The sequence below is a fragment of the Bradyrhizobium sp. Cp5.3 genome (genome assembly GCF_000426265.1).
In the GTDB taxonomy this organism is placed as follows: Bacteria; Pseudomonadota; Alphaproteobacteria; order Rhizobiales; family Xanthobacteraceae; genus Bradyrhizobium; species Bradyrhizobium neotropicale.
In genome coordinates, this window is sequence record NZ_AUFA01000011.1 from 112,798 (window position 1) to 168,290 (window position 55,493).

General features: G+C 64.1%; 57 protein-coding genes (1 of these 57 running past the window's edge). 38 read left to right on the plus strand and 19 right to left on the minus strand.

Features of this window, described 5'->3' with window-relative positions:
• Window positions 1-663 carry the 5' portion of a formate dehydrogenase accessory sulfurtransferase FdhD gene (fdhD, locus tag K289_RS0118025; protein WP_027552815.1) on the minus strand. It extends 228 nt beyond the left edge of the window, so the window shows 663 of its 891 coding nt (coding positions 1-663); the start codon lies at window positions 661-663; the stop codon falls past the left edge of the window.
• A gap of 203 nt (window positions 664-866) precedes the next feature.
• On the opposite strand from fdhD, the gene mobB reads away from it, so the two are divergent.
• The 15 genes from mobB (at window position 867) to K289_RS0118100 (ending at window position 18,421) form a co-directional block, all read left to right on the plus strand.
• Window positions 867-1,394, plus strand: coding sequence for a molybdopterin-guanine dinucleotide biosynthesis protein B (gene mobB, locus K289_RS0118030; RefSeq protein WP_027552816.1), 528 nt, complete (start codon window positions 867-869; stop codon window positions 1,392-1,394).
• A gap of 9 nt (window positions 1,395-1,403) precedes the next feature.
• Window positions 1,404-2,660, plus strand: coding sequence for a gephyrin-like molybdotransferase Glp (glp, locus tag K289_RS0118035; protein ID WP_027552817.1), 1,257 nt, complete (start codon window positions 1,404-1,406; stop codon window positions 2,658-2,660).
• A gap of 45 nt (window positions 2,661-2,705) precedes the next feature.
• Entirely contained in the window at window positions 2,706-2,969 is a 264-nt protein-coding gene (locus K289_RS0118040) for a sulfurtransferase TusA family protein (RefSeq protein ID WP_027552818.1), read from the plus strand.
• A gap of 320 nt (window positions 2,970-3,289) precedes the next feature.
• Window positions 3,290-4,945, plus strand: coding sequence for an OFA family MFS transporter (locus K289_RS0118045; protein WP_027552819.1), 1,656 nt, complete (start codon window positions 3,290-3,292; stop codon window positions 4,943-4,945).
• A 93-nt stretch (window positions 4,946-5,038) separates the two neighbouring features.
• Window positions 5,039-5,320 (plus strand): hypothetical protein, encoded by a 282-nt coding sequence (locus K289_RS0118050; RefSeq protein ID WP_027552820.1) that lies wholly within the window; start codon window positions 5,039-5,041, stop codon window positions 5,318-5,320.
• A gap of 247 nt (window positions 5,321-5,567) precedes the next feature.
• The gene (locus K289_RS0118055) at window positions 5,568-7,274 is read left to right on the plus strand and encodes an NADH-ubiquinone oxidoreductase-F iron-sulfur binding region domain-containing protein (protein ID WP_027552821.1); all 1,707 of its coding nucleotides are present in this window, start codon (window positions 5,568-5,570) and stop codon (window positions 7,272-7,274) included.
• Entirely contained in the window at window positions 7,271-10,039 is a 2,769-nt protein-coding gene (fdhF, locus tag K289_RS0118060; RefSeq protein ID WP_027552822.1) for a formate dehydrogenase subunit alpha, read from the plus strand. Before K289_RS0118055 ends, fdhF begins: the two co-directional genes overlap by 4 nt.
• Before the next feature lie 217 nt (window positions 10,040-10,256).
• A complete protein-coding gene (gene ybaK / locus K289_RS0118065) occupies window positions 10,257-10,730 on the plus strand; it encodes a Cys-tRNA(Pro) deacylase (protein WP_027552823.1) in 474 nt (157 codons plus the stop codon).
• Window positions 10,731-10,892: 162 nt separating this feature from the next.
• Complete coding sequence (locus tag K289_RS0118070) at window positions 10,893-11,780, plus strand: N-acyl homoserine lactonase family protein (RefSeq protein WP_063678836.1); 888 nt, start codon at window positions 10,893-10,895, stop codon at window positions 11,778-11,780.
• A gap of 109 nt (window positions 11,781-11,889) precedes the next feature.
• Window positions 11,890-12,837: an ABC transporter ATP-binding protein gene (locus tag K289_RS0118075; RefSeq protein WP_035685035.1), complete on the plus strand. Its 948-nt coding sequence runs from the start codon at window positions 11,890-11,892 to the stop codon at window positions 12,835-12,837.
• Window positions 12,834-13,535, plus strand: a complete 702-nt coding sequence (locus K289_RS0118080) for an ABC transporter permease (RefSeq protein ID WP_027552826.1) — start codon at window positions 12,834-12,836, stop codon at window positions 13,533-13,535. Before K289_RS0118075 ends, K289_RS0118080 begins: the two co-directional genes overlap by 4 nt.
• Window positions 13,536-13,548: 13 nt before the next feature.
• Window positions 13,549-15,150, plus strand: a complete 1,602-nt coding sequence (locus K289_RS0118085; protein ID WP_084788637.1) for a Gldg family protein — start codon at window positions 13,549-13,551, stop codon at window positions 15,148-15,150.
• Window positions 15,147-16,208 carry a DUF4340 domain-containing protein gene (locus tag K289_RS0118090; protein WP_156918035.1) on the plus strand — a complete coding sequence of 354 codons (1,062 nt, stop codon included), beginning with the start codon at window positions 15,147-15,149 and terminating at the stop codon, window positions 16,206-16,208. Before K289_RS0118085 ends, K289_RS0118090 begins: the two co-directional genes overlap by 4 nt.
• Window positions 16,205-17,290, plus strand: a complete 1,086-nt coding sequence (locus K289_RS44600) for a HupE/UreJ family protein (RefSeq protein WP_035685043.1) — start codon at window positions 16,205-16,207, stop codon at window positions 17,288-17,290. Before K289_RS0118090 ends, K289_RS44600 begins: the two co-directional genes overlap by 4 nt.
• Window positions 17,291-17,536: 246 nt before the next feature.
• Window positions 17,537-18,421 (plus strand): NAD(P)-dependent oxidoreductase, encoded by an 885-nt coding sequence (locus tag K289_RS0118100; RefSeq protein ID WP_027552829.1) that lies wholly within the window; start codon window positions 17,537-17,539, stop codon window positions 18,419-18,421.
• 81 nt (window positions 18,422-18,502) lie between these two features.
• Here K289_RS0118100 and K289_RS0118105 read toward each other — a convergent pair whose 3' ends face one another.
• On the minus strand, window positions 18,503-19,186 hold the full coding sequence (locus tag K289_RS0118105) for a GntR family transcriptional regulator (protein WP_027552830.1): 684 nt from the start codon (window positions 19,184-19,186) through the stop codon (window positions 18,503-18,505).
• Between the two features lie 159 nt (window positions 19,187-19,345).
• Here K289_RS0118105 and tcuA point away from each other — a divergent pair, with 159 nt between their 5' ends.
• The 4 genes from tcuA to K289_RS0118125 all read left to right on the plus strand — a co-directional run bounded on the left by tcuA (window position 19,346) and on the right by K289_RS0118125 (window position 22,705).
• Window positions 19,346-20,737 (plus strand): FAD-dependent tricarballylate dehydrogenase TcuA, encoded by a 1,392-nt coding sequence (gene tcuA / locus K289_RS0118110; protein WP_027552831.1) that lies wholly within the window; start codon window positions 19,346-19,348, stop codon window positions 20,735-20,737.
• Window positions 20,724-21,830, plus strand: coding sequence for a tricarballylate utilization 4Fe-4S protein TcuB (tcuB, locus tag K289_RS0118115; RefSeq protein WP_027552832.1), 1,107 nt, complete (start codon window positions 20,724-20,726; stop codon window positions 21,828-21,830). Before tcuA ends, tcuB begins: the two co-directional genes overlap by 14 nt.
• A 133-nt stretch (window positions 21,831-21,963) precedes the next feature.
• Window positions 21,964-22,122, plus strand: a complete 159-nt coding sequence (locus K289_RS51620) for a DUF5993 family protein (protein ID WP_027552833.1) — start codon at window positions 21,964-21,966, stop codon at window positions 22,120-22,122.
• Window positions 22,123-22,147: 25 nt separating this feature from the next.
• The gene (locus K289_RS0118125) at window positions 22,148-22,705 is read left to right on the plus strand and encodes a disulfide bond formation protein B (RefSeq protein ID WP_245283945.1); all 558 of its coding nucleotides are present in this window, start codon (window positions 22,148-22,150) and stop codon (window positions 22,703-22,705) included.
• Between the two features lie 118 nt (window positions 22,706-22,823).
• Here the strand turns inward: K289_RS0118125 and pncB are convergent, their stop codons facing one another.
• From pncB to K289_RS0118140, 4 genes are all read right to left on the minus strand, one after another.
• Window positions 22,824-24,128: a nicotinate phosphoribosyltransferase gene (gene pncB / locus K289_RS0118130; RefSeq protein WP_027552835.1), complete on the minus strand. Its 1,305-nt coding sequence runs from the start codon at window positions 24,126-24,128 to the stop codon at window positions 22,824-22,826.
• Window positions 24,129-24,256: 128 nt separating this feature from the next.
• A complete protein-coding gene (locus K289_RS52325; protein ID WP_051310633.1) occupies window positions 24,257-24,478 on the minus strand; it encodes a hypothetical protein in 222 nt (73 codons plus the stop codon).
• An 8-nt stretch (window positions 24,479-24,486) separates the two neighbouring features.
• Window positions 24,487-25,470 carry a hypothetical protein gene (locus K289_RS44605; protein WP_051310635.1) on the minus strand — a complete coding sequence of 328 codons (984 nt, stop codon included), beginning with the start codon at window positions 25,468-25,470 and terminating at the stop codon, window positions 24,487-24,489.
• A gap of 145 nt (window positions 25,471-25,615) precedes the next feature.
• The gene (locus tag K289_RS0118140) at window positions 25,616-26,536 is read right to left on the minus strand and encodes a LysR family transcriptional regulator (protein ID WP_035685046.1); all 921 of its coding nucleotides are present in this window, start codon (window positions 26,534-26,536) and stop codon (window positions 25,616-25,618) included.
• Window positions 26,537-26,638: 102 nt separating this feature from the next.
• Here K289_RS0118140 and pcaH point away from each other — a divergent pair, with 102 nt between their 5' ends.
• On the plus strand, window positions 26,639-27,433 hold the full coding sequence (gene pcaH / locus K289_RS0118145) for a protocatechuate 3,4-dioxygenase subunit beta (protein WP_027552837.1): 795 nt from the start codon (window positions 26,639-26,641) through the stop codon (window positions 27,431-27,433).
• A 5-nt stretch (window positions 27,434-27,438) separates the two neighbouring features.
• Window positions 27,439-28,065: a protocatechuate 3,4-dioxygenase subunit alpha gene (pcaG, locus tag K289_RS0118150; protein WP_027552838.1), complete on the plus strand. Its 627-nt coding sequence runs from the start codon at window positions 27,439-27,441 to the stop codon at window positions 28,063-28,065.
• A gap of 24 nt (window positions 28,066-28,089) precedes the next feature.
• Here the strand turns inward: pcaG and K289_RS0118155 are convergent, their stop codons facing one another.
• Window positions 28,090-28,701, minus strand: a complete 612-nt coding sequence (locus tag K289_RS0118155) for an NYN domain-containing protein (protein ID WP_027552839.1) — start codon at window positions 28,699-28,701, stop codon at window positions 28,090-28,092.
• Between the two features lie 411 nt (window positions 28,702-29,112).
• Here K289_RS0118155 and K289_RS0118160 point away from each other — a divergent pair, with 411 nt between their 5' ends.
• A complete protein-coding gene (locus K289_RS0118160) occupies window positions 29,113-29,496 on the plus strand; it encodes an SPW repeat protein (RefSeq protein ID WP_051310637.1) in 384 nt (127 codons plus the stop codon).
• A gap of 32 nt (window positions 29,497-29,528) precedes the next feature.
• On the opposite strand, the gene K289_RS0118165 is transcribed toward K289_RS0118160, so the two are convergent.
• Window positions 29,529-30,434, minus strand: coding sequence for a helix-turn-helix domain-containing protein (locus K289_RS0118165; RefSeq protein ID WP_027552841.1), 906 nt, complete (start codon window positions 30,432-30,434; stop codon window positions 29,529-29,531).
• A 51-nt stretch (window positions 30,435-30,485) separates the two neighbouring features.
• On the opposite strand from K289_RS0118165, the gene pobA reads away from it, so the two are divergent.
• Window positions 30,486-31,658: a 4-hydroxybenzoate 3-monooxygenase gene (pobA, locus tag K289_RS0118170; protein WP_027552842.1), complete on the plus strand. Its 1,173-nt coding sequence runs from the start codon at window positions 30,486-30,488 to the stop codon at window positions 31,656-31,658.
• 115 nt (window positions 31,659-31,773) lie between these two features.
• Here pobA and K289_RS0118175 read toward each other — a convergent pair whose 3' ends face one another.
• The 5 genes from K289_RS0118175 to K289_RS0118195 all read right to left on the minus strand — a co-directional run bounded on the left by K289_RS0118175 (window position 31,774) and on the right by K289_RS0118195 (window position 37,030).
• Complete coding sequence (locus tag K289_RS0118175; RefSeq protein ID WP_027552843.1) at window positions 31,774-32,130, minus strand: Mth938-like domain-containing protein; 357 nt, start codon at window positions 32,128-32,130, stop codon at window positions 31,774-31,776.
• A gap of 167 nt (window positions 32,131-32,297) precedes the next feature.
• Window positions 32,298-32,591 carry a GYD domain-containing protein gene (locus K289_RS0118180; RefSeq protein ID WP_027552844.1) on the minus strand — a complete coding sequence of 98 codons (294 nt, stop codon included), beginning with the start codon at window positions 32,589-32,591 and terminating at the stop codon, window positions 32,298-32,300.
• 283 nt (window positions 32,592-32,874) lie between these two features.
• A complete protein-coding gene (locus K289_RS0118185) occupies window positions 32,875-35,025 on the minus strand; it encodes a CHASE2 domain-containing protein (protein ID WP_027552845.1) in 2,151 nt (716 codons plus the stop codon).
• Between the two features lie 18 nt (window positions 35,026-35,043).
• Window positions 35,044-35,712, minus strand: coding sequence for a hypothetical protein (locus tag K289_RS0118190; protein WP_035685052.1), 669 nt, complete (start codon window positions 35,710-35,712; stop codon window positions 35,044-35,046).
• Between the two features lie 181 nt (window positions 35,713-35,893).
• Entirely contained in the window at window positions 35,894-37,030 is a 1,137-nt protein-coding gene (locus K289_RS0118195) for an HD domain-containing phosphohydrolase (protein ID WP_027552847.1), read from the minus strand.
• 269 nt (window positions 37,031-37,299) lie between these two features.
• Between K289_RS0118195 and K289_RS0118200 the strand changes: the two genes are divergently transcribed.
• The 12 genes from K289_RS0118200 to K289_RS0118255 all read left to right on the plus strand — a co-directional run bounded on the left by K289_RS0118200 (window position 37,300) and on the right by K289_RS0118255 (window position 49,539).
• A complete protein-coding gene (locus K289_RS0118200) occupies window positions 37,300-37,623 on the plus strand; it encodes a lipid asymmetry maintenance protein MlaB (RefSeq protein ID WP_027552848.1) in 324 nt (107 codons plus the stop codon).
• Window positions 37,623-37,988 (plus strand): response regulator, encoded by a 366-nt coding sequence (locus K289_RS0118205; protein WP_027552849.1) that lies wholly within the window; start codon window positions 37,623-37,625, stop codon window positions 37,986-37,988. The genes K289_RS0118200 and K289_RS0118205 overlap by 1 nt, the downstream gene beginning before the upstream one ends.
• A complete protein-coding gene (locus K289_RS0118210) occupies window positions 37,985-40,066 on the plus strand; it encodes a chemotaxis protein CheA (RefSeq protein ID WP_027552850.1) in 2,082 nt (693 codons plus the stop codon). The genes K289_RS0118205 and K289_RS0118210 overlap by 4 nt, the downstream gene beginning before the upstream one ends.
• Window positions 40,066-40,527: a chemotaxis protein CheW gene (locus K289_RS0118215; protein WP_027552851.1), complete on the plus strand. Its 462-nt coding sequence runs from the start codon at window positions 40,066-40,068 to the stop codon at window positions 40,525-40,527. Before K289_RS0118210 ends, K289_RS0118215 begins: the two co-directional genes overlap by 1 nt.
• A 44-nt stretch (window positions 40,528-40,571) precedes the next feature.
• Window positions 40,572-42,269, plus strand: a complete 1,698-nt coding sequence (locus K289_RS0118220; protein ID WP_027552852.1) for a methyl-accepting chemotaxis protein — start codon at window positions 40,572-40,574, stop codon at window positions 42,267-42,269.
• A 65-nt stretch (window positions 42,270-42,334) separates the two neighbouring features.
• Window positions 42,335-42,823: a chemotaxis protein CheW gene (locus tag K289_RS0118225; protein ID WP_027552853.1), complete on the plus strand. Its 489-nt coding sequence runs from the start codon at window positions 42,335-42,337 to the stop codon at window positions 42,821-42,823.
• 65 nt (window positions 42,824-42,888) lie between these two features.
• Window positions 42,889-44,697 carry a methyl-accepting chemotaxis protein gene (locus K289_RS0118230; RefSeq protein ID WP_027552854.1) on the plus strand — a complete coding sequence of 603 codons (1,809 nt, stop codon included), beginning with the start codon at window positions 42,889-42,891 and terminating at the stop codon, window positions 44,695-44,697.
• Between the two features lie 136 nt (window positions 44,698-44,833).
• The gene (locus K289_RS0118235) at window positions 44,834-45,691 is read left to right on the plus strand and encodes a protein-glutamate O-methyltransferase CheR (protein WP_027552855.1); all 858 of its coding nucleotides are present in this window, start codon (window positions 44,834-44,836) and stop codon (window positions 45,689-45,691) included.
• Window positions 45,692-45,708: 17 nt separating this feature from the next.
• A complete protein-coding gene (locus tag K289_RS0118240) occupies window positions 45,709-46,800 on the plus strand; it encodes a chemotaxis response regulator protein-glutamate methylesterase (protein ID WP_027552856.1) in 1,092 nt (363 codons plus the stop codon).
• A gap of 5 nt (window positions 46,801-46,805) precedes the next feature.
• Window positions 46,806-48,539 carry a hypothetical protein gene (locus tag K289_RS0118245; protein ID WP_027552857.1) on the plus strand — a complete coding sequence of 578 codons (1,734 nt, stop codon included), beginning with the start codon at window positions 46,806-46,808 and terminating at the stop codon, window positions 48,537-48,539.
• Between the two features lie 142 nt (window positions 48,540-48,681).
• The gene (locus K289_RS0118250; protein ID WP_027552858.1) at window positions 48,682-49,128 is read left to right on the plus strand and encodes a hypothetical protein; all 447 of its coding nucleotides are present in this window, start codon (window positions 48,682-48,684) and stop codon (window positions 49,126-49,128) included.
• Window positions 49,129-49,311: 183 nt separating this feature from the next.
• A complete protein-coding gene (locus K289_RS0118255) occupies window positions 49,312-49,539 on the plus strand; it encodes a hypothetical protein (RefSeq protein WP_245283946.1) in 228 nt (75 codons plus the stop codon).
• Between the two features lie 135 nt (window positions 49,540-49,674).
• On the opposite strand, the gene K289_RS0118260 is transcribed toward K289_RS0118255, so the two are convergent.
• The 3 genes from K289_RS0118260 to K289_RS50530 all read right to left on the minus strand — a co-directional run bounded on the left by K289_RS0118260 (window position 49,675) and on the right by K289_RS50530 (window position 51,129).
• Window positions 49,675-50,040 carry a VanZ family protein gene (locus K289_RS0118260; protein WP_027552860.1) on the minus strand — a complete coding sequence of 122 codons (366 nt, stop codon included), beginning with the start codon at window positions 50,038-50,040 and terminating at the stop codon, window positions 49,675-49,677.
• Between the two features lie 258 nt (window positions 50,041-50,298).
• Window positions 50,299-50,472, minus strand: coding sequence for a hypothetical protein (locus K289_RS51625; protein WP_198024728.1), 174 nt, complete (start codon window positions 50,470-50,472; stop codon window positions 50,299-50,301).
• 351 nt (window positions 50,473-50,823) lie between these two features.
• A complete protein-coding gene (locus K289_RS50530) occupies window positions 50,824-51,129 on the minus strand; it encodes a hypothetical protein (protein WP_156918038.1) in 306 nt (101 codons plus the stop codon).
• A gap of 327 nt (window positions 51,130-51,456) precedes the next feature.
• Between K289_RS50530 and K289_RS50535 the strand changes: the two genes are divergently transcribed.
• From K289_RS50535 to K289_RS0118285, 3 genes are read left to right on the plus strand one after another with little or no spacing between them, the layout of a single operon-like run.
• Complete coding sequence (locus K289_RS50535; RefSeq protein ID WP_156918039.1) at window positions 51,457-51,627, plus strand: hypothetical protein; 171 nt, start codon at window positions 51,457-51,459, stop codon at window positions 51,625-51,627.
• Between the two features lie 33 nt (window positions 51,628-51,660).
• Complete coding sequence (locus K289_RS0118280; protein ID WP_027552861.1) at window positions 51,661-51,945, plus strand: hypothetical protein; 285 nt, start codon at window positions 51,661-51,663, stop codon at window positions 51,943-51,945.
• 51 nt (window positions 51,946-51,996) lie between these two features.
• On the plus strand, window positions 51,997-52,419 hold the full coding sequence (locus K289_RS0118285) for a hypothetical protein (protein ID WP_027552862.1): 423 nt from the start codon (window positions 51,997-51,999) through the stop codon (window positions 52,417-52,419).
• Window positions 52,420-52,465: 46 nt separating this feature from the next.
• Here K289_RS0118285 and K289_RS0118290 read toward each other — a convergent pair whose 3' ends face one another.
• The 3 genes from K289_RS0118290 to K289_RS44610 form a co-directional block, all read right to left on the minus strand.
• The gene (locus tag K289_RS0118290; protein WP_027552863.1) at window positions 52,466-53,200 is read right to left on the minus strand and encodes a metallophosphoesterase family protein; all 735 of its coding nucleotides are present in this window, start codon (window positions 53,198-53,200) and stop codon (window positions 52,466-52,468) included.
• A 158-nt stretch (window positions 53,201-53,358) separates the two neighbouring features.
• Window positions 53,359-53,637 (minus strand): hypothetical protein, encoded by a 279-nt coding sequence (locus K289_RS0118295; RefSeq protein WP_027552864.1) that lies wholly within the window; start codon window positions 53,635-53,637, stop codon window positions 53,359-53,361.
• Between the two features lie 369 nt (window positions 53,638-54,006).
• Window positions 54,007-55,044, minus strand: coding sequence for a UDP-glucuronic acid decarboxylase family protein (locus K289_RS44610; protein ID WP_082907941.1), 1,038 nt, complete (start codon window positions 55,042-55,044; stop codon window positions 54,007-54,009).
• Window positions 55,045-55,493: the final 449 nt, after the last annotated feature.

Sequence of the window (55,493 nt, forward strand, 5' to 3'; positions counted from 1 at the left end):
CACCATCTCGGAGGTGAGACGTCCTGTGGTGTAGAGGATCTTGTCGGATGCATCGACGCCGTGGCGGTACATCCAGCCTGCGATCTTGTCGACGGCGTTGTGGCGGCCGACATCCTCGGTGTAGCAGAGCGGCGTGCCTTCCTTGCACAGCACGCAGCCGTGGATCGCGCCGGCCTCGAGGTAAAGCGAGGGCATGGTGTTGATGGTCTGCGTCATCTGATAGAGCCAGGAGGTGCGCAGCTCCGCCTTCGGCAATGCGACGCTCTCGACGGCTTCGAGCAGATCGCCGAAGGCTGTGCCCTGCGCGCAGCCCGAGGTCTGCGTGCGCTTCTTCAGCTTGGCCTCGAAATTGGTGTGGTGCGAGGTGCGCACGACGACGACCTGGAGGTCGTCGTCGTATTCGACCTCAGTGACCACGTCATTATATTTCAGCATGTTCTGGTTGAGCAGATAGCCCAGCGCCAGATATTCCGGATAGTCGCCGATCGTCATCATCGTGACGATCTCCTGGGAATTCAGGTAGAGCGTCAGCGGCCGCTCCATCGGCACCTTGATCTCGACCCGGGCGCCGGTCTGGTCGGTCCCGGCCACGCTCTGGGTCAGGCGCGGATCGTCCGGGTTCGGAACGATCAGGGGAACGGGGGCTTTCTCGATCTTCATCATGGCCGCGAGGTTAGCATGACATTCGCCTCAAGCCGATATAAGCATGGCCGAGAGAGAGTAAAATGCCGCCTCGTCGTCATTGCGAGCGCGGCGAAGCAATCCAGGACTGCATCCGCGGAGACACTCTGGATTGCTTCGCTTCGCTCGCAATGACGGGGTAGCGGTTCCACCCGCGCGATGCGGCTGGCGGAGAACGAGTTGCCATGAAAGTCATCGGTCTTGCGGGATGGAGCGGCGCGGGCAAGACCACGCTCTTGACGCGGCTCATCCCGCATTTCAACGCGCAGGGATTGCGCGTCTCCGTGATCAAGCATGCGCATCACCAGTTCGACGTCGATGTGCCTGGCAAGGATTCCTGGCGGCATCGCGAGGCGGGCGCAGCCGAGGTGCTGGTCTCCTCCGCCAACCGCTGGGCGCTGATGCATGAGCTGCGCGGGGCCAAGGAGCCGCGGCTGCCGGAGCTGCTGGCAAAGCTGTCGGCGGTCGATCTCGTCGTAGTCGAGGGTTTCAAGCGCGAGCCGCATCGCAAGATCGAGGTGCATCGCGCCGCGAACGACAAGCCGCTGCTGTTCCCCGACGATCCCGGTATTGTCGGGATCGCGACCGACACCGCCATTGAAACGCGGCTGCCGACCGTCCATCTCGATGACATTCCGGCCGTGGCGGCGCTGCTGCTGCGTGCCGCGATGCCGGTCGAGGAGGCGGTCGCTAGAAGCGCTTCGCTGCGCTGACGAGGCACCATGGCGCAACTGTCCGACGATTGCTTTGCCTTCGGTGGACCGATGATGTCGGTCGACGAGGCCGTTGGCCTGATCACGACCCGCGTCAACGCGGTCGCCGATCTCGAGACGGTGACGCTGGTCGACGCGGACGGACGCGTGCTGGCGCGCGATATCCCGGCACCGCTGCCGCTGCCGCCTTTCACCAACTCCGCCGTCGACGGCTATGCCGTGCGCAATGCGGACCTCCCGCAAGGCGAAGCGCAGTCTTTCCCGCTCGATGGCCGCATCCAGGCCGGCGGCCTCGCGCAGGCGCCGATCAAGCCCGGCCATACCGCGCGCATCTTCACGGGCGCTCCGATGCCGCCCGGCGCCGAGACTGTTTTCATGCAGGAAGACGTGCGCATCGATGAATCGGGCGAGGTCGTGCTGCCGCCGGGGCTGAAGGCGGGCGCCAATGTCCGGCCCGCGGGTGAGGACATTCCGCAAGGCCGCGTCGCGCTGCGCGCCGGCCAGCGCTTGCTGCCGCAGCATGTCGCGCTCGCCGCGGCGTTCGGCCTGACCAGGCTCGACGTCGTCAGGCGCATCCGCGTCGCGGTGTTCTCGACCGGTGACGAGCTGGCTTCGCCCGGCGAGCCGCGTGCGGCCTCGCAGCTCTTCGACTCCAACCGTTTCATGCTGATGGCGATGCTGCGCCGGCTCGGCTGCGAGATCAGCGATCTCGGCATCCTGCGCGACGAGCGCACCTCGCTTGCGAGCGGCTTGAAGCAGGTTGCAGGCGCGCACGATCTGATCCTCACCACTGGCGGCGTCTCGACCGGCGAGGAGGACCACGTCAAAGCGGCGGTCGAGAGCGTCGGCTCGCTCGTGCTGTGGCGGATGGCGATCAAGCCCGGCCGGCCGGTGGCGATGGGCATCATCGGCGGCACGCCGCTGATCGGATTGCCCGGCAATCCCGTCGCGAGCTTCGTCACCTTCGTCCATGTGGTGCGGCCGACGGTGCTGGCGCTCGCGGGCAGCGCGCCTGAGCCGCTCACGCCGATCCCGGTGCGCGCGGCCTTCACCTACAGGAAGAAGTCCGGCCGGCGTGAATATGTTCGCGTCTCGCTGCGGCGCGCGGAAGGCGGCGCGCTGGAGGTCATCAAGTTTCCGCGCGAAGGCGCGGGACTGTTGTCCTCACTGGTCGAGACCGACGGTCTGGTCGAACTCGACGAGAGCATCACGCTTGTCGAGCCTGGGCACAGCGTTGGCTTCCTGTCTTATGCTGACCTGATCTGAAGGCCCCGCGTTGACGCCGTCGACCTGCCCCGCCATGTTGCGCTCATGACCAGGACCACGCTCGATCTCACCGGACTGAAATGCCCGCTGCCCGCCCTCAAAACGCGCAAGGCGCTGAAACCATTGCAGCCGGGCGATCAACTCGAAGTGCACTGCACTGACCCGTTGTCGGTGATTGACATTCCAAACCTGATCCGGGAGACCGGCGACAAGGTTGAGATCACCGAGCGCAACGACGCGCGCATCGTGTTCTTGATTGAGAAGGCAAATGCATCGATAGAAAACGTCAATGGTGCGCCGCGCTCTTGAGGACGTCACCTCGTTGATACCGACCATTTGTCTATCGACATCGATCGCCGCTTCTGTCCCAATTGACATTCTGCGTGGCGACGCGGAGGTTGAGTCATGCCTGCTCCACGCGGGGACAAGCTGGTCAACTTCAAGCCACGCCGCGGGGTGTCGGGCATAGATGCCCACCCAAGGGGTTAGACGTCTCGAATGCGCGTCGTGATCCTGGCGCGCGTCGAATCTTTGTGCGGAGCAGCAGGGACAGTTGCGCCGCAATGGGCTGAGGACAGGATCGTAGCAGCAGGTTCGCTCAGAAGGGCGTCCTGCAGGGGAGGATTTGTATGGCTACAGTTGAAAGCGCTGGAAGACTGTCGGGCGCTGGCGCGGGAATTCTCGATCGCGAGCACACCGTCGCAAAGGCCGGCTTCAATCGCTGGCTGGTGCCGCCGGCGGCACTCTGCATCCATCTCTGCATCGGCATGGCCTATGGCTTCTCGGTGTTCTGGCTGCCGCTGTCACGCGCCATCGGGATCACGCAGACCAAGGCGTGCCCGGACATCTCGCTGTGGCAGGAGCTGTTCACCACGACGTGCGACTGGAAGGTCGCGAGCCTCGGGTGGATGTTCACTTTGTTCTTCGTGCTGCTCGGCGTCTCCGCCGCGATCTGGGGCGGTTGGCTCGAGCGCGTTGGTCCGCGCAAGGCGGGCGTCGTCGCCGCGCTCTGCTGGGGCGGCGGCCTCCTGATCGGCGCCTTCGGCGTCTACGTCCACCAGCTCTGGATCATGTGGCTGGGCTGCGGCGTGATCGGCGGCGTCGGGCTTGGCCTGGGCTACATCTCCCCGGTTTCGACTCTGATCAAATGGTTTCCGGATCGCCGCGGGATGGCGACCGGCATGGCGATCATGGGTTTCGGCGGCGGCGCCATGATCGGCGCGCCATTGGCCAATCTGCTGATCAACTACTTCAAGACGCCGACGTCTGTCGGCGTCTGGGAAACCTTTGTCGCCATGGGCGTGATCTATTTCGTGTTCATGATGATCGGCGCGTTTGCCTATCGCGTCACCCCGGCCGGCTGGCAGCCGGAAGGCTGGACGCCGCCGAGCGAAAAGAAGTCGATGATCACCGAGCATCACGTCCATCTGAACAACGCACACAAGACGCCGCAGTTCTGGCTCATCTGGTGGGTGCTCTGCTTGAACGTGTCGGCCGGGATCGGCGTGATCGGCATGGCCTCGCCCATGCTCCAGGAAATCTTTGCCGGCAAATTGATCGGTCATCCCGAACTGACTTTCGGCCAGCTCTCCGTTGACCAGAAGGCGGTCATCGCGGGTATCGCGGCCGGCTTTGCGGGCCTGCTGTCGCTGTTCAACATCGGCGGCCGGTTCTTCTGGGCGTCGATGTCCGACTATATGGGCCGCAAGAACACCTACTACACGTTCTTCCTCCTCGGCATCGTGCTCTACGCGCTGGCGCCGACCTTTGCGGCGATGGGCTCGAAGCTGCTCTTCGTGCTCGGCTTCGGCATCATCCTGTCGATGTATGGCGGCGGCTTTGCGACCGTGCCGGCCTATCTCGCCGACATGTTCGGCACCCAGTTCGTCGGTGCCATCCATGGCCGGCTGCTGACGGCGTGGTCGACCGCAGGCATCATCGGCCCCGTGGTGGTGAACTACATCCGCGAGTTCCAGCTCGCGGCGGGCGTCCCACGCGATCAGCTCTACAACACGACGATGTACATCCTGTGCGCCATGCTGATCGCAGGCCTGATCTGCAACTACCTGATCAAGCCGGTCGATCCGAAATGGAACATGAGCAAGGAGGAGGTTGCCAAGCTCCAGGCCGCGAGCGCCAAGGGCGAGGCGACGATCCAGCACGGTTCCTTTGGCATCGGCACGGGAGGCCTTGACGTCAAGGCCGCGCTGTTCTGGGCCTTCGTCGGCGTTCCGCTGGCCTGGGGCGTCTACAAGACGCTCGAAAGCGCGGTGAAGATCTTCTGATCGCAAATCCGTACCGGCGTGAGGTGCTGACATTCAGCGCCTCATGCTGCGCGTTTCGCCAAGTCATCAAGAATGGGACCTAGGGGGATTCCTATGCTTCGCACCCGTATCTGCCTCGCCGCCGTGCTGCTGGCCGCGGGCCTTCACACCGCTTCGGCACAAACCGCACCCGCGACGCCGGCGCCGGCTGCGACGACGACCACTGCCAAGCCGCCGGGCAAGATCAAGCTCACCATGCAGAAGCTGAAGGACATGAAGGCGAAGTGGTCGGCCAACAAGCCCAGGCTGAAGGCGTGTCGCGCTGAGGTGAAGGCCAAGGGGCTGATCGGGGATGACCGCTGGTTCTATATCCAGGACTGCATGGAGAAGACCTGAAGAAAGGTTCCACGATCAACATCTCAAGGAGGCATGGCAGGCGCTCTGCCTGCCTCCTAAATCATTATAGAGACGTTCTAAATTTGCTTGCATCTGGTATGCCAGAGGCTAGAGTTTGTTGGAATGAGGCTTGATCCGCGGGAGGCCAGTCACGCTGTTCCCGGACGATCATCCTGGAAAATGAAGGTGGTTCGCGGCGGCGATTCTGCCTGAAGTCATCGCGGTTTTGAGGAGAACGCGGCGTTCCATGAGCAGCCACGACGTTCATAAGGTTCTTGAATTCGAACACCCGGGCGAGGGGCGCCGGCGCGCCAAGGCCACGCCCAAGGGCCGGCAGGTCGATCCCACTGCCGCGCACGAGATCGAGCAATTGCTCGGCGACAGACCGCGGCGGCGCGACCTGCTGATCGAATATCTGCACCTGATCCAGGACAAGTATCACCAGATCTCGGCCGCGCATCTCGCCGCGCTGGCCGACGAGATGAAGCTCGCTTTCGCCGAAGTGTTCGAGACCGCGACCTTCTACGCACATTTCGACGTGGTGAAGGAAGGCCAGCCGGACATCGCCCCGCTCACCATCCGCGTCTGCGATTCGCTCACCTGCGCCATGCTCGGGGCTGAGAAGCTGCTCAAGGAGCTTCAGCACTCCAGCGGCCCCGGCATCCGCGTGGTGCGCGCACCCTGCGTCGGCCGCTGCGATACGGCGCCGGCCGCGGAAGTCGGCCACAATTTCGTCGATCACGCCACGGTCAGCGGCGTGCTGGCGGCCGCGAAGGCCGGCGACACGCACGCGCATCTGCCGAAATACATCGACTACGACGCTTATGTCGCCGGCGGCGGTTACAAGCTGCTCAACCGCGTGCGCTCGGGCGACTTGTCGACGGACGATCTTCTGAAGTCGCTCGACGATGCTTCGCTGCGCGGGCTCGGCGGCGCCGGCTTCCCGACGGGCCGCAAATGGCGCGCGGTGCTCGGGGAGCCCGGACCGCGGCTGATGGCGATCAACGGCGACGAGGGCGAGCCCGGCACCTTCAAGGACCGCTATTATCTCGAAACCGATCCGCACCGCTTCATCGAGGGCATGCTGATCGGCGCGCATGTGGTGCAGGCCGCCGACGTCTACATCTATCTGCGCGACGAATATCCGGCCGCGCGTGAGATCCTGGAGCGCGAGATCGCAAAGCTCCCGGCGGGCGGTCCGACGCTGCACATGCGGCGCGGCGCCGGCGCCTATATCTGCGGCGAGGAATCCTCGCTGCTCGAAAGCATCGAGGGCAAGCGCGGCCTGCCGCGGCACAAGCCGCCTTACCCCTTCCAGGTCGGTCTGTTCGGCCTGCCGACTCTCATCAACAATGTCGAGACGCTGTGGTGGGTGCGCGACATCGTCGAGAAGGGCGCCGACTGGTGGAAGGGCCACGGCCGCCACGAGCGTCACGGCCTGCGCAGCTACTCGGTCTCCGGCCGCGTCAAGAACCCGGGCATGAAGCTCGCGCCCGCCGGCATCACGGTGCGCGAATTGATCGACGAATATTGCGGCGGCATGGCCGACGGCCACACCTTCTACGCTTACCTGCCGGGCGGCGCGTCAGGCGGCATCCTGCCGGCGTCGATGGACGACATCCCGCTCGATTTCGGCACGCTGGAGAAATACGGCTGCTTCATCGGCTCGGCCGCGATCGTGATCCTGTCGCAGAAGGACAGCGTGAGGACCGCGGCGCTGAACCTGATGAAGTTCTTCGAGGACGAGAGCTGCGGCCAGTGCACGCCGTGCCGCGTCGGAACCCAGAAAGCCGCGCTGCTGATGCAGAAGCCGGTCTGGAACCGTGCGCTGCTGGAAGAATTGAGCCAGGCGATGCGCGATGCCTCGATCTGCGGGCTCGGACAGGCGGCATCGAATCCGCTGACATCCGTGATCAAATATTTCCCTGACGAGTTCAAGGAAGCGGCCGAATGACGAAGATTACGTTCGAGCTCGACGGCAAGCAGGTCGAAGCCAAGCCGGGCGAGACCATCTGGCAGGTTGCCAAGCGCCAGGGCCGCGACATCCCGCATCTCTGCTACTCGCCGGAACCGGACTACCGGCCCGACGGCAATTGCCGCGCCTGCATGGTCGAGATCGAGGGCGAGCGCGTACTCGCCGCCTCCTGCAAGCGCACGCCGTCGGTCGGCATGAAGGTGAAGACCGAGAGCGCGCGCGCGGTCGCCGCGCAGAAGATGGTGATGGAGCTGCTCGTCGCCGATCAGCCGGCGCGCGAGACCTCGCACGATCCGGATTCGAAATTCTGGCACTGGGCCGAGACCACAGGCGTCACCGAGAGCCGCTTTCCCGCTGCCGAGCGCTGGACGACTGACGCAAGCCATCCGGCGATGCGCGTCAATCTCGATGCCTGCATCCAGTGCGGCCTGTGCGTGCGCGCCTGCCGCGAGGTCCAGGTCAACGACGTCATCGGCATGGCTTATCGTAATGCCGGCGCTAAGATCGTGTTCGACTTCGACGATCCCATGGGCGAGTCGACTTGCGTTGCCTGCGGCGAGTGCGTGCAGGCCTGCCCGACCGGCGCCCTGATGCCGGCCGTGATGCTCGACGACAAGCAGACCCGCGTCACCTACGCCGACAAGAAGGTGGATTCGCTCTGCCCGTTCTGCGGCGTCGGCTGCCAGGTCACCTATCAGGTCAAGGACGAGAAGGTGATCTATGCGGAGGGCCGCGACGGTCCTGCCAACCGCAATCGTCTCTGCGTCAAGGGCCGCTTCGGTTTCGACTACATCCACCATCCGCACCGCCTGACCAAGCCGCTGGTGCGACTGCCCAATGCGAAGAAGGATTTCAACGACCAGGTCGATCCGGCCAATCCCTTTACCCATTTCCGCGAGGCCTCGTGGGAGGAAGCGCTCGACATCGCCGCCAAGGGCCTCGTCAAGATCCGTGACGAGAAGGGCGTGAAGGCGCTGGCCGGCTTCGGCTCGGCGAAGGGGTCGAACGAAGAGGCCTATCTGTTCCAGAAGCTGGTGCGCACCGGCTTCGGCTCCAACAATGTCGACCACTGCACTCGCCTGTGCCACGCCTCGTCGGTGGCGGCGCTGTTCGAAGGCCTGAGCTCGGGCGCGGTGTCGGCGCCGTTCTCTGCCGCGATGGACGCCGAAGTGATCTGGGTGATCGGCGCCAATCCGACCGTGAACCACCCGGTCGCCGCGACCTTCATCAAGAACGCGGTCAAGCAGAACGGCGCAAAACTCTTCGTCATGGACCCGCGCAGGCAGACGCTGTCGCGCCACGCGACCAAGCATCTGCAGTTCAAGCCGGGCTCCGACGTTGCGATGCTGAATGCGATGATCAACACGATCATCACCGAAGGCCTGACCGACGACCAGTATATCGCCGGTTACACCGAGGGCTTCGAGGATCTGAAGGAGAAGATCAAGGAGTTCACGCCGGAGAAGATGGCGCCGATCTGCGGCATCCCGGCGCAAACCCTGCGCGAGGTCGCCAGAACCTACGCGCGGGCAAAATCCTCGATCATCTTCTGGGGCATGGGCATCAGCCAGCACGTTCACGGCACCGACAACGCGCGCTGCCTGATCGCGCTCGCGTTGATCACCGGCCAGGTCGGCCGTCCCGGCACCGGCCTGCATCCGCTGCGCGGCCAGAACAACGTGCAGGGCGCCTCCGACGCCGGCCTGATCCCGATGTTCCTGCCCGACTACCAGCCGGTCGGCCGCGACGACATGCGCGGCAATTTCGAGAAGCTGTGGGGCCAGGAGCTCGATCCCGTCCGCGGCCTGACCGTGGTCGAGATCATGAACGCGATCCACGCCGGCGAGATCAAGGGCATGTATGTCGAGGGCGAGAACCCCGCGATGTCCGACCCCGATCTGCAGCATGCGCGCCAGGCGCTCGCCATGCTCGATCATCTCGTGGTGCAGGATCTCTTCGTCACCGAGACCGCGTTCCACGCCGACGTCATCCTGCCGGCCTCGGCGTTCGCGGAGAAGGACGGCTCCTTCACCAACACCGATCGCCGCGTGCAGCTCGCGCGCCAGGTGATCAAGCCGCCGGGCGATGCGCGGCAGGATCTCTGGATCATCCAGGAGATCGGCAAGCGCATGGGGCTACCGTGGAATTATGCCGGCCCCGGCGAGGTCTACACCGAGATGGCGGAGCTGATGCCGTCACTCAAGAACATCAGCTGGGAGCGGCTGGTGCGCGAAGGTGCCGTCACCTATCCGGCCGACGATCCCAACAAGCCCGGCAACGAGATCATCTTCACCACGGGCTTCCCGACCGCGAGCGGTCGCGGCAAGATCGTGCCGGCCAAGGTCGTCCCGCCGGATGAGCTGCCCGACGACGAATATCCGATGGTGCTCTCCACCGGCCGCGTGCTCGAACACTGGCACACCGGCTCGATGACGCGGCGCGCGCAGGTGCTCGACCAGATCGAGCCCGAGGCGGTCGCGTTCATGTCGCCGAAGGACATGCGGAAGAAGAAGCTTTCGCCCGGTGATTTCATTCGCCTGGAGACCCGCCGCGGTGCGGTCGAGGTCAAGGTGCGTTCCGACCGCGACGTACCGGAGAACATGGTGTTCATGCCGTTCTGCTACGCAGAAGCCGCGGCGAACCTCCTGACCAACCCGGCGCTCGATCCGTTCGGCAAGATCCCGGAGTTCAAGTTCTGCGCGGCCAGGGCCGAACGCGTCGAAATCCGCGACGCGGCGGAGTAAGGCTCGGCGGGCGTTAGGCTGTTCCGATACTGCCCAAAATTCAGGTGTCGTCCCGGCGCAGGCCAGGCCTTCGCCGGGACGACGGCGGAGCGTGTGGCGGTATGTGCATTCACATCGTCATTGCGAGCGCAGCGAAGCAATCCAGAGTGTCTCTGCGGAAAGATTCTGAATTGCTTCGTCGCTTCGCTCCTCGCAATGACGGTGCTAGACATCACGCATGTCCAAAGTCACCCCCGCAACCCGCGCGCTCGCAGCCGCAGGCGTCGCCTTCACCGTTCACGCCTATGATTACGATCCCGAGGCCGAGAGCATCGGGCTGCAGGCGGCCTCCGCGCTCGGCGAGGATCCGGCGCGCGTATTGAAGACGTTGATGGCGCTGGTCGATGACAAGCCGGTCTGCGTTGTCGTTCCGTCCGACCGTGAGGTGTCGATGAAGAAGCTCGCCGCTGCCGTCGGCGGCAAGTCGGCGCAGATGATGAAGCCGCCCGAGGCCGAACGCGTCACCGGCTTCAAGGTCGGCGGCATCAGCCCGTTCGGGCAACGCCGTTCGGTGCGCACCGTAATCGAGCAGAGCGCGCTTGCGCTTGACCATGTCTATGTCAATGGCGGGCAACGCGGCTTGCAGGCGCGGCTCAAACCGGCCGACGTGCGGGATGTCCTGAAGGCGGTCGTGGCCGACGTGGTCGCTTGAGCGCTCCAAGCGGGGCCAATTGCAGCGCACAAGACGAGCGCGCTCCGTGCAGGCTGAATTTATGTGCCCGCTCGCGTGCATTGAGCCCTGCACAGCCGCATTAGACTATGGTAGGATGCTACATCCGCTGAAAAAAAGTGCGTCGAAAACAGGGAGGACGACATGCGGGTGACTGCGTCGAAGGTCCTTGGTTCGCTGGCCGCAGGACTTTTTTTTATGTCGGCCGCGGTGGCCGCCGAACCGCCAAAGGAGATGAAGCTCTACGTCTTCTCTTCGGGGGCACTCAATCTCGACAAGTCGATCATTCAGAACGGCAGTAGCGGCAAGGTCCAGATTCCTGTCGGCTTCTTCCTGATCCGCCATCCCAAGGGCGACGTTCTGTTCGACTGCGGCAACAACGACCGCATCATCAAGGATCCCGACTATTGGGGGCCGTTCGTGAAGGCTCTTGATCCGGGCCGTTCGCCCGACATCGCCATCGACGCGCAGCTTTCCAAGATCAACGTGAAGCCGTCCGACATCAAATATGTCATCCTCGGCCATTTCCACGTCGATCACGCCGGCAACATCGGCAAGTTCCTGGATTCGACCTTCGTTTACCAGCGCGACGAGATGAGGAACGCGTTCTGGCCTGCGCCGGGCTACGCGACCTTCTTCATCTCCGACGATTTCGCCATGCTGCGCAACAGCGTCGGCGGGGGCATGCCTTCCAAGTACAAGACCATCGAGCTCGACGGCGATCTCGACCTGTTCGGTGACAACAGCGTCTTCATCCACCGGACCGTGTCGCACACGCCCGGAAGCCAGATCCTGGTGGTGCGTCTGCCGAAGACCGGCACGGTGGTGCTGACCAGCGACGCCGTCTATCTCCAGGAGAACCTGGACAAGAATATCCTGCCGAGCATCGGCAGCGTCTATGATCCCGTCGGCATGCTCGATGCCTACGCCTGGGTGAAGCGGGTTCGCGACACCGAGGGCGCCGACATCATCTATGCCCACGACCCCGACACGTTCAAGGCGCACAAGCACTCGCCCGAATTCTACGAGTGATTGGTCGCCGCCGCGGATCAATGCGCCGCATAGTCATCCCGGGCCTTCGCGCCCGGGATTTTGCGCGGTAGGCTTAGGCGGTGTCCGCAAGAGGGATGTCTAAATCTCCATGCTTCCGGCTGTCTCTCCGGTCGTTCTCGCCGAGCGCGTTACAAAGTGGTACGGACCGCGACGCGCCGTCACTGACGTGTCCTTTGCGATAGCGCCGGGCGAGATCGTCGGCCTGCTCGGGCCGAACGGGTCCGGCAAGAGCACGATCTTCCGCATGCTCACGGGCTATCTGGTGCCGACCTCGGGGCGCATCGAGGTCGCCGGCCACGACGTGGTCGAAGATTCCCTCGGCGTGCGTCGCGCCATCAGCTACGTGCCGGAAGACGCGCCGCTCTACGACCATATGCGGGTCGGCGAGTTCCTGCATTTCATGGCCGGGATCAAGGGATTGCACGGGCCAAAGGCGAGGGAAGCGATCGACGAGGCGGCTGAGCGGCTGGATCTTGCGCGCGTCATGGAACTTACGACGGGGAAATTGTCGCGCGGCTTCCGCCAACGTGTCTCGATCGCACAAGCGCTCCTTGGCGATCCAAAAGTCCTCGTGCTGGACGAGCCGACCAGCGGGCTTGATCCGCACCAGGTGATCGCCGTGCGCGACCTGATCCGATCGCTGGCCGGACGCCACACCGTGCTGCTTGCCTCGCACATCCTGCCCGAGATCGAGAAGATCGCCTCGCGCGTGATGATCTTGCTCGACGGCGTGCTCTTGACATCCGACGCGATGAAAGATGCCGCGCACGATCTGACGTTGCGTCTGTCGGCGGACGCCACAGAAGATGCCGTGCGCGGTGCGACGAAGGCAATCGCCGGCGTGCACGAGGTCGTTGCAGATCCGGATGGTGCGGGACGCTTCCTCCTCAGAGCGGAGCAGCGTCCGTCGCTCGCGGCCGATCTGGTCTCCGCATTGGTCGCAGCTCAGATCCCGGTGCGCGAGCTGACCGAGCTGCGGCCCGATCTCGAACGGGTGTTTCTCGATCTCACCCGGCGACCGGAGGCGGCGGCATGAGAAGCTTCGCGGTGCTGCTAGGGAAGGAAGCGACGGCGTTGTTCTCCTCGCCGATCGCCTACGTGCTCATGACAGTGTTCCTGCTGATTATGGGCTACAGCTTCACGCTCACCCTGTTCCTCAGCCACCAGCCCAGCATGGTGCACATTTTCTTCCAGATGTTCGTGCTGTTCATGCTGACCGTGCCGCTGATCACGATGCGACTGTTCGCGGAAGAGCGGAAGCTCAAGACGCTGGAGGTTCTCCTGACCGCCCCGCTCTCCGAGGTCGCTATCGTGCTGGCGAAGTTCTTGGCCGCGATGAGCCTGATCGTGGTCATGCTCGTGCTGTCGGGAGCCTATGCGGCCTCGCTCGCCTGGTTCGGCGACCCTGATTTCGGGCCGATCTACAGCGGCTATTTCGGCCTGCTGCTGTTCGGATCGGCGCTGGTCGGAACGGGACTGCTGGCCTCGGCGCTGACGGCCAACCAGGTGATCGCGGCGTTGATCTCGCTCAGCGTGTTCCTCCTGCTCTGGATCATCGACAATTTCGGCTGGCTGCTGCCGAGCCCGGCGGACACGCTGGTGGTGAACCTGTCGCTGTCCGTGCATTTCCGTCCCTTTGCCGTCGGCTCGATCTATCTGTCCGACGTGGGTTTCTTCCTCAGCGTCACCCTGCTGACGCTGCTGTTGACGGTCCGGGCGCTGGCGCGGCGGTGAGAGACGCAAGGCGATGAGTGGATATGCCAGATCGAATATCTCGCTCCTCGTCCTCGTGGCCGGTGCCGTCGTCTGCGGCGCGCTCGGCTTCGCAGGGCTCGGCGAGACCATATCGAACAGCCTTTTGTTTGCCGCCTGTGCGCTCGCCCTTGTCGCGCTGTTCATGCTGGCGATCCGCCTTCCTCTGCGTGGCGGCGGCTCACGCTGGTCGGCCTGGTTTGCGAACGCGTCGATCGTTGTTGCTGCGATCGCGGCTGTGGTCGGCGCCAACGTGGCGCTCTATCGCCACGACGTGCATTTCGACGTCAGCCGGGAAGGGCGCAACACGCCGCCGCAACAGCTCACCGACGTGATCGCACAATTGCGAACGCCGCTTGCGCTGACCTATTTCTACAACGCGAGCGATGCCAACGCGATCGCTGTCCGTGATCTTGTCCAGAGCGCCGCGCGCAACCATCCGCTGCTCGCCTTCCGCGCCATCGATCTCGACAAGGAGCCCGGGCTTGCCCGCGACCTCGGTGTGCGCGCCTACAATACGGCAGTGTTGCAGGCCGAAGACCGCAGGGTTCTGGTCGAAAACGTCATCGATCCCGCCCGCATCGGCTATGCGGCCTTGCGCGTGCTGCGTAAGCGCGTGGAGACCGTCTGCTTCGTCACCGGCCACGACGAGACGTACCGGCCGCTGCCCTCGCACTTCCACTTCAGTCATGTCGAGACGTTGAAGGGCCACGAGACGCCCGGCGCCGGCGACGTGCTGGAGACGGCGCCCGAAGCGCTCGACCGGCTGCTGCTGGCCCTGAACCAGATCGGCTTCGAGATGCGCGAGCTCGTCACGGCGACGGCGACGAGCATCCCGTCCGACTGCTCGGTCGTCGCCGATATCGGCCCGCGCACGGCCTTTGCCGCTGAGGAAGCGACGCTGCTCGGCGACTATGTAAAAGGCGGCGGCAGGCTTCTGCTGCTGATCGATCCGCTATCGCAGATCGAGGGCGATTTCGAGCGATTGCTGCTCAAGCCCGTGGGATTGTCGAGCGAGGCCTTGATCGTCATCGATCCCCTTAATCATTTCCGCACCGATGCGGACAAGGTCGCCGTGCCCTATTATCCGCCGCATCCAATCACGAGGCGTCTGGCCCTGACCGTGTTTCCGCAGGCGCGGCCGATCGCGGTGGCGCAGCCGCCGTCCGGGGTTAGCTTGATCGTGCTGGCCGCGAGTAGCCAGGATAGTTATCTGCGCTCGCCCAAGTCTGCTCCAGCCGCGACGGATGGAGACGCGGCGAACACGCGGCGGAGCGCACAGCCGCTTGCGGTCGCGCTCGAAGGCAACTGGCCGGGCGCGGCGCCGGGCAAACGCTTCCGCCTCGTCGTGGCCGGCACCAGCAAGGTCGCGAGCAACGAATATTTCCCCTACGTCTCCAATGGCGAGCTGTCGCTTGCCATGCTGCGCTGGCTTGCCGAGGATGACGCCACCCCAGGCGTGGCGCCGCAGACCTTCAAGCTGCCGGAGATTGTGTTGACCAGCAGTCAGATGCGCGACACCTTCATTGTGCTGGAGGTGCTGTTGCCGCTGAGTACGGCTCTGTTCGGTGTTGCGATGTGGTGGAGGCGACGGTGACGGACGGGGCGGCCGCGCGCGGGATGGCCCGATGGCTGACGCCGCTGCTCGCTGTGTGCCTGGTGGCGCTGCTGGGCGTCCTGATCGCCAGCGGGCGATGGCCGGAGCTGCGCAGCAAGGTCGCGTTCGCGCCGAGGGGGCTCGTGACCATCGCGCCTGCTGACGCGCGCCGGGTGGAGATTCGTTCGGACAGCGGCAGCGTCGTCCTGTTTCGCAAGGCCGGCGATTGGACGATCGAGGGGCTGGATGGCGCCGTGCCGCCCGAGCTCAAATCGCATCTCGAAACGGCGCTGCGGCTCGTCGCCGTCAGCGAGCCCTCACGCGAAATTCCCGCAAGCGAGCTCACCGCGGCGAGCTTCGCCGACTTTGGTCTCGACCCACCCGCAACCGTTGCCGTGATCGAGGCCGCCGATGGTTCGGCGACTTCCGTGAATGTGGGTGCGCCCAATCCGGCGAGTACATCGCATTACGTCCGGATCGCCGGGCGTCCCGCGGTGTACCTGATGCCGCGTCATGTCGGCGAGGAGTGGCGGGTCACGCTCGACATGGCGCGACGTCTGCGCGGCCCAACCGGGCCGGACGCGTCAAGCCGTGGCAAGAGCCTGTTGCTGCCGGTATCCATGGCGCAGGTTTGGGCGCTCGAGATCCTCTTTGCCGGTAAGCTCACCCGCTTCGAGCGCGACGCTGACGGCAACTGGTTTCGTCATCTCGGTCAGCACAACCACGCCGCTGGCAATGTCGTGCATGTCGCCGATCCCGAGCAGGCGCGCGTCATTGATGCGGCGCTGCGCGCGTTCGACGCCAGTGCGATCGAGACCCGCGTCGGACCGGCCGATCCGTCGCAACTCGCCCGCTATGGCCTCAACCTGCCGAGCCTCATCGTGCTGGTCTTCGTGCGCGATGCGGCGGCGCCGCTGGCCAGGCTCGAGTTCGGCGCATCCGCCGACCGTCTCGACCGCTATGCGCGGCTCGCGCCCAATGGTGCGGTGGTCACCGTGGCCGAGTTCGAGATGCACCGCTTGACGGAGCTGCTCCGTGCCGTCGGAGCGGGATCATGAACTTGCTTCGCCTCCCGCTGCTCGGCGTGGTTCTGCTCAGCTTCGCCCTGCCGGTACGCGCGCACCAGGTCAACCTCTCGACGGCGCGCGTGGCGCTGACCGCCGACCGCGCCGTGACCGTCGAGGTGGCGCTCAAGGGCAGCGATGTCGACCGGCTCGTCGGCACGAATGTCTATGACGCAAAGGCAGATGCGGTCGATCCGGCCGCGGTCGACGCGGCCGCGGCCTCAATTCTTGGCTATCTGAAGGCGCATCTCGCCGTGACCGCGGTCGACGGCACGGCCTGCGCGGCCGGGACTGCCGCGATCCTGGCTGATGGAGACGGCGTCATCTATCGCAACAGCTTTGCCTGCGCGGGCGTCGCCGGCGACATCGTCTATCGTTCCACCGTGCTGACCGAGAAGGATCCGACGGCGCGCCAGGTGGTACTGGTCGTGCAGGGCAAGTCAGAGGCCCAGGCGCTGCTCGACGCCGGCAATACCACCGTCACGCTCTCGGCGCCGCCGCCGCCGCTATGGTCGACGATGCAGCGCTATCTCCTCACCGGCATCGTGCACATCTTTCTCGGCTACGATCATATCGCCTTCCTGATCGCGGTCGTGCTGTGGGCGCGCCGGCTCATTCCGGTCATCAAGATCGTCACCGCCTTCACCATCGCCCATTCCATCACGCTGTCGCTAGCGGCGCTCGATCTCGTCGTCATCCCAAGCCGCATCGTGGAGCCGGCGATCGCGGCCTCGATCGTGTTCGTGGCCGTCGAGAATTTCTTTTCGCGCGACATCGACAGCCGTTGGCGCGTGGCCTTTCTGTTCGGGCTGATCCATGGCTTCGGCTTTGCCGGCGCACTGAGGGAGGTCGGCCTGCCGACGAATGCGATCGTGCCGGCGCTTGCGGCCTTCAACATCGGCGTCGAGATCGGGCAGGTCGCGATCGTCGCGATCGTGCTCCCGGTGCTCGGCCTGTTCGATCGGCTGTTCGCGCCCGATCGCGCCAAGCCGGTGAGGGCGACCGGGCTGGTCTATGCCGTATCCGCGGTGATCACGCTGCTCGGCGGCTACTGGCTCTTCACGCGCGCGTTCTAGGCCTGACGTCGTAGCGGCATTTTCCGGCGAATTTCATCATCCTGCATTCTGGCGCATTGGTGCCCGGCGATCGCACGACAGGGATGCGTGTCCCATGGATTGAGCTCGCGCGCGAGGCCGGTATAGAACGAGAATGGAATATTGTCCTGTTGAATAGAACAACGATCGAGCGACGGAGTCAGTGGAAACCGAGCGTCAGAGCGATCCACCCGGCCGCCGCGAGCGTTGCGTTGGGGAGAGCATGAAATGTCTCGATTGATCGGATTCATCGGTCTCGGTGTGATGGGCGAGCCGATCTGCCGCAACCTGTTGCGCAAGAGCGGCAGTACGGTGCTGGCGTTCGATCTTGCCGCGGATCCGCTGGCGCGGATCGTCGCTGACGGCGCAACTGCGGCCAAATGCGTTGGTGATGTCGTCAGCGGCAGCGAGATCATCTTCCTGTGCCTGCCAAGCGCCAGGCATGTGCTGTCGGCTTTCGAAGACGGCATCCAGCCCTCGATCAAGAGCGGGCAGACCGTGATCGACCTCGGCACCTCCGAGGTGGGCATGACGCGCGAGTTCGCCCGGCAACTGGCGGAGAAGGGCGCGCTCTGGGTCAATGCGCCGATTGCCCGGACGCGTCAGGCGGCGCAGGACGGCACGCTCAGCGTCATGGTCGGCGCGACGCCGGAGCAGTTTGCCAAGGTCGAGCCGCTGATCCGGCATTTCGCCACCGATGTCACCCTCTGCGGCGACACCGGGGCGGGGCAGGTGACCAAAATCCTCAACAACATGGTGCTGTTCGAGACGGTCAATGCGCTCGCGGAAGCCGTGGCGGTCGCCAAGCACAGTGGGGTCGAGCCAAGACTCCTGTTGGAGACGCTGTCGAAGGGCTCGGCCGACAGTTTTGCGCTGCGCAACCACGGCATGAAGGCGATCATCGCCAAGGAGTTTCCGTTGCGGGCCTTCTCGACCGCATATGCGATGAAGGACCTGAGCTATGCCCTGGCGCTCGGTGACGCGGCTGGCCTGAACCTTCGCGGCGCGGCCTTGATGCGCACGATCTTCCAGGAGACGATCGACAGGGACTTGGGCGATGCGTACTTTCCGGTGATTGCAAAGCTAATCGACCCTTCCGGATTCCCCCAATAGGAGACTGCATGGCTTGGCCCGGTGTCGCCGCCGTCGTGATGCGGGCGCGCGTCCCGTGCGTCGAGCGAGGCAATAGGCTGCTCACTGCTTCTGCAGGAGCTTCAGCCGGCAGCGCAACGCTTCGCGGATGTGCGCGCGTGCGAGGTTTTCGGCCTTGTCGCCGTCGCGTGCCGCGATGGCGTCGATGATGGCCCGATGTTCGCCGTGGCTGGTCGTCGGTCGTCCCGTCACCGTGAAGGTCGTCGGTCCCAGCAGCGCGATCCAGTCCTGCAATTCGCGGGACGCGTTGTCGAGATAGCGGTTGCGCGCAGCACGGCAGATGGCCCCGTGGAAGGCGCGGTTGAGCCTTGCCATCTCGGCCGGATCGGTCTCGGACGCTTCGGTAAATGCCTGCTCGATATCCCTGAGCGCGTCGACCTCAGGTGCCGAGGCGTGCTCGGCGGCAAGGCGCGCGGCGGCGCCTTCCATGATCTCGCGCATGGCATAGAGCTCGAGCACCTCGGAAATGTCGAGGTTGCGCACGATCAGCCCGCGGCCGCCGGCGGGCTCGACGAAGCCGCGCGCCGCAAGCCGGCCAAGCGCTTCCCGCACCGGTGTGCGGCTGACCTTCAGCCGCTGCGCAACCTCTTCCTCGCGCAGGCGATCGCCCGCGCGGTAGCTGCCGGCCTGAAGCGCCTCGCACAGCGAGCGGAACACGGCTTCGCCCAGCGCGAGGCCGGCGCCGCGCGCGATCGATCCGCCTGCCTTTGCCGGGCGTCTGGCCATGCATCCTCGCGGGTTGCCGAGCGCATCCTGCCCATGCGCAGATGCCGCTTGCGCCGCATATGTATATCTTTGTATACAAAAGTACGCAATAGTGGACCGGCTTGACCGAAGTCGCCGCCGGGCAGAATGTCTCCAACTTCGTCGTATCGGACGGACGGAATGGGCAGCAAATACGACGTGCTGGTGATCGGCGGCGGCAATGCGGCGCTGTGCGCTGCGATCGCCGCGCGGCGCGGCGGCGCCTCCGTCCTCGTGCTCGAAGGCGCGCCAAAGTTCTATCGCGGCGGCAACACGCGCCACACCCGCAACATGCGCTGCGCCCACGATGCCGCGACCGCGATCCTGACCGGCCCGTACACCGAGGAAGAGTTCTGGAAGGATCTGCTGCTCGTTACCGGCGGGCAGACCGACGAGGAGCTCGCCCGCCACATGATCCGCGAGTCCAAGGACATCCTGAACTGGATCGTGGAGCAGGGTGTTCGCTGGCAGCCCTCGCTGGGCGGCACGCTGAGCCTCGGCCGCACCAACTCCTTCTTCCTCGGCGGCGGCCGCGCAATGTTGAATGCGCTGTATCTCACCGCCGAACGGCTCGGCGTCGAGGTCGCATACGATGCTGAGGTCACTGACCTCGTGATCGAGGACGGCATGTTCCTGGCCGCCCGCGTCAAGCGGCCGATCAATGGCGAGACCGAGATCCGTGCCACCTCGCTCGTTGCGGCCGCCGGCGGGTTCGAGGCCAATATCGAGTGGCTGAAGGAGCATTGGGGCGAAGCCGCCGACAACTTCCTGATCCGCGGCACGCCCTATAATCGCGGCTCGATCCTGAAGATGTTGCTCGGCAAGGGTGTGCAGGAGGTTGGCGATCCCACCCAGTGCCATGCCGTCGCGATCGATGCCCGCGCGCCGAAATTCGACGGCGGCATCATCACGCGCCACGACTCCGTCGTGTTCGGCATCGTCGTCAACAAGCACGCACAGCGCTTCTACGACGAGGGCGAGGACATCTGGCCGAAGCGCTACGCGATATGGGGCCGGCTGGTGGCGGCGCAGCCCGATCAGATCGCCTACATCATCTTCGACTCGACCGTCGTCACCTCGTTCATGCCGACGCTGTTCCCGCCGATCGCGGGACGGACGGTCACCGAGCTCGCTGGCAAGCTGACGCTCGATCCGGCAGCGCTGGAGAAGACCATCGCCGAATTCAACGCCGCGGTGCGGCCCGGTACGTTCGACCACACCATCCTGGACGACTGCCGCACCGAGGGCATCACGCCGCCCAAGACGCACTGGGCGCGGCGGATCGAGACGCCGCCCTATCTCGCCTATCCGGTGCGGCCCGGAATCACCTTCACCTATCTCGGCACGCGCGTGAACAAGGAGGCGCGCATGCTGATGAAGGGCGGCAAGCCATCGGCCAACATGTTCGCGGCCGGCGAGATCATGGCCGGCAACGTGCTCGGCAAGGGCTATGCCGCCGGCATCGGCATGACCATCGGCAGCGTGTTCGGGCGGATCGCAGGACGGGAAGCGGCGAAACATGCACGGAACTAGGATTCTCGACGAAGCCGACCGTCTGATGACGGTCTGCAATTCCTGCCGCTACTGCGAGGGGCTGTGCGCGGTATTTCCCGCCATGGAGATGCGCCGCGCCTTCTCCGACGGCGATCTCAACTATCTCGCCAACCTCTGTCATGCCTGCGGCGCCTGCTACGTCGACTGCCAGTTCTCGCCGCCGCACGAATTCAACGTCAACGTCCCGAAGACGCTGGCGGTCGCGCGCGCCGAGTCCTATGCGGCCTATGCCTGGCCGCGGGCGCTCTCCGGCACCTTTGCGCGCAACGGTCTCGTGATCAGCGTCATCGCCGCGCTCAGCATGGCGGCTTTCATCCTCGGTTTTGCTGCGCTGAACGACCGCGGCGTGCTGTTTGGCGTGCATACCGGGCCGGGCGCGTTCTACAGGCTGATGCCGCACAATGCGATGGCCGCGCTGTTCGGCGCCGCATTCCTCTATGCCATCCTTGCGCTGGTGATGAGCGTGCGCGCGTTCTGGCGCGACATCGGCGAACCCATTGGCGGCCGTGCCGATGGTGGTTCGATCTTCCAGGCGATCCGCGATGCCGGAGAGCTGCGCTATCTCCATGGTGGCGGCGTCGGCTGCTACAATGAGGACGACCGGCCGACCGATCGGCGCAAGCTCTATCATCACCTCACCTTCTACGGCTTCCTTCTGTGCTTTGCCGCGACCTCGGTCGCCACGCTCTACCATTACCTGCTGGGACGCGAGGCGCCGTATCCGCTGTGGGACCTGCCGGTCCTGCTCGGCACGCTTGGCGGCATCGGACTGATCGCCGGACCAGTCGGGCTGTTCGTCGCGAAGAAGCAGCGCGCTCCCGAGCTGCTCGACGAGCAGCGCTACGGCATGGATGTCGGCTTCATCGCCATGCTGTTCCTGACCGGCGCTACCGGCATGGCACTTTTGATCCTGCGGGAGACGGCCGCGATGGGGCCGCTGCTCGCGCTGCATCTCGGCGCGGTGTTCGCGCTGTTCATCACCATGCCCTACGGCAAGTTCGTGCACGGCATCTACCGCTTCGCGGCGCTGGTGCGCTACGCGCAGGAGCGGCGTGGCGAAGCCGGCTCCTGAGTGACGGCCCGGGGCCTGGCGGCGGCCTGGCCGGCCTACGATGTGCTCCATATGGGGAGCCGAATCGCAGTGATATCGTATATGTCTTTGGGCCTGCTCGCGCAGAGAGCGATCGATCGAGGAGCCCGTGTTCATGTACATGTTTCTGCCTTTTCTGCTGGCGCTGGCAAGCTGCGCCTGCCTCTGGCGTTCGCGCGCGGGATTGGCCTATTTGCTCTGGAGCGCAACGGGCGTCGTCACGGTCGCATGGTTCTTCCACCACGCGACGGATTCGCTGAACTTTTCCTTCTGACGGCGTAGAGATGGGCACTACGAAAATGAGCAAGCAACGACCCCCCGGCGCGATATTGAATATGCTCGGGGTGCTTGGGATCTCGTTCGTTCTGACGGTCGCATTCTACTATCAACTTGCGCTCGGCGAGTTGCCCTGTCCGCTTTGCCTGCTGCAACGGGCCGGGTTCATCGCGATCGGCGTTGGGTTCCTGTTCAACGTGCGCATCGGTGAGCGTGCGTCGCACTACGCGATGATTCTCGTGGGCAGCCTCGTCACCGGCTTCATTTCGATCCGGCAAGTGTCGCTGCATCTCGCGCCGGGCGATCGTGGATACGGCTCGACGCTGTTTGGGCTGCACTTCTACACGTGGGCGCTCATCGCGGCGGTCGGCGTCGTGGGCTATGTCGCGCTTCTCTTCGTCGTGAAGGACGTGGCTGGCAAGCGGGACGACGCCGGGGATGCGCCCATGAACGGACTGGCATCGAACGCGGTATTCGCGATCTTCGCGTTGTTGATTGCCGCAAATCTCGCATCCACCGTGCTGGAATGTGGAGCGGGTCAGTGCGACGATAACCCGGTTCGCTATCTACTGCTGAAGTGACCGGGGTCAGCCTCGTCGCAAATGCCGCAAATCCGGAACTGGTGCGGCATTCGCGCGCCGGTGTCTCGAATTCTGCGTACACCGTTTAGTTGAATGAAAGAAATTCGGCCGGCGGCGGCTAGACCAGCACGGGCGTGCGCACGCGGCCGGCGTCACCGAACACGCGCAGGTAACGCTCGATCTCCGAGGGCATGCCGGTCGCCTTCTCCGGATTGTCGGAGAGCTTCACCGCCGGTCGCCCATCGACCGACGACACCTTGCAGACCAGCGAGATCGGATCGAGGTTGAAGGAGCCGTCCGGCCCGCAGCCGACGAAATCGTTGGTGAGGTTGGTGCCCCAGCCGAACGATAGCCGCACACGGCCGGCGAAATGGTGATAGGTGTCCTCGATCGAGCCGACGTCCATGGCGTCGGAGAAGACGAGCAGCTTGTCCCTGGGATTGCGGCCCTTCGTCTCCCACCATTTGATGATCTCTTCGCCGGCCTGGATCGGCGGCGCGCTGTCGGGGCGGAAGCCGGTCCAGTCGGCGACCCATTCCGGCGCGTCGCGCAGGAAAGCCTTGGTGCCGAAGGCGTCGGGGAGCGCGATCAGGAGATTGCCGCCATAGGTCTGGCGCCACTGGTCGAGGATGCGATAGGGCGCCCAGCGCAGTTCTTCGTCGTCCTTGGCGAGCGCGGCCGCGACCATCGGCAGTTCGTGCGCGTTGGTACCGATCGCTTCGAGGTCGTTGTCCATGGCGAGCAGGACGTTGGACGTGCCGATGAAGGATTGTCCGAGCCCTTCCTTCACCGCCTCGACGCACCAGCGTTGCCAGAGGAAGCCGTGGCGGCGGCGCGTGCCGAAGTCGGACAGCCGCAGATTCTCGAGCTTGCGCAGCCGCTCGACCTTGGTCCAGAGCTTGGCCTTGGCGCGGGCGTAGAGCACGTCGAGCTCGAACCGGCCGCGGCCCTTCATCGCCGCGCGCGAGCGCAGTTCGTTGAGGATGGCGAGCGCCGGAATCTCCCACATCGTGGTGTGGGTCCATGGCCCGTGGAAATGCAGCTCGTACTGGCCCTGGACCTTGCGCAGCTCGTATTCGGGCAGGCGGAATTCGGCGAGCCAGCGGATGAAATCGGCCGAGAACATGTGGGTCTTGCCGTAGAAGGTGTTACCGGCAAGCCAGATCAGCTCCTTCTTGGTGAAGCGGATGGTGCGGGCATGGTCGAGCTGGGCGCGCAGCTCGCCCTCGTCGATGATCTCGGCGAGCCGCACATGGCGCGAGCGGTTGATGACCGAGAAAGTCACCTTCTGACTCGGATAGGATTCCCGAATCATTTGCAACATCAATAACTTGTAGAAGTCGGTATCGAGCAGGCTGCGGATGATGGGATCCAGCCGCCAGCTGTGATTGTAGGTCCGGCTCGCAATATCGGTCACTGTCATGGCCGAATTCTAGCGTGCCAGCCTTGGCGCAACCAGTGGGTTTGGCGAGGGGCTGGCCACCGCCCGGCAGCCGGCGAGGGGGCGGCCACGAGGCGAGCACAGCTGTGCGGTCACCACCAACGCGATGGCTACATCGCGTCGAACTGCCCGGTGAGCGTGACGCGCGGACCGTGCGTGTAGCGGTCCGGCGTGAAACCGGAGTTGGAGGAGCCGGTCTCGTTGAAGACGTTGATGAGCGCATCGAGCCGATAGCTCGCGCCAAGCTTCAGGTTCTGCGTCAGCCAATAGGACACGCCAACTTGGATGTCGGCGCTCAGCGCGCCGGCAAACAGCCGATCGCTGCCCGTCACGAGCTGGTCTATGACGGTGGAGCCGGCAGGGGAGGTAAGGCACTCACATTCCTCACAGTGTTCTGCAACGTCTGACGGCCGAACAGCAAGGCGACGTCACCGTTATAGTCGAACGCCCATTTGCCGGCGAATGGGACCGAGCCTTCCACGCCGATGAGAGGACCTGCGCCCAGGAAGCTCGCGCGGCTATCGGTAGCCGAGCTCGTGGCGGCGGAGACGCCGCCGAGCGTGCCGTTCTGGACGTTCGAGTCCGAACTTCGGGCGACGAATTCGGCAACGCGAACACCGCCCTTGAGCTGAAGCGCACCCGGCCCGATGCCGGCAACGTCGCGTCCGACCGCAAGATCCGTGAGCCAGCGAGTTTCCTTGTGAGCGGCCCCAAAGGTGTGCGTTCCTGTCAGCGGGCCCGTGCTGATGTCGATCGTTCGCGTGCCGCTGGTTTCGCCGCCTTCGCCGTAACGGAATTGGCCGCTGATGTGCCAGGGGGCGCCGGCGAAGCGATGGTCGAATCCGATGGCCGATTCCCAGCCGACCTTGGGCGTCAGATCGAATGCACCGGTGAAATTACCACTGCTGTAGTTGCTGAATACTGGATCGCCGCCGCTCCAGATTGCGCCGCCTTCGATCCAGGCCTTGAACAGTGCCGGACCGGCCAGCGGCGGCGCCTTGACCGGGAAGTCCGCGGCATAGGACTGCAACGGATTCCTGGCCTGTCGCGAAGCCGCCGATACGGCCAGGAACGTGCCGTTCTCTTGCTCCGGTCGGGCGGAGGTTTTGGCTGCTTCGACCGCGGCGTGCGGTGATTTCAGCCGCATATTCTCTTGGTGCAATCGCTGGTTCTCGCGCAATGCGGCGTTTTCCTTGCGGATGGCAGCATTCTGTCGTTCCAGCAATTCGAGGCGCGCATTGACGTCTTCGAGCTCGCCGGCAGCGGCGTTGGCTGCCGTCAATGTCGCAGTCGCGCCGAGCAAGAGCGCAAGAGTCTTTTTCATTGTATTCACCTCGTCCGACCAGTTGCGCGACCGTGACGCGGAATCGCGGACGGCGCATCAACCGTTCGGTTGAACTTGGCCGGCTACCGCGCTTGCTAAGTCATTTCCGGACCCTGGTGTGGCCGATCGGACGCAGCCGGTGCGTTCAGCCGCCCGCGGCCGTCGCCGCCACGTTTTCGAGCTGGGTCCTGATCCAGCGGTGGGCCGGGTCCTTCTGATAGCGCTGGTGCCAGACCATGAACATCGGCAGTTCGGCCAGCGTGCGCGTGCGCGCCGCCAGCGGAATCGGCGTTTGGGCGAAACCGCGCATCACGCCGGAGGCGAGCAGCCTCGGCATGCTCGCGAGCATCTGCGAGCCGTGCAGGAAGGACGGCACGCCGGAAAAGCTCGGTACGGAAATCGCGATATCGCGGTGAAGACCGTTCGCCGCCAGCCGGCGGTCGAAATCGAGCCGCTCATTGTCGGTATAGACCACGGTGATGTGGCGGGCCGCGAGATAGGCGGCGCGGCTCCCCGGCGCGGCGCGCGCCTTGGGATCGTGGTAGCAGACGTAGTGATCGCTGAGCAGGCGCTTCTGCACGATGTCGGCGCCGGACGGCGGCAGCGGCGTGATCAGGAGGTCGCAGCGGTTCTCGCGCAGCGTTGCAGGCGAGGGCGACTGCGAGGGAATCACGCGCAGGTTCAGGCTCTTCACCTGTGCCGCGACATGTCCGAAGAATCGCGGCAGCAGCAGATCGCGCTGGAAATCGTTGGCGGCGATCGTCAGCGAGAGCTGCGCGCGCGCCGGCTCGAAGGTGATGCCGCCGGCAAAGCTTCGCATTTCGTCGATCAACGCGCGCGCCTTTGCGGCCAGCGCCTGGGCGTGGGCGGTCGCGACGATGCCGCGCCCGGATTTGGCGAACAGCGGATCGCCGGCGATCCGCCGCAGCTTGTTGAGCCCGTGGCTGACTGCCGATTGGGTCAGGCCGAGCCGCGTCGCGGCCGCCGTCACCGAGCCTTCCTCCAGTACGGCGAGGAACAGTTCGAGCGCGTGGCCGTCGAGCGCCAAATGATCGATTTCTTTCATGGAATTGATTATAATCGATCTATTTATCTTGAGAATAGGCGGGGCCATGATCTCCCGATAAGCCGCGCCCGGACCCGGGCGCCAGAGGGAGAGACAACGCCGATGAACGCCCAGGCGCCAATTGCTGCCTTGCAGGATCCCCGCCTCAACCGCGCCGAGCCATTCGCGCCGCCGCTTCGCGATGGGGGCTTCTTTCAGCGCGATCGCTCCATCCATCCGCCGGCGCATGCGCCCGGCTACAAATCCTCGGTGCTGCGCTCGCCGCGCCAGGCGCTCTTGTCGCTGGAGAACTCGATCTCGGAAATCACCGGGCCGGTGTTCGGGCACAATGATCTCGGCCCGCTCGACAACGATTTGATCCGCAACTACGCCAAGGACGGCGATCCCGTCGGCGAGCGCATCATCGTCCACGGCCGCGTGCTGGACGAGACCGGCCGCGGCGTGCCGAACACGCTGGTCGAGTTCTGGCAGGCCAATGCCGGTGGCCGCTACCGGCACAAGAAGGACACCTATCTCGCGCCGATCGATCCGAATTTCGGCGGTTGCGGCCGTGCGCTCACCGACGACACCGGCTACTATTACTTCCGCACGGTGAAGCCCGGGCCCTATCCCTGGCGCAACTACGTCAATAGCTGGCGGCCCGCCCACATCCACTTCTCGGTGTTCGGCTCGGGCTTTGCACAGCGGCTGATCACGCAGATGTATTTCGAGGGCGATCCGCTGATCCCGGTCTGCCCGATCCTGACGACAATTCCGGACAAGGACGCGCTCGACCGCCTGGTCGCGCCGCTCGATCTCAACGCCTCTACGCCGTTCGATTCGCTCGCCTACCGCTTCGATATCGTCTTGCGCGGGGCGCGTTCCACCTATTTCGAAAACCGCACCGCAGGAAACTGAGCCAAATGCCGCAGCCGCTCAACTACCTCAAGGAAACCGCCTCCCAGACCGCCGGGCCTTACGTCCATATCGGCCTCATCCCGGCGATGGCCGGCTTCGACATCTTCGAGAAGAACTTTTCCAACGTCCTGGTGACGCCGAGCACGCAAGGCGAGCGCGTCACGCTCGAAGGCCGCGTGCTCGACGGCACCGGCTCACCGCTGCGCGACGTGCTGCTGGAGATCTGGCAGGCCAACGCGGCCGGTCGCTACAACCATCCGGCCGATCGCTCCACCGGCGCCCTGGAGGAGGATTTTCGCGGCTGGGGCCGCGCGGGATCGGATTTCGACAGCGGTCTCGTCACCTTCGAGACCATCAAGCCCGGCGCCATCACCGACAAGATGGGGCGCAAATGCGCGCCGCACGTCAATGTCTGGATCGTCGCTCGCGGCATCAATATCGGGCTGAACACGCGGCTCTATTTTTCGGATGAGGAAGCGGCCAACGCCGCCGATCCTGTGCTCAACCTGGTCGAGCCGCCGGTCCGTCGGTCGACGCTGATCGCAAGACGCAGCGAGCGCGGCGGCAAAGTCGTGTATTCCTTCACGATCAATCTGCAGGGACCGGAGGAGACGGTGTTCTTCGACGTCTGACGATCCGACGGCCGTCCCGCGGGATCATTCCACCCGGTCGCCGCGATTGATGATTCCGCGCGCGAGGAATTGCGGCGGCTGGCGCAGCTCGCGCGATCCCGGCCGCTCCGCCGGATCGCGCCCCACTTTGGGTTTCAATTCTGCCAAATCGATGAAGACGTCCGCCTGCCGGCGCAGTTCGTCGGCGACCATGGGCGGCTGCGTGGAGAGGGTGGACACGACCGTCACGCGGACGCCGTGGCGTTGCAGGGCTTCCACCAGGGAGCGAAAATCCCCATCGCCCGAGAACAGCACGATCTGATCGACCTGTCCGGCGAGCTCCATCGCATTCACGGCGAGGTCCACATCCATGCTGCCCTTCACCTTGCGGCGGCCGGTGGTGGCGTCGACGAACTCCTTGGTGAGCTTTTTGACGACGGTGTACCCGTTATAGTCGAGCCAATCGATCAGCGGGCGGATGGACGAGTATTCCTGATCCTCGATCACGGTGGTGTAGTAGAAGGCCCGCAGCAGCCTGCCTCGGCCCTGAAATTCGCCGAGCAGACGCCTGTAATCGATATCGAAGCCGAGCGCCTTGGAGGTGGCATAGAGATTGGAGCCATCGATAAAGAGTGCGATCTTCTCAATCGAAGACATTCTGCACAAATCCCCAGTTCCGCATAAAAGCCGGCGGGTTCGGCCACCAGGGCTCGGTGTGTCGGCCGCGACAACACAGGACGCCGATGGCTTGCTGAAAAAGCGGCGCAGACGACCGGACAGGGGGTGGCCGTCTTGCGCCAAGGTCAGGGAGGTAGATGCCACCAGCGCCAGGGCGCCGAATGCAGCCACGCTAAGGCGTGCGCATTCCCTGCTCAATTGTACGGAGGTTAAGGGTCTCTATCCAAAGGATAGGACGCTATATACGAAGGTAAGTGGCCGCGCCGGCAACAAAGGCCGTTGTGGTTCGCAGCAGGCCCCCAACCAAAGTCTATCCGTGCGAAGCCCGCTGGTCCGGAACCAAACCCGCTCCGAATGATTCCCTCGGCATGTCCATCGGAGAGGTATGTCATGAGCAGGTTGCAAGAGCGCGAAACCGTCCCTGACGTCTACAACCTATTTCTCGCCGCCGTACTCTTCATATCGCCGTGGCTGTTCAAGCTGACGATCAGCCAGGGCAGGATCGATATCTGGGTGACGAGCGCAATCATCGGTATCCTCTCGCTGGCTGCCATCATCGCCTATCGCGACTGGGAGGAGTGGATCAACGTGTTGATGGGCGTTTGGCTCATCGTGTCGCCCTGGCTCCTTGGATTTGCGCACACACGCGCGATGCACCTCAGCATCGGCTTTGGTGTCGTCATCGTGCTGCTGGCGTTGCTCGACCTCTTTCTCCACTATGAAAAATCGCATCCCGACGAAATGGAATCCCGGGAAGGGAGAGCGCATCAGTAGTGGACGGTGCGCCTGGTCTTTCGCCCGAGGCGTCAGCCCTCATTGCCATGCAACTGCGCGCGAAAGGCACGCGGGGATAGCCCGGTGGCGGCGGCATAGACGCGGCTGAAATAGGCGGGATCCTCGAAGCCCAGCGTATACGCGATCGTCGAGATCGGCAGATTGGTGTAGACGAGGTTGCGCCGCGCCTCGCGGATCAGCCGGTTGAGGATCAGGTGAGAGGCGGTATCGCCGGTTGCAGCCCGCGTCACGCGGTTGAGATGCGTCGGCGTGATCGCCAGTTCCCGCGCATAGTCCGCGACGCTCCAGCGCTCCAGATGGTGCTGCTCGAGCAGCGTCTCGAAGCGGCGGAACAGGCCGGATTCGGCCGTTCCATTGCCACCGCTCTCGCTCGTCAGCGCGCGCGCCACGAGCCCGATCATGGCCGCCGACAGCGCGCGGAGCACATGGGCCCGGCCGAAATTGCGCGCGGCGTGCTCGGCAAAGATCTGCTTCATCGTGGCGCGAATCTGCGGCGTGCCGCGGACCACGGCCGATCGCGACAGCGCGCCGCGCAGGCCTTCCGAGGCGAGCAGCGCCTCGTCCAGGATTTCCGCGGCAATGGTCAGCACCCAGCCTTGCGTGCCCGGCAGGAAGCGGAAGCCGTGGACGTGGCCGACCGGCACGTTGACGATCTGCATCGGCCTCAGCGCCACCACGCGCCCGTCGAGCGTCGTCTCGCCGCCGCCGCGTTCGATCAGCAGCACCTGGTGCAGCCGGGCATGCCGGTGCACGGCCAGTGTCCAGTCATGCAGCACCGAGCGCGACGCGATCGTCTCGCAATGCACGACGTCGGGCAGATCGCCGGACTCGCCGAAGAGGTTGTACACCCGGATGGCCGGGGCAGGGGCTGCGGTTCTCATGTTCGAATAGTACAAGACAAAGGCCAATCCCTCCATTCGTTTGCAGCCTGGAATCTGCAAAATATGTGCAGACGGGAGGACGGAAAAATGAAAGTTCAGGTCTGCATCATCGGCGGTGGCCCGTCCGGGTTGCTGTTGTCGCAGCTTCTGCACCTGAAGGGCATCGACACGGTCGTGCTGGAGAAATACAGCCGCGAGCACGTGCTCGCCCGCATCCGCGCCGGTGTGCTCGAGCACGGCTTTGCCAAGCTGATGCGCGAGGCGCAATGCGGCGAACGGATGGACCGCGAGGGCGAGATCCACGAAGGTTTCGAGATCGCCCATGACGGCGTGCTCTCCCGGATCGATCTGCACAAGCATTCCGGCGGCAATTCCGTCCTGGTCTACGGCCAGACCGAGCTGACGCGCGACCTCTACGAGGCGCGCGACCGGCACCGCGGCAAGGTCGTGCACAATGCCGAGGACGTGACGCCGCATGACCTCACCTCGGACAAGCCGTTCGTGACGTATCGTTTGAACGGGGAAACTATCCGGGTCGATTGTGACTACATCGTCGGCGCCGACGGCTTTCACGGCGTCAGTCGCAGATCGATCCCGAAGGACGTGCTGCGCGAATATGAGAAGGTCTATCCGTTCGGCTGGCTGGGAGTGCTGTCACGCACGAAGCCGGTCTCGCCGGAGCTGATCTACGTGAAGCACGAACGCGGCTTCGCGCTGTGCTCGATGCGCTCGCAGGTCCTGAGCCGCTACTACGTCCAGGTACCGCTCACCGACAAGGTGGAGGGCTGGTCCGACGACGCGTTCTGGGCAGAGCTGAAGCGGCGTCTGCCGGACGAGGTCGCTGGCCGACTGATCACAGGACCGTCGATCGAGAAGAGCATCGCGCCCTTGCGCAGCTATGTCGCCGAGCCGATGAGCTATGGTCGCCTGTTTCTCGCCGGCGATGCCGCCCATATCGTGCCGCCGACGGGCGCGCGTGGGCTCAACAGCGCCGCCTCCGACATCTACTATCTCTATCACGGCCTGCTCGCGCACTATCAGAACGGCGATGATTCCGGCCTCGAGGGCTACTCGGCGAAGGCGCTGGCGCGGATATGGAAGGCGCAGCGCTTCTCCTGGTGGATGACGATGATGCTGCATCGCTTCCCCGACCGTTCCGAGTATGAAGACAGGCTGCAGCAGACGGAGCTGGAATATCTGTTCTCGTCCGACACGGCGCAGCACCTGCTCGCGGAGAATTATGTGGGGTTGCCGTTTTAGGCGGGGGCGAGCTGGTAGGAACGGTGTTCGTTCACCCTCCCCCTCCAGGGGAGGGTGAACGAGGCCGCTACTTCCCTTCCAGCGTACTGCCAGGCCCTTCTTGGGGGTGGATGGCTCAGCACGTTACGTGAAAGAGACCAATCTTCCTGGCGTGCGAGTGGTTGAACGTATGAATTGCCTTGGGGGTCGGTTCGAGCAGGACTGCGCACCCCTTCTTCGCAAAATACGCCTCCGCTTCCGGCGATAGATGCACATTGCCCATCTGGCCCGACCCTAGAATGAGCTGCTCGCATCCGTCCTCAAAGACGAATTTCGCCTCGTCCTTCGAGAGGACGTGCGAGGTGCCGTAGTACTTCTTCGATAGATTTTTCTTCCGCTTTGCCACTTCGCCAGACAGGCGAATGATCACGTCGTGTTCATAGGTCTTTCCGTCAATCGTGATCGTGCCGAACGTCGTGCCTTCGATCTCCATGGCCTGACCTCCTCATGATGTCGGCACAAAGTCTCGCCTCAGCTTCAGTATCGATGTCAGAAGTGCCCCCGATCGCACCTTCTCGAGGTGCCGACCGCCGGGCGCCGAAATCACGGCTGCGCCAATCCGCCGGACTGTGCACAGGCCCGCCGAGACTCCGAAATCGCTTACGGGAGCTCGGATATCAGCTTGGTCCACTCGGCCTCGGTCCAGGCGCGCGAGGTGCTGGTGCGCACATTGCCGAGGGAGCCGAGCGCAAGCGCGAATTTTGTGATGTGGTCGCCGAGCGGTGCTTCGGCAAGGACGAGAATGTCATGTGCGCCGGAGGTGAGATAAATGTCCTTGATCTCGACCCCGACTTTCTTGGCAAGCTCCTTCGCCGCTTCGCTGCGTTTGGGAGCATCCCTGACATTCCGAATTCCCTGGTCGGTCCAGTCGATCGTCAGTATGAATGTCGCCATGTCGATCCTCCCTGGGGTACACATGCGCGGTGGCCTGCCGCGCGCAGCGGGCCAACCTGCTTCATGTTGAAAAATTGAGGGAGCGCAAAAAAGGTTGGCGCTGCTTTCAGACTTCGATGCCTGCCGACGGCCTGCTCGCTGCCCATTCCGGCAACCGGCGACGTCGGCCCGTCCCGTCTCGAAGGGCAGCTCCCTCTACACTACGCCATGTCATGGGCCCGAAAAAGAGGGCTCTCCAGGTTGTGACCGGCAGCGCGCGACTGCCGATCGGCGTGAGGGCCCGCTATTTTCCTTCCAGCGTATTGACCGGCATCCACTCCGGCGCCGGGGGATTCGCGGCGAGCGCTTTGGCGCGGTTCGCGAATAGCGCTGATGGCGGGTCGATCTCTGCTGCCCGCTCGAATGCTTCGACTGCCTTGGCAAAGTTCCGCGCGCGCCAGCACGCCAACCCTTCCGCGTAGGCCGTGGTCACTTTCTTATGCTCGGTGCTCTCGGCCCTCGTCTCCGCCAGCGGCTCGTACACCTTGATCGCTTCGCCGCGGCCCAGCACCCTGATCGCATCGAGCTCGCGCCAGGCGAAGGTCTCACCGGTCTGCGCCATCGTCGTCTCGGAGGCCATGATCGCGGTGCCGTAATATTTGTTTGCGCCTTCGAGCCGCGAGGCGACGTTCACGGTGTCGCTCATGACGGTGTAATTGAAGCGGCGCCTGGAGCCGATATTGCCGACCACGGCTTCGCCGGTGTTCAGCCCGATGCGGTGCGACAGCCCGCGGCCCGCGAATGTGGCGTTGCCGGCGTTGAGCTCGGCGAGCTTCTCGTGGCACTTCAGGGCGGCGCGGACCGCATTGCGCGCGTGGTCGGGATCGTCGACCGGAGCGCCGAACATGGCGACGATGGAGTCGCCGACATATTTGTCGACATAACCGCCATGGCCCTCGATGATGTCGGTCATCGCGGACAAATATTCGTTCATCAAGGCCACCAGCTCGCCTGGCGTCATCTTCTCGGCAATGGAGGAGAAGCCGCTGAGGTCGGAGAAGAACATGGTGACATTGCGCATCTCGCCGCCGAGCGCCGGCATCTTGCCCGAGGCGACCATGGTCTCGATCACCTCCGGCGCGAGGTAGAACGCAAAGCTCTTGCGCAGGAAGCGCTCCTCGCGGTCGGCGATGACGAAGCGGTAGCCGATCATCATCGCGACCGCGGCAAGGCCGGCCAGCGCGGGCTCCGTCAGAGGCAACGCCAAGGCGTGAATGAACAGACCCACGGCCAGCGCAGCATAAACGGCTGTGAGCGCGACGTACGTCGCTAGCGCGCTGGCTGGCGCGAGCATGCAGGCCGCGCAGGCGATGATCGCTGCGAACAGGATCGTGAGCGCGGTCCGCAGCGGAAAGCCGAGCTCCGTCACCGCATCGCGTTCCATCAGATTGCGGACTGCGGTGGCGTGGACGAAGACGCCGGCGATGTCGCTGCGCGGCGCGCTTGCGATGCGTGCCGGAGTGGGCAGGGCGCATCGCGCGGCCGGCGTCCCGTCATGTCCGCCGGAGAGGCGCATCGAGGTCAGCTTGCGGTCTTCGAAATTGAGGATCGTGCCGAGCAGAACCACCTTGCCGTCGAAGGCGCGGCGAAAGAAATCCTGGTCACCTTTCTCGACGCAGGCGCGCAGGTCGGCGAAGGAGAACGTCGGGACCTCGCGGCCCAGCCCCCGGAAATTGAGGGTCAGCGTGTTCGGCTCCGCGCTCGGAATCGCGTAGCCGCCAAGCGTCATCGCACCATCAGGCGCAAACTCAGGCTTCGCGTCCAGTGCGCGTGACGCGAGCTCGACAGCCATCGCCGGGACCGGTCTGCCTTCAACGGCAAAACTCAGCGGCATCCGCCGGATGACGTCGTCGGTGTCGGTGTGGACGTTGAGGGCGCGAATGTTGTTTCGCACCGCCACTTGCTGCGCGCGGTAGGGCACGTCCGGGTGGTGGTTGCTCAGGATCTCGCCGAGCACCAGCTTGCCGGAATCGGAGGCCTGCCGCAGCGCGATCAGGTAATCCCGGTCAAAGCCCTTCATGCGCGCGCCGAGTGGCGCCTCGCCAAACGGGATGTCCGACTGCTCGATCGAGCTGGGAAAGATCACGTCGAAGCCGACCACCTTTGTGCCGCCATCGATGATGCTGGCGAGCACCCGGCCGATCTCGCGCGTCCAGGTCAGTGTCGGCGATCCCTTGAAGGGCGGCGTGTCGTAGGTCTCGCCGTCGATCGCCACGACGACGACCGGCGAGGCGGCGGGATCGCGGCGGTCACCGACGAGCTTGCCGCGCAGCGCCGTGAGGATGTCGAGCGACAGACCCTGCAGGGCGTGAAGCGGAGGGGAGGTGAAGACCGCACCCGAAAGGAGTGCGATCAGGATTGCTGCAACGATGTCCCGCCTGCCGATCCGCCGCATCGCGCCGTCGCGGATCGCTTATTCGAGCCGCAGCAGGCGCCCGACGATCGGCGTCGGCGATGAAGTCGCGCTGGAATCGACCTGGAACGTATAGCGCTTGGCGCCAAGGATGGCGAGATAGGTGCCGCCCGGCGTCAGCGACTTCCCGGCCTTGGAAAAATCATAGAACTTGCCGCCGACCATGATCTCGCTCTTGAGCGGCACGCTGATCGTGGGCTCCTTGCCGTCGGTGCGCTCGATGACCAGCGTGCTGCCGCTCTTGGCCTGGACCATGGGCGAGACGCCGTAGATCGTCGGCAGCTTGGCGGGAGCGCCCTTGGTGTCGGATCGCATGGTGCGGAATGTGGTCGCCGCACTCTGGTTCGCCTGGCGTTCGGAGAGCTGCGCGGCGTTGGTGTCGCAGGGCACCTTGACCCGCTGCACGTCCCCGAGCTGCACCGTGCTCTGCTCGGCGCCGACCAGGACGACGCCTTCGCTGATCGTTTCGCGCAGGCAGGATTTGAGATAGCTGAGCGTGACGCTCGCCTTCGGCCCGAGCTTGATGATCTTGCCGGGGGCCACATAGTCCATGAATGCGATGCCATCGACCTTGCCCTGCACGTCCTCGACGATTGCGGCCGGCGTCTGCGCGACCGCGGGCACCGCGAGGCAAATTACGCCGACAATGGCGCCGATCAGGCTTCTCATGGGCTTTCTCATCCAATTCGACTGTACGCGATAGATCCCGTCTGGTCCGATCGTTAGCAGTGGCCGATGCAGCGAAGTGTGACCAGAATCACTCTTGGTATTGGTGCACGTTATAAGGAACAGGTTCAAACCCCGAGGGGAAGGCCTGGGTCGTGGCGAACCGGTCGGCGGAAAGGCCGGATCAGGCCGGAGAGACCTCGGGCGGTCGGTTTCCGTCCGGGCGGCTCTCGGCCGCTTCTTCCATGACAGGTGAGAGAGTGGCCTCAGATTTCTGGAACGGAGCCGTGCTCTGCCCCGCGGCGATCGCCACGACCTCGTCCCAGCGCGACAGAAAGGCCTCGACGCAGGCCGGGTCGAATTGTCGCCCCTGGTTCTCGACCAGGTAGTTGCGCGCCACCTCGAGCGGCATCGGCTCTTTATATGGCCGCCGCGTCGTCAGGGCGTCGAAGACGTCGGCGACCGCGACCACGCGCGCGGCGATCGGAATCTCGTCTTCCTTCAGGCCGCTCGGATAGCCCGTGCCGTCCCAGCGCTCGTGATGGCCTGCGGCAATTTGCGCGCCGAGCTGGATCAGCTCGCAGGTGGAATCAGCCAGGATGCGCTCGCCGATCGTCGCATGGGTGCGGATCACCGCCATCTCTTCGTCGGTCAGTCGGCCGGGCTTGAGCAGGATATTGTCGGGAATGGCGACCTTGCCGACATCGTGCAGGGGCGCGGCCAGATAGATGTCGCGGCAGAGCCGCGCCGGCAGGCCGAGCTGCTCGGCGATGATACGGCTGTATCTGGCGACCCGCAGCGTGTGCTCCCCGGTATCGTTGTCGCGGTATTCGACCGCGAGCGCGAGCCGGAGGATGATTTCCTCCTCGCGCTCCGCGAGCTTCTGGGTCGCAGCCGCGACTGCATTGGCCAGATCCGCGGCACGATCGTTCTGCTTGCGGACGGCGACGCCGAGCCGGATCAGGTTGCGCAGGCGCACCGTCATCTCGACGCTCTGCGGCTGCTTGGGCAGGAAATCGGTGGCGCCGGCTTCGAGCGCCTCCATCTTGACGTCGTCGGTCTGCCGCGAGGTGATCATCGCGATCGGGATGTCGGCGCAGCCGGGCAGGGTACGGAAGGCGCGGATGAAGCTGATGCCGTCCATATGGGGCATCTCGTAGTCGACCAGCACGAGATCGAAAGCGCGCTCGCGCGCGCAGGCGAGCGCATCGACGGGATCGAGGAAGGTGGTGGCCTCGACCAGCCCCTCAGCCTCGATATGACGTTGCAGGAAGTTGAGGACGGAGCGGCTGTCATCAACCAGAAGCGCTTGAGTCAGCATCGGCGGCCCGGGCTCTCTTCGCTGGCGTCGGCACGAGCCCGAGGCATAACCCGGTGGAATTTAACGCCAAGCAAATGCGCCGGCCGGGCAAGGCTGCCGGGGATATGCACGCTTCGCATGAGATTTCGGCAGGCTATGCACCTTTGCGTGCGGTTGCGCGAAGTCCGCGGGAATGTGACCCGTAGTTGTACGGACCACCCCGTTAGGAGTTTCCTCATTCGATTCGCGTCAAACGTGTATCGGAATTTCAAGCAAAGGCGGGTGCAGCGATGTCGCTCAATCCCACGGAGCCGAAGTGGTCGTTGCGGTTGCCCGCCGACTGCAGCATCGCGGCCATTCGCAGCGTCTATGACCTCATTCGCGAGGCGTTCGGCCGGCAAGATCGGCTCGAAATCGACTGCTCCAGCGTCGACAAGGCCGACGTGACGTCGATCCAGCTCCTGCTGTCGACCGCCAAGACGGGGGCGGCCCAGGGGCGTCCCGTTGTCCTGACCTCGTTTTCCCAGTCTCTGCGCAACACCCTCCGCCGCGCCGGATTCGCCAGCGAGGCGATGATCGATCAGCATTTCCCGCAAAAGAAAGATGGCACCTGATGGCCGCGATTCTGACCGTCGATGATTCCCCCAGCATTCGGCAGATGATCAAGGTCGTGCTCGAGCCGGCCGGTCACAGCGTGATCGAGGCCGGCGATGGTGCGCAAGGCCTCGCTAAGGCGCAGGCCGGCAAGCTCGACCTCGTGATCACCGACCTTAATATGCCTGTCATGAACGGGCTGGAGCTGATCCGGGCGCTCCGCAAGCTGCCGGGCGCCGTCGGCATGCCCATCGTGTTCCTGACCACCGAATCCAACGATGCGGTGAAGCAGGAAGCGAAGAGCGCCGGCGCCACCGGCTGGATCACCAAACCCTTCAAGCCCGAGCAGTTGCTCGCCGTCGTGGCGAAGTTGGTGCGCGCATGAGCGCGATGGACCCGACCGAGGTCTTTCGCCAGGAAGCCAGCGAGCTCTTCGAGGTCCTGGAAGGTGCTCTGCTCGATCTTGGTCAGCGTCCCGACGACCGCGAGCTGGTCGATTCCGCCTTTCGCGCCCTGCACACGATCAAGGGCTCCGGCGCCATGTTCGGCTTCGACAAGGTCGCCTCCTTCACCCACGAGTTCGAGACCGCGTTCGATCGCGTCCGCAAGGGAGAGATCAGGCCGACGCAGGAGCTGATCTCGGTCGCGCTCGCCGCCAAGGACTACATCCGCGCGCTGATCGAGGATCCGCAGTCGACCGATGATATCATCGGTGAAGCAATCCTCGACGACCTCAAGCGTTTCGTGTCGTCCGACCGGCTGGAGGTTCCGGCTGCAGAGGTCGCGGAAGCGCCGCCGCTGGCCCCGGCCGAAAGCAAGCAGGCCGGCTGGCATCTCTATCTGGAATTCGAATCCCACATCCTGCGCAACGGATCGAATCCGCTCGATCTGCTGGAAGATCTCTGCAAGCTCGGCCCCTGCTTCGTCGTGCCGATCACCGACGGCGTGCCGTTTCTCGACGAGATGGACCCGGAAGACTGCTATCTGAAGTGGGACGTCAAGCTACACGCGGCCTGCGACAAGGACGCGATCGACGACGTCTTCATGTTCGTGCAGGACGAGATGAAGCTGACGCTCTCGCCGCTGGAGCATGTCGAAGCGCCCGCCCCAGTGCCGCTGTTCCAGCTCCTCGACGAGGAGCCGATGCCGCCTCCCGTGATGGAGAAGACCGCCCCAGCGGCCGAGGTTGCTGCGGCACCGGTCGTCGACGAACCCGAGCCGAAATCCGAGATCAAGCGTGAGGCGCCGCCGGTGCGCCGCGAGGAAGCCAAGCGCGAAGAGCGCGGCATCGCCACCGTACGTGTCCAGGCCGAGCGCCTCGACGAGCTGATGGACCGCGTCGGCGAGCTCGTGATCGCGCAGGCGCGGTTGACGCAGCTGGCCTCGGCCGGCTCTGATCTCTCGATCAAGTTGATTGCCGAGGAGATCGAGCGCCTCGCCTCCAGCCTGCGCGACACCACGATGGGCGCGCGCATGGTGCCGATCGGCTCGCTGTTCGGCCGCTTCCGCCGCCTCGTGCACGACCTGTCGCGGGATCTGTCGAAGCCGGTCGAGTTCGTCACGTCGGGCGAGGACACCGAGCTCGACAAGACCATGATCGAGTGCCTTGCCGATCCCTTGGTGCACCTGATCCGCAACGCCATCGATCACGGCATCGAGGACACCGCGACCCGTGCCGCCGCCGGCAAGACCGAGCAGGGCCGGATCGAGCTCGCCGCCGTCCATTCCGGCGCGCAGGTGCTGGTCACCGTCAAGGACAATGGCGGCGGCCTCAACACCGCCCGCATCCGCGCCAAGGCGGAAGAGCAGGGCCTGATCGCGGCCGGGGCTGCGCTCACCGACCACGAGATCCACCAGTTCCTGTTCCATCCCGGCTTCTCCACCGCACAGACCATCTCGGCGCTGTCCGGCCGCGGCGTCGGCATGGACGTGGTCAAGCGCACCATCGAGAACATGCGCGGCTCGATCGATCTGTCGACCAGGCCGGGCCAGGGCACCACCGTAACGCTGCGCCTGCCGCTGACGCTCGCGATCATCGAGGGCCTCCTGATCCGCGTCGGCGAAGGCCGCTACATCATTCCGCTGTCGGCGGTGGAGGAATGCGTCGAGCTGACGGCCGAGGACGAACGGTCGCGCGGCCGCAACTTCCTCAACGTGCGCGGCAACCTCGTGCCGTTCCTGCGCCTGCGTGAGCTCATGACCGCATCCGGCACGCCGGACCAGCACCAGAAGACGATCATCATCTCGACCGGCGAGACCCGCGTCGGGCTGGTCGCCGACCAGATCATCGGCAACCACCAGACCGTGATCAAGTCGCTCTCCAAGCTGCATTCGGACGTCACGATCTTCTCCGGCGCGACCATCCTGGGCGATGGCACGGCGGCGCTGATCCTCGATGTCGCGCAGCTCGTTGCGCTGGCGCAGTCGAAGGTCGAAAAGCAGCACATCAGCGAGGCGGCGTGATGAACCTGGGGCAGGCCGGCGAGCATCAGGCCGACGCGATGCAGGTCGTGATGATCGGTCTCGGCGAGGAGAAGTTCGCGCTCGACGCGGGCCTCGTGCGCGAGATCATCGATCCCGTGCCGGTCACCAAGGTCGCCGGTGCACGGTCGTTCGTTCCGAGCGTGATCAACGTGCGTGGCAACGTCATTCCGCTGGCGGACCTGCGCATCCGCTTCGGCATGCCGCAGACCGACACCTCCGCCGATACGCGCATCGTCGTCATCGAGATCCAGATCGACAACGAGCCGGTTCTGGTCGGCGTGACCGCCGACAAGGTCTACGAGGTCACGGAAATCTCGCAGACCGACGTGCAGCAGACGCCGCGTGTCGGGATGCACTGGAAGCCGGAGTTCATCCGCTTCATCACCAAATGGCGTGAAGAGTTCGTCATCGTTCCCAACATGGAACGCATTCTGAATTGAGATGGTCCCACGGGCGGGACTTGAGGTTTTTGGGGGGGCTGGAAATGAGGTTTACGGTCAAGGCAAAGCTGGCCAGCGCATTCGGCCTGGTCATCATCCTGTCCATGGTCGCCGGTGGCGTCGCCTACATGAAGCTCGGCGACATGATGGCGACCGCAGACAGCATGGTCCTGCGCGCCAAGCGCATGGAAAAGGCCACCCAGATCGAGAAGGATATCCTGCTTCAGCTCCGGGCAGAGAAGAATGCCATTCTCGGAACCGAAGCCGATGCCGAACAGTTTGCCGCCGACGCTGCCAAGCGTCGCGAGCAGGCGATGAAGACCCGGGATGAGGTCTACGCTCTGGCGAGCGAAGCCGGCAAGAAGCTGCTCGACACCTTCGCCGGCGCCTACGCCAAGATGAATGCGTACCAGGAGGAAACGATCCGCCTGGCGAAGACCGACAAGGCGAAAGCGACCGAGCGCTCGATGAACGAGGGCCGCAAGGTCGTCGCGGACGCCTTGGAGTCGATGGGCGCATATGTTGAAAACACCAAGAAGCAGATGGCCGATCAGGCCTTCCAGTCGAAGGAAGAGGGGCACCAGGCGCAGTTGATGCTGATGACGCTGCTGGGCGTGTCGCTGATGGTCGCGATCGGTGCGGCGCTGTGGATTTCGATCTCGATCAGCCGTTCACTCGGTCGCGCGGTCGGTCTTGCCGGCGCGGTGGCGAACGGGGATCTCAGCCAGACCATCCCTTCCGCCAGCAACGATGAGATCGGCGACCTCGTCAGGTCGCTGAACGTGATGGTCGAAAAACTCCGGCAGATCGTTGCGGAGGCCCTCACGGCTGCACAGAACGTCTCCGCCGGCAGCCAGGAACTCTCGGCGAGCGCCGAGCAGCTCTCGCAAGGCGCGACCGAGCAGGCTTCGTCTGCGGAAGAGGCTTCTTCTTCCATGGAAGAGATGGCCTCGAACGTGAAGCAGAACGCCGACAACGCCAACCAGACCGAGAAGATCGCGGCGCAATCGGCCAGGGATGCCGAAGCCAGCGGCGCCGCCGTGGGGCGCGCCGTCGAGGCGATGCAGACCATCGCCGAAAAGATCACGATCGTGCAGGAGATCGCGCGCCAGACCGACCTGCTCGCGCTCAACGCGGCGGTCGAGGCCGCGCGCGCCGGCGAGCACGGCAAGGGCTTTGCGGTGGTCGCTTCCGAGGTGCGCAAGCTCGCCGAGCGCAGCCAGGCTGCCGCCGCCGAGATCGGCACGCTTTCGACGGAAACCGTGAAGGTCGCCCGCGAAGCCGGCGGCATGCTGTCCCAGCTCGTGCCCGACATCAAGAAGACCGCCGAACTGGTGCAGGAGATCACGGCGGCCTGCCGCGAGCAGGACGTCGGCTCGGCCCAGATCAATCAGGCGATCCAGCAGCTCGACAAGGTCGGCCAGCAGAACGCCAGCGCGTCCGAGCAGGTGTCGTCGACCTCCGAGGAACTGGCCTCGCAGGCCGAGCAGCTCCAGTCGACCATTTCGTTCTTCCGGATCGATCACGCTACGCGCAAGGACGTTGCCCCAGCCGCGCCGATCGACCGTGCCGTCGGCCAGCTCCGCGCCAAGGCAGCGCACATGGCGGCGGCCGATCGCGGCAAGAAGAAGCCTGCGCCCGCGCGCCAGCCGGCACGGGCACTGAAGGTCGCCGGTGGCGGCGGCTTCGCCTTCGACATGGACGATCGCGAGGACGATCGCGACGCCGAGTTTCAACGCTGACCAACCGGTCCGGCCTCGTGCCGGACCGCGCTCATTCGCAAACCCTGGGACCTTTGGACTGAATCATGGCCGCAACCTCGCAATATCTGACGCTCGGGCTCGCCGGCGAGACGTTCGGCATCAGCATCCGCAACGTCCGCGAGATCCTCGACATGCGGCCGATCTCGCGCCTGCCGCACGCGCCGAACTTCCTGCTCGGCATGATCGACGTGCGCGGCAGCGGTTATCCGATCGTGGATCTCAGGACCAAGCTGGGTTTGCCGAACGTGGCGGCGACCGAAGCCACCCGCATAATCATTCTCGACGTACCGATGAAGGATCGCCTGGTCGGCGTCGGCTTCGTCGCCGACTGCGTCTTCGAGGTCACCGATATCGACGAGCAGGCCATCGAGCCCGTGCCCGAGGTGGGCGGCAAATGGCAGTCCGACTATGCGGCCGGCATCGGTCGCAAGGGCGAGAAGTTCGTCATCATCTTCGACCTCGCCAGGCTGATGGCGAATGACGAGATCCCGGAAGGACGCGATGCGGCGGCGGATGCATCCCGCGCCGCCTGAGTTTGCAAAAGTATGCGTGGGTGAGCGTACGCACCCAACCCCAATTCGAACTGAATGAGAATGCCATGAGATTCACCGTCAAAGCCAAGCTTGCGAGCGCCTTCGGCGTCGTCATCCTGCTTTCCATGATCGCCGGCGCGGTCGGCTATTTGAAACTGTCGGACATGGTCGGGACCACCGAGGTCCTGGTCAATCGTGCGGGCCGCATGGAGAAGGCCGCGGAGCTCAAGGAAGGCATCCTGTTCCTGGTGCGCGCCGAGAAGAACTCGATCCTTGCGGCGAGCGACGCGGAATACGATCAGTTCGTAGCCGACCTCGCCAAGAACCGCGAAGCGCTCACCAAGTCCAAGGATGAGATCTACGCCGCGGCGAGCGAGTCCGGCAAGAAGCTGATGGAGAATTTCTCCGTGGCGTTCGCCAAGCTGAATGCCTATCAGGACGAGACGGTCAGACTTGCCAAGACCGACAAGCCAAAGGCGCTGGATCGCTCCATGCATGACGGCCGCAAGGTCGTCGCGGACGCGGTGGAGGCGGCCGACACCTACATCAAGAACGTCAAGAACAACATGGCCGAGCAGGCCGAGCAGTCCAAGCAGGACGGCTCCCGTGCCGAGATGCTGTTGCTGAGCCTGGTGATCGCCTCGCTGCTGATCGCCGCGATCGCAGCGACCTGGATCGCGATGAACATCAGCCGAGCGCTGGCGCAGGCCGTTGGTCTGGCCGATGCCGTTGCGATCGGCGATCTCAGCCGCAAGATCGAATCGTCCAGCAACGACGAGATCGGCGATCTCATCAAGTCGCTGAATGCGATGACGGTGAACCTGAATGCCACCGCGGCGGTCGCCAACGAGATCGCGCAGGGCAATCTCACGATCGAAGCCAAGCCGCAGTCGGACAAGGATACGCTGGGCCTCGCGCTCGAGCGCATGGTGGAAAAGCTCCGGCAGATCGTGTCGGAGGCCCTGACCGCGGCCCAGAACGTCTCGGCCGGCAGCCAGGAGCTGTCCGCGAGCGCAGAGCAGCTCTCGCAGGGCGCGACCGAGCAGGCGTCGTCCGCAGAAGAAGCCTCATCCTCGATGGAAGAGATGGCGTCGAACGTGAAGCAGAACGCCGACAACGCCAACCAGACCGAGAAGATCGCAGCGCAATCGGCCAAGGACGCCGAGGCCAGCGGCGCCGCCGTGGGGCGCGCCGTCAATGCGATGCAGACCATCGCCGAGAAGATCACCATCGTGCAGGAAATCGCACGGCAGACCGATCTGCTCGCGCTCAACGCGGCGGTCGAGGCCGCGCGCGCCGGCGAGCACGGCAAGGGCTTTGCGGTGGTTGCCTCCGAGGTCCGCAAGCTGGCCGAGCGCAGCCAGGCGGCTGCGGCCGAGATCGGCACGCTTTCGGCCGACACCGTCAAGGTGGCGCAGGAGGCGGGCTCCATGCTCGCCAAGCTTGTTCCGGACATCAAGAAGACCGCCGAGCTCGTCGAGGAGATCACCGCGGCCTGCCGTGAGCAGGACGTCGGTTCGGCCCAGATCAACCAGGCGATCCAGCAACTCGACAAGGTCGGTCAGCAGAACGCCAGCGCGTCCGAGCAGGTGTCCTCGACTTCGGAAGAACTTGCTTCGCAAGCCGAGCAGCTCCAGTCGACGATCGCCTATTTCCGCATCGAGCACGGCGCGAAGGGCCAGGCCGCCGCGCCGATCGATCGGGCGGTCGATCAGTTGCGCGCGAAGGCGGCCACCATGGCGGCCGTCGATCGGCCGGCCAAGAGGCCCCAGGCCAGGTCGGCGCGTGCCCTGAGGGCCGCCAATGGCGGTGGCGGCTTCGCCTTCGACATGAATGACGGCGAGGACGATCGCGACGCCGACTTCCAGCGTTAGTTCTTCAAGGATCGGTCCATCCTTCGCGGGTGGACCGGTCCGTGTTCAGTGATCGCGCAGACGCGTAAGGTTTCGAGATGGCCAACATGGCCCGACATTCAGCGCAGGTGGCCATCGTGGGCCAGGGCAGGCGGCCATGATGCCGGCCGTCGTGCAGGATACGGCCGTGCATCTGTCGGACCGTCACTTCCGAACCATTGCCGAGCTGATCGAAGGCCAGGTCGGCATCAAGCTGCCGCCGGGCAAGCGGCTGATGCTGGAAGGGCGGCTGCACAAGCGCGTGCGCGCGCTGAACTATTCCGGCCTGAACGAGTACGTCGACAATCTCTTCGAGGCGGATCATCTCGACACCGAGCTCACCCATCTCATCGATGTGGTGACCACCAACAAGACCGACTTCTTCCGCGAGCCGCAGCACTTCACCTTCATGCGGGAAGTCGCGATCCCGGCCCTGCTCAAATTGCATGGCCGCAGGAACGCGAACCTGAAGATCTGGAGCTCGGCGAGCTCCACCGGCATGGAGGCCTATACCGCAGCGATGGTGCTGGACGACATGACGCGGAACGGATCCCGGTTTCAGTACCGCATCCTCGGGACCGATATCTCGACCGCCGTGCTGCGTCTCGCCAGGACCGCGATCTATACCCGCGACGTGCTCGCGCCGGTGCCGGAGCAGTTCGTGAAGCGCTATTTCCTGTCGTCGCGGGACAGGTCACGCGGCGAGGTGCGGGTGGTGCCGGAATTGCGACGCATGACCCATTTCATGCGGATGAACCTGATGGACGCGTCCTATCCCGTCGACAAGGACGTCGACATCATCTTCTGCCGCAACGTACTGATCTATTTCGAGCGCGAGACCCAGCGCAAGGTGATCGAGCAGCTGTGCAGCCATTTGCGGCCCGGCGGCTATCTGCTGGTCGGGCATTCGGAGTCGATGATTCACAGTGCCGTGCCTGGCCTGAAGCAGGTTCAGCCGACCATTTTCAAGGTCTAACCGGAGCGCAACCCAAAATGCCGAGGGAGAAAGTTCGCGTACTGATCGTGGACGATTCGGCGTCGGTGCGCCAAATCCTCCAGACCATCCTGAACGACGATTCCGACATCGAGGTGATGGGGACCGCCTCCGATCCGTTCGCGGCGGCGCGCCGCCTCCAGAACGAGATTCCCGACGTCATCATCCTCGATATCGAAATGCCGCGCATGGACGGCATGACCTTCCTGCGCAAGATCATGGCGCAGCGCCCCATTCCCGTGATCATCTGCTCCTCGCTGACCGAAGAGGGATCCAACGTGATGTTCGAGGCGTTCGAGGCCGGCGCCGTCGACATCGTGCCGAAGCCGAAGATCGATACGCGGCAGGCGCTGCTTCAATGCTCCACGCGGCTGCGCGAGGCCGTCAAATCGGCGGCCCGCGCGCGCGTGCGGCCGCGTTCAGAGCGGCGGATGATCGAGAAGAAGTTGACCGCCGACGCCATCATCCCGCCGCCGGTGCAGGGCCGGACGCGGCCGACGACCGAGCGCATCGTCTGCATGGGTGCCTCGACCGGCGGAACGGAAGCCTTGAACGACGTGCTGGAGTTGCTGCCGCCGACGTGCCCCGGCATTCTCATCGTCCAGCACATGCCGCCGGGCTTCACCGCGGCCTTTGCCAGACGGCTCGATAGCGTCTGCCAGATTCGGGTCAAGGAGGCGGAGGACGGCGAGCCGGTCGTGCCGGGCTGCGCCTATATCGCGCCTGGCGCCCGTCACATGCTGCTTCAGCGGATCGGCCTGCGTTACCAGATCGCGATCAAGGACGGCCCGCCGGTGTCACGGCATCGTCCGTCGGTCGACGTGCTGTTCCGCTCGGCGGCCCAGCATGCCGGCGCCAATGCGCTCGGCGTCATCATGACCGGCATGGGCGACGACGGCGCGCGGGGGATGCTGGAGATGCGCAAGCTCGGCGCTTCGACGCGCGCGCAGGATGAAGAGAGTTGCGTGGTGTTCGGCATGCCCAAGGAGGCCATCACGCACGGCGGCGTCGAGAAGGTCGTGTCGTTGCACCAGATCCCGCGCGAAATCATGCTTTGGTACCAGGCCGGCCATGCCGCGGTGGCGGGTTGAACGCGATGTCCACCGTCCCGGCCAACACGCTTCACGATACGATCGTCGCGATCGAGGATGTCTCGTCGCGCATCGAGGACGTCTTCGCCCGTGTCGGTCACCAACTTGGACGCGGCCATATCATCTTCAAGGAGCTTAACCAGGGCCTCGCGACGCTGTCCGGGGAACTGTCCGGATCCGAGATCGAGGGCGCGGCGACCGCGCTGCAGGAGATCGCCGCACGGCTGGACGAGCTGGCGCAGGCGCTGCCGGCGGAGAGCGCCTTGCTGGCGACGATCGGCGAGCGTACGACGGAGGCGTCTTCGCTGCTCAAGCCGTTGTTCAAGCACATCCAGATGATCACGATCATCGCGCGCAGCGCGCGGATCGAAGCGGCGTCGCTCGACGGCGATCGCGAAGGCTTCCTCGCCTTCACTCAGGAGGCCTACGATCTCGGCAAGGCCGTGCAGCACGCGATCGAAGGCTGCGCGCGGGATCAGCAGCGCCTGTCGGACGCAGTTGCGACCGCATCTACCCGGCAGAAGGAATTCGAGGGCCGCTACCGTGAGCAGCTGGCGTCCGGAAGTGCCGAGCTCGCCTCGGCCCATTCCGGATTGCGCGACCAGCGCAGCAAGAGCAGTCATCTCGCCGAGCTTGCGGGCACCAGCACGAGGAAGATCGCCGAGGCGGTCGGCAGCTCGATCATTTCGCTTCAGGCCGGCGACAGCACGCGTCAGCGTCTGGAGCACGTCACCCATGGTTTGCGTCTGGTTTCAGGACTGGACCGGGCGCCGGGCCTCGTGCCCGATGCGGAAGAGTGTGGCGATGGCGCGCGCGCCGTCTGCCAGCTGCAGGCGGCCCAGCTCAGGGACACCCAACGCGAGTTCGGCGGCGACATCGGCCAGATCGTTCGCGCGCTGTCGGCGATCCTGAGTGATGCGGGCGGCGTTGTCGGCCACGGCCGCGCGCTGTTCGGTGCGGAGGACGACGGCTCCTCATCGTTCCTAGTGCGCATCAAACATACGCTCGCGCAGGCCTCGACCTTGATCGCCACCTGCGAGAACGCCGGCCGCTCGGTCGACGAGGCGCTGGCGATCGTTGAGGACACGCTGGCAAAATTCCGCCAGGCGATCGCCGGGCTGGCCGAGGCCACGGTCGACATCACGCTGATCGGCATGAACGCTGGCCTCAAGGCCAGCCATCTCGGCAGCAGAGGCAGTGCCTTTGTCGTCATCGCCAACGAACTCAAGGCGACCGCCGACCAGGTCTCGGCCGGCGCATCGCGCTTGAGGCCGGTGCTCGACGGCATCGAGCGCTCGGCCAATGATCTAAAGGACCTTCGCGTGCGGGGCGATCCTGCGCAGCTCGCCAAGCTCGAGCCGCAGATCCTGCAGGCGCTGCGCGAAGTCGAGGCCGGCAATGAGCGGCTGGGCAAGCTGATGAGCCGGCTGGTCGATGAAGGTGCCGAGTTCGAAGGCCTGATGAATTCAGCGAAGGAGTTGATGAGCACGCTCGGGGAGGGCTCCGCGGCATTGCCTGCGGTTGCTTCGCGCCTCGAGATCGAGAGCGCGGGCGCGCAGCGGCCGAGGCTGCGAGGGCATGACGAGGCAATGCTCGACGATCTCTTCGCCCGCTACACGATGGAGCGCGAGCGGGACGTACATCGCGAATTCCTGCAAGGGCTTGGGCTGGCGTCGACCGCGGCGGCCGCACGGCTCGAGGCACTCGCCTCTGCAGATGACGGCATAGAATTGTTTTGATTTTGCTGCCCGCAACGTAGGGGTCAATTTGAAGTTTTGGCTTTGCGGGGCGTTAACCGTCGCGGAATAGCCGCCGGATCGGTCATTGTCGCGCCCCAGAGTTGGTCGCAAATACCAGCCGATTTCACGGCGGAAGTTTTTCATGCTGAGAGACGGCAAATATGCTGCCTGGTTCAGGACGGCGCGCGGCCAGGGCACCGGCATCGTGCATCTGACCGACGGGCGGATCTCGGGCAGTGACAGCTTCTTCACTTATGGCGGTTCGTATCTCGTCGATGAGAACCGCTTCACAGCCGTCCTGACCACGCGGCGACATACCGAAGGTCCCCCGACGGTGTTCGGGCCGGATGAGGTCGAGGTTAATCTCTCAGGCGAGTGTAAGGGCGCGATGGCGACCTGCTTCGGAACGGCCAGGGAAGCGCCCGACGTGCAGTTCGAGGCGACGTTGATCTACAGCCAGGAAGATGCACCGGTGGCCGAGGCGAGAGGCGCCGTCGTGAAGCTCAACGCAGACAAGCTGCCGAGGGGTGGCGACAGCCGGTCGCGTCCGCGCCAGCCCTCCATGCCTCCCAGGACACCGGCATCGTAGCCGTGCCCATCTTAGCCTCGTGTTGACGCTGTTGGCGCGAAGGTGAGCTGATCTGCGGCGCACCAACAAAGCCTTTAGAGATGGAGGTCTAAGTCTGAGGCACAAAAAATATGGGTGGTCGAGAACATGCCTCAGATCTGGATGACATACGACGAGCTTGGAACGTTGTGTGGATGCGACGCAATGGAGGCGCGAGAGTACGCGAAGCATCTGTCGCTTGATCGCCGCAAGAGCCGCGATGGCGCGACGCGCGTCAAGCTGAACCATACACTGATGATGCAATTCTTCGCGACCGTCCGCGAGGCCGAACCCGATCTCGACGGAGCGATCGCTGCCTTGCGCGAGACGCATCGGCGGATGGCCGAGCCGTTGGCGCTCGAAGCGGCATATGAACGGCGCGGCACCGTCTAGATCGTTGTCCTGCGAACGTCGTCTCGCAACGGGCGTCCTCGACCGGGTCATCGTCGCCTTCTTTGCGATGCGCGGACCGCGGATCTCCCAGCCGGCCGGCTGTCGTCGTCACGGGCGCAGCTCGTCTCGGCCGCTCTAGGACGGTGGTCTAGGCAGGAAGGCCAGGATGGTCTGAGCCAGTATGATGCCAACTGTGCCGCCCGCCGCTTTTTGAAATACGTCGATGATCCGCGGATCACGGTCGGGTATGAGTGCTTGCATCACCTCGAGCCCGGCGGCAACGGCCACGACGAGTGTGCTGGCCAGCATGAAGCGTCCGGGCAGCAGGAAGGACAACAGAAATCCCAGCACGCAGTAGGCGCTGAAGCGCTCGATGACGACGATCCAATACGCTTCGGCGTGGCCCGCAAGGGCAGGCCTGCCCGCGAGCGTGGCAAGCGTGGCGTAGATGATGAGCGCAAGGCAGATGGCCACGGCTGCGATGAGATGGTTTCGACGCATCGCGGCATCATAGCCGGCCGAGGCGGACGCCGCTTCGAAACACGAGAACATCGTTAAGGTCTTTCACATCGCCTGCGGGCGAAGGCGATGGATTTTGCCAAGACCGGTCAAGCCACCAGCGTAGCATCGTCGTCTGGAGTTGCGGCCGTCCTCGTCGCGCGGCGCGCGGGGATCATTTCGCTGAATTTCGAAGGGCAGGGGCGGCGAGGAGGTAACCCTGACCCTCTTTCACACCGCAGAAGATCAGCGCGCGTCCCGTTAACCCTTCTTGGGGCTCTTTGACTTCAGCGTCAGGCCGAGACGCAAGGCCATGCGCTTGATCGCGTCGGGCGATCGCCCGAGCAGCTTCGCCGCCTCTTCCAGCGACGTCGAAGACTTGGCCAGCTCCATGAGCCGGCGGTCTTCCTTGAACGACCAGGGCTTGCGCGCCATAACGGAAATGATCCTCTCGCATCGACACAACGACAAAGCCGCCAAGCGAACCCTGCGCTCGACGGCTTTGCTTGGGTGGGACCAGGCCTTGGGGAAGCCCGGTGCGAGAATGGATAGGCAATTGACGAGACTTCGCAACAAACACCGCGTATTAAGCTAACCGCTCAACCTTACCGCGATGAAATCGTCGCGCAGCGCACCGTATAACCACGGAGTTTTTGACCGGCCGAGACCGATCCGCGTGCCGATTTCCATGAATGAGAATGCTCTGCCCATCCGGGGTGGCGCGGAGCCAGCGGCCAGTCTTTGCGATCGCTGCCGCAGCGCCGGTTTCGGCCCAGATGGCTTCGCTTAAGGAAATTCAGAAGCGGCGATTGAAGACTTGCGCCTTGCGCCAACCTTCGGCCATGCGTAGCGAATGCTCCGCGTGGATTTGATGGTGGGGAGACTTGCGTCGTCGTCGCGCGTGGCAACAGCAGTCGACGCCAATCGAATCATCGCGTTGCGATCACGCAACAACTTCGATCGAGTATTGATCCAATCGCGACACATGCGTTCAGTGGTGATCTCGTCGAGCGGATCTGCGCTGCTCTCAAGGGAGCCGTCACGAGATCGTCGAATTCGCTCGGCTATGATCGCGTAGACGACACCAGCCAATCAGAAAACCAAAATGCTTCAAAGAGCGCGAGCGGCACTCCCTCTCACGAAATTCAGGGGGCGGGCTTTCGAAGGTGCGTTTTTCGGCGTTGCGCTGATTGCAATGGCGGGCTGGGTGTACTTCGTCACGCTGCTGCTGGTGCGATTGTTCCTCTGGTTCCTCGGTTGACGCGCGAGCGAACGATCACTTTGCGAGCACGATGCTGCCCAAGATTTCTCGAGCCTGACAAGAAAATCGGCGGAGCACATCATGATGTCGACACAACTCGAAGCCGAGAATGCCGCATCAGAAGGATAAAGGCGTTCCGTAACTGGAAAGAATTCCGAATGACGCTATTGCCGACCATCGTCTCGATCTTCGCCGGCTTCGTCGCAGGCTATGCGACGCGCGCGTGGCGATCTCGCCGGCGCAGGGAGCGTCACCTGGTCTATCGGCCCTTTGGTCCCGCGGTGTCCCGCCCGAATCCGTCACTGGCGCGGATGCGGCGTGCATTCTGACGAATTACAACCGACCTGCGGCAGGGTGGCGCCATGACGAGTTTGGGGAATAATGCTCCGCGGCGATATTTCGTCGACGCCGGCGGGCGCCGCGTCCTGATAGGTCTGACGCCCGAGGAAACCTTCGAGTTCGAGCGGCTCGACAGCGAACAGCTCCCGGGGCAGGCGGGTAGGCCGGTCGCGCGCGACGGCGACGCTCCGTGGCAGGCGGCCGACGAGCGGCGCTGGCTGGAACTGTATGAGAAGCATGAGGGGGCCTGGAAGGCCTGGATGGCACAAAGTCGCGCCGAACGGCCGCGAGGCTTTAACCTTTATTAACCATCGCGGACCCATTTTCCGGTCTGGCGCTTCAACCGGAAAGTGCAAGCCATGTTCCAGCTGTTCTTGCGGGCACGCACCCAGAGCTTCCTCAGAGACCGCTTCCGGGGAGAACAGGCGTTCCGCGCCCGATCTCCCGAGCGCGACGCCGAGACCGATCGGACGCGCATCGAAGCCATCATGCTGGCGATCGAGAGCGCACTGCATGCGGCTGAGCTGGAGCAGTCGGGCCTGAACCGAAGGGTTGAAGACGTGCTGGCGCGGGCGGCCGTGACCTTCGGCAATGGCGATGATGAATATCTCGAGCGCGAGCCGCTGGACAGCCACCACCACGATCTGTTCGACAAGGAGATTCTGAACGGGCAGCGCAGGCTCAAGGAACTCACGGCCTCGATCGCCCATTTCAAATTCCTGAAGGCGGCGATGCTCAGTCGCTTTCCGGAGTACCGGCCTCCGAGCGGCAGCACCAATTGACGGCGGGCGCAGCGCCTCGACGACTCGCTGCGAGGAAATGCGGCGCCTAGATCGCGAGCATGCTGTTACCCTGGATCGACAGCAGGGTCAGATTGCCGGTTGCATAGGCCCCGGTATCGATATTGGCCCGATTTTCGAGCAGCTCGGCCTGGCGCACCGGCGTGTGGCCATGCACGACATATTTGCCGAAGCGCTTCTTGCTCTGGAGAAATTCGTCCCTGATCCATAGCAGGTCCGATTCACGCTGCTCGGACAGGGGGACCCCCGGACGAACCCCCGCATGAACGAAGAAGAAGTCGCCGCAGGTGAACGTCGGCCGCAGCTGGCGCAGAAACGCTATGTGCTGCGGTGGCATTGCCGAGGCGAGCTCGCGCACGAGACCGGACTGCTGGTCCTTGCTGAGATCGGGTGAGGCCGAGAGCCCGTATGACATCATGGTCTGAAGTCCGCCGAATCCAAACCAGTCGCTGACGCGCGAGGGATCGTCCAGCACCGAGGTGAAATAGGCTTCGTGATTGCCCTTGAGAAAAACCGTGTTGCGACGGCGGCTGCGCCGGATCAGGAGATCGAGGGTGCGGCGGGAATCCGGTCCGCGATCGATATAGTCGCCGAGAAAGACCTCGATCGCACGATACGGCCGGCTGTTCGACATATCCGCGTCGATCACCGCGAACATCTGCTCGAGCAGATGCGCACAGCCGTGGATATCGCTGAGCGCATATATGCGGACGCCGTTTGGCAATCTCGGCCGGGGCGAGCTTTGGGTCGCAGAGGTGAGCATGAAGTCTGGCTCTTTCAGAGTGCTTCGCCCGAGATGTCAATATGTTATCGGCGAAATCGGGTCACAACGAGCCGCTTTTTTCCCACGCATGCAGGGCGAGGCTCACTTGTGCGCCAGACGGATCAGCCGTCCGCTGCGGCGAATCGCCGACCGTCGCGCTAGCCGAAGCCTCGGCTGTCGAATGACGGTGCGGCCTTGCCGCGATAAGCCGACGCGCGAACGCGGACCAGAAGCGCGCCGCAGAGATAGCCAAGCTGAAGCATCGCCGCAAAGACAACGATCATAACAACGCTGTGAGCTGAACTGTTTCCCTGCCAGGCGGAGATCACACCGAGGATCGCAGCACCGAGGACGATTGCCGGAGGCAGGATGAAGATTCGGAATCGGCCCCCCAGCAGCGATCCGATCAACAGACTGAAAACAACGACGGTACTCACGCCACCAACTCCCCGAACTGGCCCTGAGTGTTAACGGCGGCGAACTAACAACGGTTGAAGCGATAGAGTTGAACAATCATTCAAATACGCGTGTGATGATTTACAAAAATGACGCGAAAATCGGCGCGCGCTCGGTTGGATGTCAAGCGTATGACGTCACTGTGAGAAGCTATGCACTGCGACGCTGCGTTGTAGAAAATAGATTTGATCTTTCGGTGCAGTCATAACCATGCAGCCGTCGCTGGCGCAGCGGCGCGCTCGCGCAAGGCGGCGCGATTCCGGCGAAGGCCTCAGCGCGCTGGTGCCTAGTCCGAGCTCTTCCATATGGAAGTGGGACACATCGGCCCCTCAGTGCGCCCGGTCGATCAGCTAAACTTGTTGCGATCCTGAAACCGCACGCTCCAGCCTTCGTGCGTCCGAATTGGCAGCGTAACTGAGAGACGGTTCGCGCGCAGAACTCGTGAACACACCCTCAAAATACGCGATCGTGCGTGCGAGACCTTGCCGAAGCGAAACCTGCGGCGCCCACCCAAGCATCGCATTGGCGTGTGAAATTTCAGGCTGGCGTTGTCGCGGGTCGTCGTGCGGAAGCGGGCGGTGAACGATTTTCGAGTGAGAACCGGTCAATTCGATAGTCAGTTCCGCGAGCTCACGCATCGTGACTTCATGGGGATTGCCTAAATTCAAGGGGCCAGTCACGTCGTCAGATGACTGCATCAAGCGTATCAAGCCATCGATCAGATCGTCTACGTAGCAGAACGCCCGGCTCTGCAAGCCATCGCCGTAAATCGTAATGTCGTGCCCACGTAGCGCCTGAACGATGAAATTCGAGATCACGCGCCCGTCGTTGGGATGCATGCGCGGGCCATAAGTGTTGAAAATGCGCGCGACCTTAACGGCTAGCCGGTGTTGCCGTCGATAATCGAAGAACAGAGTTTCAGCGCAGCGTTTGCCTTCATCGTAGCAAGAGCGGAGCCCGATCGGGTTTACATTGCCCCAATAATCCTCAGTTTGAGGATGGACCGTGGGATCACCATAAACTTCGGAGGTTGAGGCCTGCAGGATGCTTACTTTGAGTCGCTTGGCCAGCCCGAGCATGTTGATCGCGCCGATCACGCTGGTCTTGGTCGTCTGAACCGGGTCGTGCTGATAATGCACAGGCGAGGCCGGACAGGCGAGATTGTATATCTGATCGACCTCAACGTAGAGCGGGAATGTTACATCATGGCGCAGGAGTTCGAAGCGATGATGGTCGAGAAGATGTTCGACATTACCCCGCGTGCCGGTGAAAAAATTGTCCACGCAAAGGACCTCCGCACCGTTTGCCAGCAGGCGCTCGCAGAGGTGTGAGCCAAGAAATCCAGAGCCGCCAGTCACCAAAATTCGCTGTGCCAAATTGTAAGGCATCATCTTCCTGTCAAAGACCATCTCTGCAACGAGCGCGTCTGTCTCCCAGTGATGCGATGAACATGTCAAAGTTAAGGTTTGTTCGTTCTCTCGCCGCAGCGATTGCAACCGGAACTTCAAGTGCGTCTGCATGATGGCTGTTTTTGTGCACGCGCATGAGGCCATGCGTGCAAATTCGAACAGCGAAGCTTGCTTCGGATTTTGGGTGGCTGTGCCTCGATGCGCACCACGTGGGACCGAAATGGCGGCGGGGCCTACGAGGCCTTGGACAGTCTGCGACGTTGGAATCGCAGGCCCGCGGGCGTTTGACTACGTAGCCGGATTGCAGGGTGGATTGCCACCAAGCCTTTTTCGCGAGATGCCAGCGAACGGTCTTTCGTATTCCGGCCGAGTTCGCGCTCGCTTCGAGGCCATCCCGCGGCGGCCGCTGTGGTCCGCCCGATGCATCA

Bases quoted from the DNA above. Each gene is read 5' to 3' on its own strand.
- mobB (WP_027552816.1), top strand. From the start codon at position 867: ATGAAAGTCATCGGTCTTGCGGGATGGAGCGGCGCGGGCAAGACCACG.
- glp (WP_027552817.1), top strand. From the start codon at position 1,404: ATGGCGCAACTGTCCGACGATTGCTTTGCCTTCGGTGGACCGATGATG.
- K289_RS0118040 (WP_027552818.1), top strand. From the start codon at position 2,706: ATGACCAGGACCACGCTCGATCTCACCGGACTGAAATGCCCGCTGCCC.
- K289_RS0118045 (WP_027552819.1), top strand. From the start codon at position 3,290: ATGGCTACAGTTGAAAGCGCTGGAAGACTGTCGGGCGCTGGCGCGGGA.
- K289_RS0118050 (WP_027552820.1), top strand. From the start codon at position 5,039: ATGCTTCGCACCCGTATCTGCCTCGCCGCCGTGCTGCTGGCCGCGGGC.
- K289_RS0118055 (WP_027552821.1), top strand. From the start codon at position 5,568: ATGAGCAGCCACGACGTTCATAAGGTTCTTGAATTCGAACACCCGGGC.
- fdhF (WP_027552822.1), top strand. From the start codon at position 7,271: ATGACGAAGATTACGTTCGAGCTCGACGGCAAGCAGGTCGAAGCCAAG.
- ybaK (WP_027552823.1), top strand. From the start codon at position 10,257: ATGTCCAAAGTCACCCCCGCAACCCGCGCGCTCGCAGCCGCAGGCGTC.
- K289_RS0118070 (WP_063678836.1), top strand. From the start codon at position 10,893: ATGCGGGTGACTGCGTCGAAGGTCCTTGGTTCGCTGGCCGCAGGACTT.
- K289_RS0118075 (WP_035685035.1), top strand. From the start codon at position 11,890: ATGCTTCCGGCTGTCTCTCCGGTCGTTCTCGCCGAGCGCGTTACAAAG.
- K289_RS0118080 (WP_027552826.1), top strand. From the start codon at position 12,834: ATGAGAAGCTTCGCGGTGCTGCTAGGGAAGGAAGCGACGGCGTTGTTC.
- K289_RS0118085 (WP_084788637.1), top strand. From the start codon at position 13,549: ATGAGTGGATATGCCAGATCGAATATCTCGCTCCTCGTCCTCGTGGCC.
- K289_RS44600 (WP_035685043.1), top strand. From the start codon at position 16,205: ATGAACTTGCTTCGCCTCCCGCTGCTCGGCGTGGTTCTGCTCAGCTTC.
- K289_RS0118100 (WP_027552829.1), top strand. From the start codon at position 17,537: ATGTCTCGATTGATCGGATTCATCGGTCTCGGTGTGATGGGCGAGCCG.
- K289_RS0118105 (WP_027552830.1), bottom strand. From the start codon at position 19,186: ATGGCCAGACGCCCGGCAAAGGCAGGCGGATCGATCGCGCGCGGCGCC.
- tcuA (WP_027552831.1), top strand. From the start codon at position 19,346: ATGGGCAGCAAATACGACGTGCTGGTGATCGGCGGCGGCAATGCGGCG.
- tcuB (WP_027552832.1), top strand. From the start codon at position 20,724: ATGCACGGAACTAGGATTCTCGACGAAGCCGACCGTCTGATGACGGTC.
- K289_RS51620 (WP_027552833.1), top strand. From the start codon at position 21,964: ATGTACATGTTTCTGCCTTTTCTGCTGGCGCTGGCAAGCTGCGCCTGC.
- K289_RS0118125 (WP_245283945.1), top strand. From the start codon at position 22,148: ATGAGCAAGCAACGACCCCCCGGCGCGATATTGAATATGCTCGGGGTG.
- pncB (WP_027552835.1), bottom strand. From the start codon at position 24,128: ATGACAGTGACCGATATTGCGAGCCGGACCTACAATCACAGCTGGCGG.
- K289_RS44605 (WP_051310635.1), bottom strand. From the start codon at position 25,470: ATGAAAAAGACTCTTGCGCTCTTGCTCGGCGCGACTGCGACATTGACG.
- K289_RS0118140 (WP_035685046.1), bottom strand. From the start codon at position 26,536: ATGAAAGAAATCGATCATTTGGCGCTCGACGGCCACGCGCTCGAACTG.
- pcaH (WP_027552837.1), top strand. From the start codon at position 26,639: ATGAACGCCCAGGCGCCAATTGCTGCCTTGCAGGATCCCCGCCTCAAC.
- pcaG (WP_027552838.1), top strand. From the start codon at position 27,439: ATGCCGCAGCCGCTCAACTACCTCAAGGAAACCGCCTCCCAGACCGCC.
- K289_RS0118155 (WP_027552839.1), bottom strand. From the start codon at position 28,701: ATGTCTTCGATTGAGAAGATCGCACTCTTTATCGATGGCTCCAATCTC.
- K289_RS0118160 (WP_051310637.1), top strand. From the start codon at position 29,113: ATGAGCAGGTTGCAAGAGCGCGAAACCGTCCCTGACGTCTACAACCTA.
- K289_RS0118165 (WP_027552841.1), bottom strand. From the start codon at position 30,434: ATGGAGGGATTGGCCTTTGTCTTGTACTATTCGAACATGAGAACCGCA.
- pobA (WP_027552842.1), top strand. From the start codon at position 30,486: ATGAAAGTTCAGGTCTGCATCATCGGCGGTGGCCCGTCCGGGTTGCTG.
- K289_RS0118175 (WP_027552843.1), bottom strand. From the start codon at position 32,130: ATGGAGATCGAAGGCACGACGTTCGGCACGATCACGATTGACGGAAAG.
- K289_RS0118180 (WP_027552844.1), bottom strand. From the start codon at position 32,591: ATGGCGACATTCATACTGACGATCGACTGGACCGACCAGGGAATTCGG.
- K289_RS0118185 (WP_027552845.1), bottom strand. From the start codon at position 35,025: ATGCGGCGGATCGGCAGGCGGGACATCGTTGCAGCAATCCTGATCGCA.
- K289_RS0118190 (WP_035685052.1), bottom strand. From the start codon at position 35,712: ATGAGAAGCCTGATCGGCGCCATTGTCGGCGTAATTTGCCTCGCGGTG.
- K289_RS0118195 (WP_027552847.1), bottom strand. From the start codon at position 37,030: ATGCTGACTCAAGCGCTTCTGGTTGATGACAGCCGCTCCGTCCTCAAC.
- K289_RS0118200 (WP_027552848.1), top strand. From the start codon at position 37,300: ATGTCGCTCAATCCCACGGAGCCGAAGTGGTCGTTGCGGTTGCCCGCC.
- K289_RS0118205 (WP_027552849.1), top strand. From the start codon at position 37,623: ATGGCCGCGATTCTGACCGTCGATGATTCCCCCAGCATTCGGCAGATG.
- K289_RS0118210 (WP_027552850.1), top strand. From the start codon at position 37,985: ATGAGCGCGATGGACCCGACCGAGGTCTTTCGCCAGGAAGCCAGCGAG.
- K289_RS0118215 (WP_027552851.1), top strand. From the start codon at position 40,066: ATGAACCTGGGGCAGGCCGGCGAGCATCAGGCCGACGCGATGCAGGTC.
- K289_RS0118220 (WP_027552852.1), top strand. From the start codon at position 40,572: ATGAGGTTTACGGTCAAGGCAAAGCTGGCCAGCGCATTCGGCCTGGTC.
- K289_RS0118225 (WP_027552853.1), top strand. From the start codon at position 42,335: ATGGCCGCAACCTCGCAATATCTGACGCTCGGGCTCGCCGGCGAGACG.
- K289_RS0118230 (WP_027552854.1), top strand. From the start codon at position 42,889: ATGAGATTCACCGTCAAAGCCAAGCTTGCGAGCGCCTTCGGCGTCGTC.
- K289_RS0118235 (WP_027552855.1), top strand. From the start codon at position 44,834: ATGATGCCGGCCGTCGTGCAGGATACGGCCGTGCATCTGTCGGACCGT.
- K289_RS0118240 (WP_027552856.1), top strand. From the start codon at position 45,709: ATGCCGAGGGAGAAAGTTCGCGTACTGATCGTGGACGATTCGGCGTCG.
- K289_RS0118245 (WP_027552857.1), top strand. From the start codon at position 46,806: ATGTCCACCGTCCCGGCCAACACGCTTCACGATACGATCGTCGCGATC.
- K289_RS0118250 (WP_027552858.1), top strand. From the start codon at position 48,682: ATGCTGAGAGACGGCAAATATGCTGCCTGGTTCAGGACGGCGCGCGGC.
- K289_RS0118255 (WP_245283946.1), top strand. From the start codon at position 49,312: ATGGAGGCGCGAGAGTACGCGAAGCATCTGTCGCTTGATCGCCGCAAG.
- K289_RS0118260 (WP_027552860.1), bottom strand. From the start codon at position 50,040: ATGCGTCGAAACCATCTCATCGCAGCCGTGGCCATCTGCCTTGCGCTC.
- K289_RS51625 (WP_198024728.1), bottom strand. From the start codon at position 50,472: ATGGCGCGCAAGCCCTGGTCGTTCAAGGAAGACCGCCGGCTCATGGAG.
- K289_RS50535 (WP_156918039.1), top strand. From the start codon at position 51,457: ATGACGCTATTGCCGACCATCGTCTCGATCTTCGCCGGCTTCGTCGCA.
- K289_RS0118280 (WP_027552861.1), top strand. From the start codon at position 51,661: ATGACGAGTTTGGGGAATAATGCTCCGCGGCGATATTTCGTCGACGCC.
- K289_RS0118285 (WP_027552862.1), top strand. From the start codon at position 51,997: ATGTTCCAGCTGTTCTTGCGGGCACGCACCCAGAGCTTCCTCAGAGAC.
- K289_RS0118290 (WP_027552863.1), bottom strand. From the start codon at position 53,200: ATGCTCACCTCTGCGACCCAAAGCTCGCCCCGGCCGAGATTGCCAAAC.
- K289_RS44610 (WP_082907941.1), bottom strand. From the start codon at position 55,044: ATGCCTTACAATTTGGCACAGCGAATTTTGGTGACTGGCGGCTCTGGA.